Origin of the sequence: Bradyrhizobium sp. CCGB01, from assembly GCF_024199795.1 — a bacterium.
Lineage (GTDB): Bacteria > Pseudomonadota > Alphaproteobacteria > Rhizobiales > Xanthobacteraceae > Bradyrhizobium.
This window is the reverse complement of sequence record NZ_JANADK010000001.1, coordinates 3,361,056-3,418,090: the sequence shown is the minus strand read 5'-3', so window position 1 is coordinate 3,418,090 and position 57,035 is coordinate 3,361,056. Positions and strand designations below refer to the sequence as shown.

General features: G+C 65.0%; 52 protein-coding genes (2 of these 52 cut by a window edge). 33 read left to right on the top strand and 19 right to left on the bottom strand.

Annotated features, from left to right (window positions below; genetic code table 11):
* On the top strand, positions 1-91 hold the 3' portion of the coding sequence (locus NLM25_RS15615) for a GNAT family N-acetyltransferase (RefSeq protein WP_254137523.1). The gene continues 485 nt to the left of window position 1, outside the view; only the last 91 of its 576 coding nucleotides appear in the window; its start codon lies off the left edge, out of view; its stop codon occupies positions 89-91.
* Positions 92-94: 3 nt separating this feature from the next.
* Here the strand turns inward: NLM25_RS15615 and NLM25_RS15610 are convergent, their stop codons facing one another.
* Positions 95-307, bottom strand: coding sequence for a hypothetical protein (locus NLM25_RS15610; RefSeq protein WP_254117797.1), 213 nt, complete (start codon positions 305-307; stop codon positions 95-97).
* Between the two features lie 172 nt (positions 308-479).
* On the opposite strand from NLM25_RS15610, the gene NLM25_RS15605 reads away from it, so the two are divergent.
* Positions 480-1,421, top strand: coding sequence for an ornithine cyclodeaminase family protein (locus tag NLM25_RS15605; protein ID WP_254137522.1), 942 nt, complete (start codon positions 480-482; stop codon positions 1,419-1,421).
* 69 nt (positions 1,422-1,490) lie between these two features.
* Here the strand turns inward: NLM25_RS15605 and NLM25_RS15600 are convergent, their stop codons facing one another.
* A complete protein-coding gene (locus NLM25_RS15600) occupies positions 1,491-1,940 on the bottom strand; it encodes a flagellar basal body rod protein FlgC (RefSeq protein ID WP_254141189.1) in 450 nt (149 codons plus the stop codon).
* 118 nt (positions 1,941-2,058) lie between these two features.
* Positions 2,059-3,108, bottom strand: coding sequence for a hydroxyacid dehydrogenase (locus NLM25_RS15595; RefSeq protein WP_254137521.1), 1,050 nt, complete (start codon positions 3,106-3,108; stop codon positions 2,059-2,061).
* Positions 3,109-3,351: 243 nt separating this feature from the next.
* Here NLM25_RS15595 and NLM25_RS15590 point away from each other — a divergent pair, with 243 nt between their 5' ends.
* The 3 genes from NLM25_RS15590 to NLM25_RS15580 all read left to right on the top strand — a co-directional run bounded on the left by NLM25_RS15590 (position 3,352) and on the right by NLM25_RS15580 (position 4,957).
* Positions 3,352-3,912, top strand: a complete 561-nt coding sequence (locus NLM25_RS15590; RefSeq protein WP_254137520.1) for a thiamine pyrophosphate-binding protein — start codon at positions 3,352-3,354, stop codon at positions 3,910-3,912.
* Positions 3,913-3,920: 8 nt separating this feature from the next.
* Positions 3,921-4,517 (top strand): thiamine pyrophosphate-dependent enzyme, encoded by a 597-nt coding sequence (locus tag NLM25_RS15585; protein ID WP_254137519.1) that lies wholly within the window; start codon positions 3,921-3,923, stop codon positions 4,515-4,517.
* A gap of 77 nt (positions 4,518-4,594) precedes the next feature.
* A complete protein-coding gene (locus NLM25_RS15580; RefSeq protein ID WP_254137518.1) occupies positions 4,595-4,957 on the top strand; it encodes a VanZ family protein in 363 nt (120 codons plus the stop codon).
* A 55-nt stretch (positions 4,958-5,012) separates the two neighbouring features.
* On the opposite strand, the gene NLM25_RS15575 is transcribed toward NLM25_RS15580, so the two are convergent.
* The 10 genes from NLM25_RS15575 to NLM25_RS15530 form a co-directional block, all read right to left on the bottom strand.
* Positions 5,013-5,396, bottom strand: a complete 384-nt coding sequence (locus tag NLM25_RS15575; RefSeq protein WP_254117790.1) for a DUF1236 domain-containing protein — start codon at positions 5,394-5,396, stop codon at positions 5,013-5,015.
* Between the two features lie 114 nt (positions 5,397-5,510).
* Positions 5,511-6,398 (bottom strand): 2-hydroxy-3-oxopropionate reductase, encoded by an 888-nt coding sequence (locus tag NLM25_RS15570; protein ID WP_254137517.1) that lies wholly within the window; start codon positions 6,396-6,398, stop codon positions 5,511-5,513.
* A gap of 12 nt (positions 6,399-6,410) precedes the next feature.
* On the bottom strand, positions 6,411-7,196 hold the full coding sequence (hyi, locus tag NLM25_RS15565; protein ID WP_254137516.1) for a hydroxypyruvate isomerase: 786 nt from the start codon (positions 7,194-7,196) through the stop codon (positions 6,411-6,413).
* 11 nt (positions 7,197-7,207) lie between these two features.
* Complete coding sequence (gene gcl / locus NLM25_RS15560; protein ID WP_254137515.1) at positions 7,208-8,998, bottom strand: glyoxylate carboligase; 1,791 nt, start codon at positions 8,996-8,998, stop codon at positions 7,208-7,210.
* A gap of 151 nt (positions 8,999-9,149) precedes the next feature.
* Positions 9,150-10,952, bottom strand: a complete 1,803-nt coding sequence (locus tag NLM25_RS15555) for an adenine deaminase C-terminal domain-containing protein (RefSeq protein WP_254137514.1) — start codon at positions 10,950-10,952, stop codon at positions 9,150-9,152.
* Between the two features lie 120 nt (positions 10,953-11,072).
* Complete coding sequence (locus NLM25_RS15550) at positions 11,073-12,572, bottom strand: tripartite tricarboxylate transporter permease (protein WP_254137513.1); 1,500 nt, start codon at positions 12,570-12,572, stop codon at positions 11,073-11,075.
* Positions 12,572-13,057, bottom strand: a complete 486-nt coding sequence (locus NLM25_RS15545; protein ID WP_254137512.1) for a tripartite tricarboxylate transporter TctB family protein — start codon at positions 13,055-13,057, stop codon at positions 12,572-12,574. Before NLM25_RS15545 ends, NLM25_RS15550 begins: the two co-directional genes overlap by 1 nt.
* Positions 13,054-14,022, bottom strand: a complete 969-nt coding sequence (locus NLM25_RS15540) for a tripartite tricarboxylate transporter substrate binding protein (RefSeq protein ID WP_254137511.1) — start codon at positions 14,020-14,022, stop codon at positions 13,054-13,056. Before NLM25_RS15540 ends, NLM25_RS15545 begins: the two co-directional genes overlap by 4 nt.
* 114 nt (positions 14,023-14,136) lie before the next feature.
* On the bottom strand, positions 14,137-14,979 hold the full coding sequence (locus tag NLM25_RS15535) for an IclR family transcriptional regulator (protein WP_254141188.1): 843 nt from the start codon (positions 14,977-14,979) through the stop codon (positions 14,137-14,139).
* Positions 14,980-15,154: 175 nt separating this feature from the next.
* Complete coding sequence (locus NLM25_RS15530) at positions 15,155-17,284, bottom strand: acetate--CoA ligase family protein (protein ID WP_254137510.1); 2,130 nt, start codon at positions 17,282-17,284, stop codon at positions 15,155-15,157.
* A 348-nt stretch (positions 17,285-17,632) separates the two neighbouring features.
* On the opposite strand from NLM25_RS15530, the gene NLM25_RS15525 reads away from it, so the two are divergent.
* From NLM25_RS15525 to NLM25_RS15510, 4 genes are all read left to right on the top strand, one after another.
* Positions 17,633-18,328, top strand: a complete 696-nt coding sequence (locus tag NLM25_RS15525) for a GntR family transcriptional regulator (RefSeq protein WP_254124240.1) — start codon at positions 17,633-17,635, stop codon at positions 18,326-18,328.
* A gap of 62 nt (positions 18,329-18,390) precedes the next feature.
* Positions 18,391-20,124: an oxalyl-CoA decarboxylase gene (gene oxc / locus NLM25_RS15520; protein ID WP_254137509.1), complete on the top strand. Its 1,734-nt coding sequence runs from the start codon at positions 18,391-18,393 to the stop codon at positions 20,122-20,124.
* Between the two features lie 65 nt (positions 20,125-20,189).
* Positions 20,190-21,467, top strand: coding sequence for a formyl-CoA transferase (gene frc / locus NLM25_RS15515; protein WP_254117779.1), 1,278 nt, complete (start codon positions 20,190-20,192; stop codon positions 21,465-21,467).
* A gap of 452 nt (positions 21,468-21,919) precedes the next feature.
* On the top strand, positions 21,920-22,102 hold the full coding sequence (locus NLM25_RS15510) for a hypothetical protein (protein ID WP_254124239.1): 183 nt from the start codon (positions 21,920-21,922) through the stop codon (positions 22,100-22,102).
* A 66-nt stretch (positions 22,103-22,168) separates the two neighbouring features.
* Here NLM25_RS15510 and bioB read toward each other — a convergent pair whose 3' ends face one another.
* The 3 genes from bioB to NLM25_RS15495 all read right to left on the bottom strand — a co-directional run bounded on the left by bioB (position 22,169) and on the right by NLM25_RS15495 (position 25,586).
* Positions 22,169-23,173 (bottom strand): biotin synthase BioB, encoded by a 1,005-nt coding sequence (bioB, locus tag NLM25_RS15505; protein WP_254137508.1) that lies wholly within the window; start codon positions 23,171-23,173, stop codon positions 22,169-22,171.
* Positions 23,174-23,334: 161 nt separating this feature from the next.
* The gene (locus NLM25_RS15500) at positions 23,335-24,303 is read right to left on the bottom strand and encodes an alpha/beta fold hydrolase (protein ID WP_254137507.1); all 969 of its coding nucleotides are present in this window, start codon (positions 24,301-24,303) and stop codon (positions 23,335-23,337) included.
* A 113-nt stretch (positions 24,304-24,416) separates the two neighbouring features.
* On the bottom strand, positions 24,417-25,586 hold the full coding sequence (locus NLM25_RS15495; RefSeq protein ID WP_254137506.1) for a hypothetical protein: 1,170 nt from the start codon (positions 25,584-25,586) through the stop codon (positions 24,417-24,419).
* Between the two features lie 140 nt (positions 25,587-25,726).
* Here NLM25_RS15495 and NLM25_RS15490 point away from each other — a divergent pair, with 140 nt between their 5' ends.
* Positions 25,727-26,416 (top strand): hypothetical protein, encoded by a 690-nt coding sequence (locus NLM25_RS15490; protein ID WP_254137505.1) that lies wholly within the window; start codon positions 25,727-25,729, stop codon positions 26,414-26,416.
* 128 nt (positions 26,417-26,544) lie between these two features.
* Positions 26,545-26,988, top strand: a complete 444-nt coding sequence (locus tag NLM25_RS15485; protein WP_254137504.1) for an SRPBCC family protein — start codon at positions 26,545-26,547, stop codon at positions 26,986-26,988.
* A 191-nt stretch (positions 26,989-27,179) separates the two neighbouring features.
* Here NLM25_RS15485 and NLM25_RS15480 read toward each other — a convergent pair whose 3' ends face one another.
* On the bottom strand, positions 27,180-28,508 hold the full coding sequence (locus tag NLM25_RS15480) for an Hsp70 family protein (RefSeq protein ID WP_254137503.1): 1,329 nt from the start codon (positions 28,506-28,508) through the stop codon (positions 27,180-27,182).
* Positions 28,509-28,800: 292 nt separating this feature from the next.
* On the opposite strand from NLM25_RS15480, the gene NLM25_RS15475 reads away from it, so the two are divergent.
* The 17 genes from NLM25_RS15475 to NLM25_RS15395 all read left to right on the top strand — a co-directional run bounded on the left by NLM25_RS15475 (position 28,801) and on the right by NLM25_RS15395 (position 47,973).
* Positions 28,801-28,938 carry a hypothetical protein gene (locus NLM25_RS15475; RefSeq protein ID WP_212482784.1) on the top strand — a complete coding sequence of 46 codons (138 nt, stop codon included), beginning with the start codon at positions 28,801-28,803 and terminating at the stop codon, positions 28,936-28,938.
* Between the two features lie 470 nt (positions 28,939-29,408).
* On the top strand, positions 29,409-30,413 hold the full coding sequence (locus NLM25_RS15470) for a tripartite tricarboxylate transporter substrate binding protein (RefSeq protein WP_254117771.1): 1,005 nt from the start codon (positions 29,409-29,411) through the stop codon (positions 30,411-30,413).
* An 87-nt stretch (positions 30,414-30,500) separates the two neighbouring features.
* Positions 30,501-30,998: a tripartite tricarboxylate transporter TctB family protein gene (locus tag NLM25_RS15465; protein WP_254137502.1), complete on the top strand. Its 498-nt coding sequence runs from the start codon at positions 30,501-30,503 to the stop codon at positions 30,996-30,998.
* A gap of 43 nt (positions 30,999-31,041) precedes the next feature.
* Positions 31,042-32,541, top strand: a complete 1,500-nt coding sequence (locus tag NLM25_RS15460) for a tripartite tricarboxylate transporter permease (protein ID WP_254137501.1) — start codon at positions 31,042-31,044, stop codon at positions 32,539-32,541.
* Between the two features lie 425 nt (positions 32,542-32,966).
* Positions 32,967-34,256: an oxalate/formate MFS antiporter gene (oxlT, locus tag NLM25_RS15455; protein WP_254117768.1), complete on the top strand. Its 1,290-nt coding sequence runs from the start codon at positions 32,967-32,969 to the stop codon at positions 34,254-34,256.
* A gap of 262 nt (positions 34,257-34,518) precedes the next feature.
* Positions 34,519-35,841: an oxalate/formate MFS antiporter gene (oxlT, locus tag NLM25_RS15450; protein WP_254117767.1), complete on the top strand. Its 1,323-nt coding sequence runs from the start codon at positions 34,519-34,521 to the stop codon at positions 35,839-35,841.
* A 178-nt stretch (positions 35,842-36,019) separates the two neighbouring features.
* Positions 36,020-36,448: a CBS domain-containing protein gene (locus tag NLM25_RS15445; protein ID WP_254117766.1), complete on the top strand. Its 429-nt coding sequence runs from the start codon at positions 36,020-36,022 to the stop codon at positions 36,446-36,448.
* Positions 36,449-36,549: 101 nt separating this feature from the next.
* Complete coding sequence (locus NLM25_RS15440) at positions 36,550-37,569, top strand: 2-dehydropantoate 2-reductase (RefSeq protein ID WP_254137500.1); 1,020 nt, start codon at positions 36,550-36,552, stop codon at positions 37,567-37,569.
* Complete coding sequence (locus tag NLM25_RS15435; RefSeq protein WP_254137499.1) at positions 37,569-38,354, top strand: fumarylacetoacetate hydrolase family protein; 786 nt, start codon at positions 37,569-37,571, stop codon at positions 38,352-38,354. Before NLM25_RS15440 ends, NLM25_RS15435 begins: the two co-directional genes overlap by 1 nt.
* Positions 38,355-38,885: 531 nt before the next feature.
* A complete protein-coding gene (locus NLM25_RS15430) occupies positions 38,886-39,227 on the top strand; it encodes a hypothetical protein (RefSeq protein ID WP_254137498.1) in 342 nt (113 codons plus the stop codon).
* On the top strand, positions 39,151-40,287 hold the full coding sequence (locus tag NLM25_RS15425; RefSeq protein ID WP_254137497.1) for a hypothetical protein: 1,137 nt from the start codon (positions 39,151-39,153) through the stop codon (positions 40,285-40,287). The genes NLM25_RS15430 and NLM25_RS15425 overlap by 77 nt, the downstream gene beginning before the upstream one ends.
* Before the next feature lie 275 nt (positions 40,288-40,562).
* Complete coding sequence (locus tag NLM25_RS15420; RefSeq protein WP_254137496.1) at positions 40,563-40,760, top strand: hypothetical protein; 198 nt, start codon at positions 40,563-40,565, stop codon at positions 40,758-40,760.
* Between the two features lie 59 nt (positions 40,761-40,819).
* Positions 40,820-41,470 (top strand): hypothetical protein, encoded by a 651-nt coding sequence (locus NLM25_RS15415; protein WP_254137495.1) that lies wholly within the window; start codon positions 40,820-40,822, stop codon positions 41,468-41,470.
* A 317-nt stretch (positions 41,471-41,787) separates the two neighbouring features.
* Positions 41,788-42,783, top strand: coding sequence for a nitronate monooxygenase family protein (locus NLM25_RS15410; protein WP_254117760.1), 996 nt, complete (start codon positions 41,788-41,790; stop codon positions 42,781-42,783).
* Between the two features lie 25 nt (positions 42,784-42,808).
* Positions 42,809-43,780 (top strand): zinc-binding dehydrogenase, encoded by a 972-nt coding sequence (locus tag NLM25_RS15405; RefSeq protein WP_254137494.1) that lies wholly within the window; start codon positions 42,809-42,811, stop codon positions 43,778-43,780.
* A gap of 244 nt (positions 43,781-44,024) precedes the next feature.
* Entirely contained in the window at positions 44,025-45,416 is a 1,392-nt protein-coding gene (locus NLM25_RS15400) for a cation-efflux pump (RefSeq protein ID WP_254137493.1), read from the top strand.
* Positions 45,417-45,642: 226 nt separating this feature from the next.
* Entirely contained in the window at positions 45,643-47,973 is a 2,331-nt protein-coding gene (locus tag NLM25_RS15395; RefSeq protein ID WP_254137492.1) for a PAS domain-containing sensor histidine kinase, read from the top strand.
* Positions 47,974-48,196: 223 nt separating this feature from the next.
* Here NLM25_RS15395 and NLM25_RS15390 read toward each other — a convergent pair whose 3' ends face one another.
* Positions 48,197-49,090 (bottom strand): LysR family transcriptional regulator, encoded by an 894-nt coding sequence (locus tag NLM25_RS15390; protein WP_254117756.1) that lies wholly within the window; start codon positions 49,088-49,090, stop codon positions 48,197-48,199.
* A gap of 224 nt (positions 49,091-49,314) precedes the next feature.
* Here NLM25_RS15390 and NLM25_RS15385 point away from each other — a divergent pair, with 224 nt between their 5' ends.
* From NLM25_RS15385 to NLM25_RS15365, 5 genes are read left to right on the top strand one after another with little or no spacing between them, the layout of a single operon-like run.
* Positions 49,315-49,791, top strand: a complete 477-nt coding sequence (locus NLM25_RS15385; RefSeq protein WP_014496685.1) for a formate dehydrogenase subunit gamma — start codon at positions 49,315-49,317, stop codon at positions 49,789-49,791.
* The gene (locus NLM25_RS15380; RefSeq protein WP_254137491.1) at positions 49,788-51,344 is read left to right on the top strand and encodes an NADH-quinone oxidoreductase subunit NuoF; all 1,557 of its coding nucleotides are present in this window, start codon (positions 49,788-49,790) and stop codon (positions 51,342-51,344) included. The genes NLM25_RS15385 and NLM25_RS15380 overlap by 4 nt, the downstream gene beginning before the upstream one ends.
* A 10-nt stretch (positions 51,345-51,354) precedes the next feature.
* Complete coding sequence (gene fdhF / locus NLM25_RS15375) at positions 51,355-54,228, top strand: formate dehydrogenase subunit alpha (protein WP_254117754.1); 2,874 nt, start codon at positions 51,355-51,357, stop codon at positions 54,226-54,228.
* A gap of 4 nt (positions 54,229-54,232) precedes the next feature.
* Positions 54,233-55,063, top strand: coding sequence for a formate dehydrogenase accessory sulfurtransferase FdhD (gene fdhD / locus NLM25_RS15370; protein ID WP_254137490.1), 831 nt, complete (start codon positions 54,233-54,235; stop codon positions 55,061-55,063).
* The gene (locus NLM25_RS15365; protein ID WP_254117752.1) at positions 55,050-55,286 is read left to right on the top strand and encodes a formate dehydrogenase subunit delta; all 237 of its coding nucleotides are present in this window, start codon (positions 55,050-55,052) and stop codon (positions 55,284-55,286) included. Before fdhD ends, NLM25_RS15365 begins: the two co-directional genes overlap by 14 nt.
* On the opposite strand, the gene NLM25_RS15360 is transcribed toward NLM25_RS15365, so the two are convergent.
* Positions 55,243-57,035: the 3' portion of a bifunctional [glutamine synthetase] adenylyltransferase/[glutamine synthetase]-adenylyl-L-tyrosine phosphorylase gene (locus NLM25_RS15360; RefSeq protein ID WP_254137489.1), read on the bottom strand. It continues 1,195 nt past the right edge of the window; the window shows 1,793 of its 2,988 coding nt (coding positions 1,196-2,988); its start codon lies off the right edge, out of view — the gene reads right to left on this strand; it ends in the stop codon at positions 55,243-55,245. The two genes, NLM25_RS15365 and NLM25_RS15360, sit on opposite strands and share 44 nt — an antisense overlap.

Sequence of the window (57,035 nt, the reverse complement as noted above, 5' to 3'; positions counted from 1 at the left end):
CCACGGCCGCTGGTCCGACACTGTGATGGTGCAGCGATCTCTCGGCGCGGGAACGACGGCGCCCCCGCCGCTCATCGCGCCGGGCCGGTAGGCCTCACGACGGAAAGTCGGCCGGTCTCACCTGGATGCGGTCGGCATGCAGCGACCAGTGGTGCAACGCCTGGTCCTTGCAGAATTTTGCCTTCGCCCGCTCCGTGGCTTCGTTCTCGTCGGTGGCGTCGATCTCGAGCGTGCCCTGGCAAACCTCGATCTGGCGACCGTACTGGCCGAGCACGTCCTTCATGAACCTGACGACATAAGTTGACATGGGACCTCCTGCCTGCGCCGGCCTGCCCGTCGGCACTCTAGTCCCATTTAGGCCGGATGGGGGAAGGAGATTTTGACGCGGATCAAAACCAAGGAGCCCGGACGGAAGATTCATTGCGGAACTCGCCGCGCGGGTCTAAGGGCAACTGCCGCTCGTCCATGAGGATTTCACCTTGCAATTTGTCTCCGATACCGAAGTGACGAGAGTTCTGACCTTTCCGATCCTCATTGCCGCCCTGGAAGACGCGCACCGCCGGCCGAAGATGGAGGTGCTGGATGCCTTTCTCGGCGGCGAGAAGGCGCAATACGTCATCCGCAGCGCCGTCGATCCCGGCCGCTACATGGCGAGCAAGATGTTCACCAGCTTTCCGGCCAATCTGGCGGAAGGGAAGATGCCGGCGGTGCAGGCCGTGTGCGTGCTGTTCGACGGCACCAATGGACGGCCGCTGGCGGCGATGGACGGGACCGAGATCACGCACTGGCGCACCGCGGCCGACTCCGCGCTGGGCACGAAACTGCTCGCGCCGCCCAATCCCGAGACGCTGCTTTGCGTCGGCGCCGGCGAGATGTCCGAATGGCTGATCCGCGGGCATCGCACCGTGCGGCCGTCGCTGCAACGCGTGTTGATCTGGAACCGGAGTCCGGATCGCGCATCGGAACTCGCGCAGCGACTGGCGGCGGACGGTGTCAGGGCGGAGACCATCACTGATCTCGACGCCGCGACGCGCGAGGCCGAGATCATCACCACCTGCACCCGCGCGCATCAGCCGCTGATCAGGGGCCGCAATCTGCGGCCGGGCACGCATCTGGACCTGGTCGGCGGCTACACGCCGCAAACGCGCGAGGCAGACGACGAGGCAGCAAAGCTGTCGCGTGTCTTCGTAGACAGGCGTGAGTCCGCCTTCCACGGCGTCGGCGACATCCTGCAGCCGATCGCCAGCGGCGCGATCAGTGAAGCTGATGTTCTTGGCGACCTCTACGATCTCGCCGGCGATCGCGTACAGGGACGCACGTCACCGTCCGACATCACGTTCTTCAAGAACGCCGGCGGCGGCCATCTCGACCTCATGACCTGCGAGGCCGTGTTCAAGCAGCTCGGCACAAAATTGGGGTAGCGGCCCCCAGCGTCACGCCGGTGGCGGCGGACGAGCGAGGGCTGGCGAGACAGGGTCCGACGTCAGCGATCACGCCTTGATGTCGAGTAGTGTGTCTTCCGTCTCGGCGTAAGCTTGAATGACCTTCGCATTCGCAATGAAGCTGTACTTTGCGGTCGCCAGCTCAACGAATTCGCCAGCGAGATCGACATTCGGCGCTGCGACCAGGCCGTCCTGGTTTGCGAAGGGAGCACCTGGGTCGGATTGTGCGGTAAAGCTCGGCGACACCGTCGATACCGTCGCGATCGTGCCGCCGGGTGTCGAGCCGCTCGATTGGGAGACCTGATCGACTCGCAACGGCACGTAGGCCGCGGGAAACGTCGGACCAATGCCGGGACCGCTGGCACCGGCCGACGCGCTTGATCCGCCTGACGCAGGTAGCGGGCCGGTCGTGCTGACATTGGCGATGTTGCTCGCGGCCACGTTCACACGCAAACTCGCCGCGGAAAGTCCGGATGTCGCAATCGATAATATGCTCATGTCCCCTGATCTACAGGACAAGTCATACGCGATCACTCACGCCATCGGTAAAATGCGCCGCTTTCTGCTTTCATCCCGATAACCAACGATGGGAGCGCGATCGGACTTCGCGCGCTCCCTACCCGGGCATCACGCCAAAAGCCTGCTTGAAGCGCTCGGCATAGCGCGGCCACACCTCGGGATTGATGATGCGCGGCGGACGTTTGCCGTCGAGCGTCTCGAGCACCTGCTCGGCAGCGATGCGGCCCATGTTCTGGCGCGCCTCGATCGTGACGCCTGCGGTATGCGGGCTCGCCAGCACGTTGTCGAACTGGAGCAGCGGATGCTCCGGCGGCGGCGGCTCCTTGGACCAGACGTCGAGGCCGGCACCGGCAATGCGCTTGTCGCGCAAGGCCTGAAGCAGCGCGTCCTCGTCGTGGATGAAGCCGCGTGCCGTGGTGATGAAGTAGGCATGCGGCTGCATCAGCCCGAATTCGCGCACGCTGATCATGTTGCGGCTTCCCTTGTTGAGCGGACAGGAGATCGAGACGAAATCGGCGCGGCGCAGCAGCTCGTCGAGTTCGACCTTCTCCCCGCCCCGCTCGGCCATCACCTCGGCCGACAGATACGGGTCATAGGCAAGTACCGTCATGCCGAGCAGGCCCTTGCAGAGCGCGGCGATGCGGCGGCCGACATTGCCGAGGCCGATGATGCCGACCGTCTTGTGCTCGACCTCGTTGCCGACGAGGTCGTTGCGGTTGACGTCGCGCTCGCGGCGCAGGCGGCGGTCGGACTGGATGATGCGCTTCGACAGCGTCAGCATCATCGCCAGCGCGTGCTCGGCGACGGAATGGGCGTTGCCGCCGGACTGGTTGACGACCACGACGCCCGCGTCCGTGCAGGCCTCGACGTCGACGGGATCGAAGCCCGCACCATTGCTGGAGACGAGCAGCAGGTTCGGCGTGCGCTTCAGGAAGGCGGCATCGACATGAAAATGCGGGGCCAGCTCGTCGCGGGCGGCGCCGATCTGATAGACGTGGGCCGCGCTCAGGATCGGCGCGTAGAAGTCTTCGGGGCTCTCGTTCTCGATGCGGTCGAGCCGGACGTCGGGCCGCGCCTTCAGGATGTCGATATAGATCGGATTGGCCAGATATTTGACGTAGAAGACGCGCTTGCTGTTGACGGACATCAGGACCCTTCCGGCTCTCTCATGGAGACCCGCAAGGCCAGCGCACCCGCGCCCCGTCCATGCGTCCCTCCCGTTTTCTCGTTGTCGCCGCTTATGACATGGCGGTGCCGGCCACGGCAGGCCGTCTGGCGCAGATCACGGTGCCGGCCGGGACATGTTGACAATCCCGCCTGCCGCGTCAAGTTCGGCAGGTCGCCGCGACGGCCAGAACCAAGAAGCATGCGCGGCTCAAGGGAGAACGCAATGGCGATTGCGGAACAGCAGGCCTCGGCAGGACCAGCATCCAGCGAAAAGAGCTGGCATGGCATCGTCCTGCAAACCCTGAAGCGGAACGAGATCAGCCTTATCCCTTACGTGCCCGACCGTGTGCTGACGCCGCTGATCAAGAACCTGCACGCCGATCCCTTCTTCACGACCTTTGCCACCGCCCGCGAGGAAGAGGCTGTCGGCATCGTCTCCGGCGCCTGGATGGGCGGACGGCGCGGCGCGGTGCTGATGCAGACCTCCGGCTTTGCCACGCTCGCCAACGTGCTGGCCTCGCTTGCGGTGCCCTACCAGATCCCGCTGATCATGTTCGTCTCCGAGCGCGGCACGCTCGGCGAGTTCAATTACGGGCAATCGCTGGTCTGCCGCACCATGCGCCCGGTGCTGGATTCACTCGCGCTGGAGCACCACACCATCACCCGGCTCGACGAACTCGAATTCATCGCCGACCGCTCGATCAAGCAGGCCGTCACCACGCAGGCGCCGGTGGCGCTGATCCTCAACCCGCTGCTCACCGGCGGCAAGACCTTCGACAAGTGAGGCCGGCGATGGACAACCGCAACACGAAGGTCATGAACCGCTTCGATATCACCTCGCGCCTGATCGCCAGGCTCAAGCACGAGGAAGCGGTGATCGGCGGCATCGGCAACACCAATTTCGATCTCTGGGCCGCCGGCCATCGTCCGCAGAACTTCTACATGCTCGGCAGCATGGGCCTCGCCTTCCCGATCGCGCTCGGCGTCGCGCTGGCGCAGCCCGATCGCCGCGTCTTCGCACTCGAAGGCGACGGCTCGCTGTTGATGCAGCTCGGCGCGCTCTCGACGATCGCGGCCTTGAAGCCGAAGAACCTCGTCATGATCGTGATGGACAACGGCATCTACCAGATCACCGGTGCGCAGCCGACGCCGGCGGCACACGTGGCTGACATCGTCGCGATCGCCTCCGGCTCGGGGCTTGCCAACAGCGCCTGGGCCGCGGACGAGGAGGATTTCGAGCGGCTGGTCGACGAGGCCATGTCCGCCTCCGAGCCGAGCCTGATCGCGGTCCGCATCGACGACAAGCCGGGCGTCGGCACCACCCGCCGAGATCCCGTCCAGATCCGGGAACGCTTCATGCACGGCCTCGGCGTGCGCGAGCCGCTTTAACGTTTCGTCATTAACTACACGGCGATCTGATCCGGCCCCCATGACAGGCCGTTGCAAATCCGTGCTATCGGCACCGGATGTCCATTTTTGCCCGCTTTTTTGCCTGGCTGCTGGCAGCCGCCGTCACTTTCGCAACCCTCGGCCCGCCCGGCCTGCGGCCCCATTCCGACCTCGGCCAGGACGGCGAGCATGCCCTCGCCTTCATCCTGGTGGGACTGGCCTTCGGCCTCGCCTACCGCAATCGCCGCTGGGCCGTCGCCGCCGCCGCGGTGGTCCTGATCGGCGCGCTCGAGCTGATGCAATTCTGGGCGCCGGGACGGCATGCGCGGCTAGAAGACTTTCTGGTCGATGCCGGCACCGCCTGCATCGGCTTTGCGCTCGCCGCCGCCGCCGATTGGGTCATGACCCGGTTTCGCGCCAATTCGGCCCTCACAAGCTAAGGCCCCGCGGAGCGACGCTCCGCAGGGCCCTCTTCCTAGCCTATGTCCCGATCGATCAGTCGATGATCTTGACGACGCGGCGCGTGCGCGGCTCGACGATCACGCGGCGATCGTTCACCACCGCATAGCGATACTCGGTGTAATTCGGCACCGGGCGCAGCACCACGGTCGGCGGCAGCGGCTCGCCGACCACGACGCGCTCGCGGATCACGACCGAGTCATCGCGCGGGATTCCACCGAGCACCGCATTCGGAATTTCGAGACCCGCGCCGACGGCTGCACCGACGGTGCCGCCAACCATCGCGCCGATCGGACCGCCAATGTCGCCGCCCGCGCGCGCGCCGTCCCTAGCGCCCTGTTCGGTCGTCGACTGGGCAAAGGCTGCGCTCGACGCCAGCAGCGACGCTGCAGCCAACGAAATCGCAAGACGGGTTTTCATGTCCTCATGTCTCCAGTGATTGTCATGCGCCATCAACCGCGGGGCCGGAGCATTGTTCCGGTTCCCGCATGGCCAAAGAGGCGTCAATTCTGAAGACTGTTACCCCGTAACAGTTTACGCCGCTGCGATCTCGTGCCCTGCCATCAGTTCCAGCGCGCGCACCATCGCCGAATGATCCCAGGCTTTGCCGCCATGCGCAGTGCAGGCCGAGAAGAGCTGCTGTGCCACCGCCGTGTTCGGCAGCGACAGGCCGAGCGCACGAGCCCCTTCAAGCGCGAGGTTGAGGTCCTTCTGGTGCAGCTCGATGCGGAAGCCCGGATCGAAATTGCGCTTCACCATCCGCTCACCGTGCACTTCGAGGATGCGCGAGGACGCAAAGCCGCCCATCAGCGCCTGCCGCACCAGCGCCGGGTCGGCACCGGCCTTCGAGGCGAACAGCAGCGCTTCGCTCACCGCGCCGATCGTCAGCGCGACGATGATCTGGTTCGCAACTTTCGTCGTCTGCCCGTCGCCATTGGCGCCGACGCGGGTGACGTTCTTGCCCATCTTGTCGAAGACCGGCTTCATGGTGTTGAAGGCGCGCTCGGGACCGCCGACCATGATGGTGAGGCTCGCGGCCTTGGCGCCGACCTCGCCGCCCGACACCGGCGCATCGAGATAGTCCGCGCCGAGCGCCTCGATTTTCCTGGCGAACTCCTTGGTCGCCAGCGGCGAGATCGAGCTCATGTCGACGACGATCTTGCCCTTGGAGATGCCGCTCGCGACACCGTCCTTGCCGAACAGCACAGCCTCCACATGCGGCGTATCCGGCACCATGATGATGACGGCGTCCGCCTCCTCCGCCACGTCCTTGGCTGACTTGCAGGCGACGCCGCCGGCCGCGATCAGGTCGGGCGCGACCGGAGCAACGTCATGCAGGTGAACACGATGGCCCGCGGCCAGAAGATGGCCGGCCATCGGCCGTCCCATGGTGCCAAGTCCAATGAAGCCGATGTCGATCATGTCACTCGTTCCTCAGGTCTCGAAGGTTTGCGCCGCGTGCCAGGACAGGCCTTCCAGCGTCGTGGTGCGCGGCTTGTATTCGCAGCCGACCCAGCCGCGATAGCCGATCGCGTCGAGGTGGCGGAACAGGAAGGGATAATTGATCTCGCCGGTGCCGGGCTCATTGCGGCCGGGATTGTCGGCGAGCTGGATGTGCGCGATCTGGGGCAGATATTCCTGCATGGTGCGGGCGAGATCGCCTTCCATGATCTGCATGTGATAGATGTCGTACTGCACGAACAGATTGTTCGACCGCACCTCGGAGATCAGCTGCACCGCCTGCTCGGTGCCGTTGAGGTAGAAGCCGGGAATGTCGAGCGTGTTGATCGGCTCGACCAGCAGCTTGATATTTTCGCGCGCCAGCGTCGAAGCGGCGAAACGCAAATTGCCGACCAGCGTCTCCTGAAGCTCGCGCGGATCGGCGTCCGCGGGCGCGATGCCGACGAGGCAGTTGAGCTGCTCGCAATCGAGCGCCTTGGCGTAGTCGATGGCGCGGAACACGCCGTCGCGGAATTCGGCGGTGCGATCGGGCAGGATCGCGATGCCGCGCTCGCCCGCCGCCCAGTTGCCGGCGGGCAGATTGTGCAGCACCTGCGTCAACCCGTGGGCTTCGAGCTGTTCGCGTAGCTGCGCCTTCTCGAAATCATAGGGAAAGAGATATTCGACCCCGGCAAAGCCCGCCGCTTTCGCAGCAGTGAAGCGGTCGAGGAACGGCATCTCGTTGAAGAGCATGGTGAGGTTGGCGGCGAATTTCGGCATGATGCTCTCCCCTATTCCGCCGGCTGCAGCACGCCGGGCCGCTTGGTCCCGACCTCGTCGAGCGGCAGATCCAGCACCTCCTCGAACTCGACGATATTGTCGATCTCGGTGCCCATCGCGATGTTGGTGACGCGTTCGAGAATGAACTCGACCACCACGGGCACGCGATGCTTCGCCATCAACTCGCGCGCCGTGGCGAATGCAGCGTGCGTGTCCTTCGGGTCAGTGACGCGGATCGCCTTGCAGCCGAGGCCTTCGGCAACCGCGACATGGTCGACGCCGTAGCCATTGAGCTCCGGTGCATTGACGTTCTCGAAGGAGAGCTGGACGTGATAGTCCATGTCGAAGCCGCGCTGGGCCTGGCGGATCAGGCCGAGATAGGAGTTGTTCACGACGACGTGGATGTAGGGCAGATTGAACTGCGCCCCGACCGCGAGCTCCTCGATCAGGAACTGGAAGTCGTAATCGCCGGACAGCGCGACGATCTCGCGCTCGGGACACGCCGCGCGCACGCCGAGCGCGGCGGGCAGCGTCCAGCCGAGCGGACCCGCCTGCCCGGCATTGATCCAGTTGCGCGGCTTGTAGACGCCCAAAAACTGCGCGCCGGCGATCTGCGACAAGCCGATCACGGTGACATAGGTGGTGTCGCGACCGAAGGCCTTGTTCATCTCCTCATAGACGCGCTGCGGCTTGATCGGGACGTTGTCGAAATGGCTCTTGCGCAGCATCGTCTTCTTGCGATCGCGGCAGGACGCGGGCCACGCCTGGCGCTCGCGAAGCCTGCCTGACCGGCGCCACTCCCTGGCGACGGTGACGAAGAGTTCGAGCGCGGCCTTCGCGTCCGAGACGATGCCGAGATCGGGATTGAACACGCGCCCGATCTGTGTCGGCTCGATGTCGACATGCACGAAGGTGCGGCCCTTGGTGTAGGTCTCGACCGAGCCGGTGTGGCGATTGGCCCAGCGATTGCCGATGCCGAGCACGAAGTCCGACTCCAGCATCGTCGCATTGCCGTAGCGGTGGCTGGTCTGAAGGCCGACCATGCCGGCCATCAGCACGTGATCGTCGGGGATTGCGCCCCACCCCATCAGCGTCGGCACAACAGGCACGTTGGCGATCTCGGCGAACTCGACCAGGAGATCGGATGCATCGGCGTTGATGATGCCGCCGCCCGCGACGATCAGCGGCCGCTCGGCGGCATTGAGCATCTCCAGCGCCTTCTCGACCTGCTTGCGCGTCGCGGCCGGCTTGTAGACCGGCAGCGGCTCGTAGGTCTCATCGTCGAACTCGATCTCGGCGAGCTGCACGTCGAGCGGCATGTCGATCAGCACCGGCCCGGGCCGGCCCGAACGCATCACGTGAAAGGCCTGGCTGAACACACGCGGCACCAGCGCCGGCTCCCGCACGGTCACCGCCCACTTCGTCACGGGCTTTGCAATCGACTCGATGTCGACCGCCTGGAAATCCTCCTTGTAGAGCCGCGCGCGCGGCGCCTGCCCGGTAATGCAGAGGATCGGAATGGAATCGGCGATCGCCGAATAGAGCCCGGTGATCATGTCGGTGCCGGCCGGCCCCGAGGTACCGATGCAGACGCCGATATTGCCGGCCTTCGCCCGCGTATAGCCCTCCGCCATGTGCGAGGCGCCCTCGACATGCCGTGCCAGAATGTGGCGGATCGACCCGCGCTGCTTCAGCGCCGAGTACAGCGGATTGATCGCGGCCCCGGGAACGCCGAAGGCAATCGAGATGCCCTCCTTCTCCAGAATTCGCACGGCAGCATCGATAGCTCGCATCTTCGCCATATCGGACCTCGCTCGGGTTGCGTCAGCGAGCGAGATCATCGGGCGCGCCAGATGCGATCTCAACGAGATCGATTTTATTTTCCACGATGCGGCAGCCGCGGAAAAAACGCGGTTGGCTCAATTGGTTAGATCGAGAAGCACGTGAAAGCGGTCACTCGAACAGCGGCGCCAGTTCCATCTGCGGCACCAGCACGAGGCCCTTGTCGGTGATGCGAATTTCCGGAATGACCGATAGCGGAATCAGATTGAAGCCCATGTAGGGGATGGTGCAGCCGGCCTCCGCCCATTCCTTCTTCAGCGCCTTGACCTCTTCGGCCACCTCCGTGACGCGCTTGTCGGACAAGAGTCCCGCGATCGGTAACGGGACCAGCGCCCTCACCTTGCCCTCGGCGACGACGCAGACGCCGCCCTGTTTCTCCCTGATCGCAGCGATCGCCACCTGCATGTCGCCCTCGTTTGTGCCCGCGACGATGATGTTGTGGCTGTCGTGCCCGACGCTGGAGGCGACCGCGCCGCGCTTCAGGCCGAAGTCCTTCAGCAGGCCGTATGCGACATTGCCGGCAGACTTGCCGTGACGCTCGACCACCGTGACGAAGCAGAGGCCGTAGCGTGCGAACAAAGACGGCCAATCCTTGGCGGGTTCGATCGCGACCTTGTCGTGGATCAGCGTGATGCCGGGCAGCGCGGTCTTGATCGCATTGACGGTGCAGGCCTTCACCGGCAGTTCCGGCGTGAGCTTGACCTTCTCCGGAAGCTTGACGGTCGCATAGGCCGCCTTCGGATATTGATAGCGCTGCGACAGCGCCTGATCGAGACGCGGCGTAATCTTGCTGTGCTCGACCACGAGCTCGCCGCCATACCAGGTGCATTGCGGCTTGAGCTGATCGTCCATCAACACGAGATCGGCGCGGCGGCCGCCGCCGAGCCCGCCGATGTCGCCGTCCATGCCGAAGCGCGTTGCGCCATGCAGCGAACCCATCGACCAGGCCTGCTCGGGCGACATCCCCGCCTTCACGGCTTCGCGCACCACCCAGTCGAGGCCGAACAGAAGCAGATCGTCGGCATCGCGATCATCGGTGCAGACGGCCGTACGCTTGTGCGAGGCCCCCAGCTCGGTGATCGTCCGGATCGCCTGCGGCAGCGAATGCCAGGGCGTGGTCGGCGGGCCGCCGCGCAGGAACACCCAGACGCCGGCGTCGAGCAGATCGTCGGCGATGTCGCGGTCGATCGCCTCATGCGTGTCGGTGACGCCGCTGGCCGCATAGGCCGCGACAAACTCGCGGCCATAGACGTGTCCGGACACCGGACGCCCGCGCTTCAGGGCCGCAGCGAGAATGGCATGGCTGCGCTCATCGCCCATCGTGACAGGCACAAAATCCATCTTCTCGCCGAGCGCGACCGCTTCGGGCCAGCGGTCGAACAGGCCGGCGATCTTGTCCGGCGTGAGATCGCCCCCCGCGGTCTCCAGTTCCGCTGACGTTGCCGGCACCGTGCTCGGCACCGTCAGGAAGATCGAGAGCGGCGCCTCCCGGGCGTCCTCCAGCATCGCCTCGACGCCGGCGACGTCCATGACGTTGCCGATCTCGTGGCTGTCACAGAAGATCGTGGTGGTGCCGTTGAGCAGCGCCGCCTCCGCATAGGCACAGGCCGTCACCATCGAGGATTCGATGTGGATGTGCGGATCGACCAGCCCCGGCGCGATGATGCCCCCGACCGCGTCGTAAGTCGCAACACTGCTCCAGACCTTCTTCGCCGCCCCGGCCGGCTTCACCGCGGCGATCCGCCCGCCCGTGATCCAGACCTCCCGACCGGGGTGGATTCGCTCCGAATAGGTCGAGAGCACCCGGGCCCCCGTGATGACGAGGTCCGGCGCGACGCGCACTGAAGCGACATCGGCCAGGCGCCGCGTCATGCTGTGCAGTGGCGCGACGATGAAGCGGGTGAGCTTGGTCATGGGGCTCTCGCAAGGATTGGACAGCCCAGCGATGATTGCGCCCGCTGACTGGCGGGGCAACTCAAATAAAGCGGCGTCGCTGCTTATGCATTAAGCAAGGACGCCGCATTGCGAGTTCCGCTAATCCTCGTTCGCCTTGAACCGCCCCATCCCCTTCAGCACGAAGGGTGCCAGCAGCGCGATCAGCGCCAGCGCCAGCAGCGTCGCCGAGATCGGGCTCTGGACCAGCGCCATGGGGTCGCCAAGGCTGATCGCGAGCGCGCGGCGCAGCTGGCTCTCCGCGATCGGACCGAGGATCAGGCCGACGACGACGGGCGCGATCGGAAAATCGAACCGGCGCATCAGGAAGCCGAGCACGCCGAAACCGGCCAGCATCGACAATTCGACCACCGACGGCTTCGCAGCGATGGTGCCCATGGTCGCAAAGACGAGGATGCCGGCATAGAGCCACGGCTGCGGGATCGCGAGCAGCCGCACCCACAGGCCGACCAGCGGCAGATTGAGCACGAGCAGCATGCAATTGGCGATGAAGAGACTGGCGATGAGGCCCCAGACCAGATCAGGCCGCTCGGCGAACAGCAGCGGCCCCGGGTTGAGGCCGTATTGCTGAAAACCCGCCAGCATCATCGCGGCGGTTGCCGAGGTCGGTAGCCCCAGCGTCAGCAGCGGCACCAGCGTGCCGGCGGCGGAGGCGTTGTTGGCGGCTTCCGGTCCCGCGACGCCCTCGATCGCGCCCTTGCCGAATTCTTCCGGATGTTTCGTGAGCCGCTTCTCGGTCGAATAGGACAGGAAGGTCGGGATCTCCGCGCCGCCCGCCGGAAGCGCGCCGATCGGGAAGCCGAACATGGTGCCGCGCAGCCACGGCTTCCACGACCGCTTCCAGTCTTCCTTGGTCATCCACAGCGAACCGCGCACCGGCTCCAGCTTTTCCTCGGTGTGATGACGGCGCGACGCGACGTAGAGCGCCTCGCCCACCGCGAACAGGCCGACCGCCAGCGTCGTGACCTCGACGCCGTCGAGCAGCTCGGGCACGCCGAACGCAAGCCGCGCCTGACCGGTCAGCTTGTCGATGCCGACGAGACCGAGCGTCAGGCCGATGAACAGGCTGGTGAGGCCGCGGATCGGGGAATCGCCGAAGGTGGCCGACACCGTGACGAAGGCGACGCACATCAACGCAAAATAATCCTCGGGGCCAAAGCGTACGGCGAAATCGACCAGCCATGGCGCGAGAAAGGCCAGCCCGATGGTCGCGATGGTGCCGGCGACGAAGGAGCCGATCGCGGAGGTCGCAAGCGCCGGCCCGCCGCGGCCGGCCTTGGCCATCTTGTTGCCCTCGAGCGCGGTCGCCATCGAGGCGCTCTCGCCGGGCGTGTTGATCAGGATCGCGGTGGTGGAGCCGCCATACATGCCGCCGTAATAGATGCCGGCAAACATGATCAGCGAACCGCCGGGGTCGAGCTTGTAGGTCACCGGCAGCAGCAGCGCGACCGTCAGCGCCGGACCGATGCCGGGCAGCACGCCCACGGCTGTGCCAAGGAACACGCCGATCAGCGCATAGAGCAGGTTCATCGGCTGGACGGCGACGGCCATGCCGTGGGCCAAAGCCGCAAAAGTGTCCATCACAGCAGGCGCTCCAGCGGTCCGGTCGGAAGGCTGAGCGTGAGCAGCCGGTCAAACGCGAGATAGATGAGGGTGGACATCACGAGGGCGATGACGCTGTCGACAAGGATGGCGCGGCGCCCAAAGGCCGCCGACGTCGTCACAAACAGCGCCGATGTCGCCAGAATAAAGCCGCCGCCCAAGCCGATGATGCCGATCAACAGTGCCAGACCGACCAGGATCAGAAACACCGGCACGGGATCGGCGCTCTCGCGCGCCGGCAGATTGCCGCGCAGCGCGTCGATGAAATTGCCGATCGCGAGCAGCGCAAGGCCGCTGGCGACCACGACCGGCATCGCCTCGGGCCCCATCCCGTACATCGCGGTGGATTGCAGGCCCCGCGCGTCCCAGACCAGCACCGCGGCGAGACCTGCGAGCAGTGCAGCGATGATGATGCCGGCGCGATCGACGCGCCGCGGCGGCTGGGCGGGATCGCCTGAGGTCATGACTTGACCAGGCCAACCGACTTCAGCACGTCGGTGACGCGCACCGTTTCCTTCTTCAGGAAGTCGGCGAAGGCGTCGCCGCCGAGATAGGCATCCTCCCAGCCCTTCTGCTTGAGGATTTCCTTCCAGGCATCTGATTTGACCATCTTTTCCACCGCGTCGCTGAGCGTCTTGCGCTGCTCCGGCGTGATGCCGGGAGGCGCGACTACCGAGCGCCAGTTGGCGATCACGAGGTCGACGCCTTGCTCCTTGAAGGTCGGGATGTCGCTGCCTGCGATGCGCTTCTCCGAGGTCACGCCGATCGCGCGCAGCTTGCCGGACTTGATCTGGCCTTCATACTCGCTGAGGCCCGAAATGCCCGCGGTGACCTTGCCGCCGAGGATCGCCGCCAGCGACTCGCCGCCGCCGGAGAACGGGATGTAGTTGATCTTCTTGGCGTCGGCGCCGACGGCGCCGGCGAACAACGCTGCCATCACATGGTCGACGCCGCCGGCCGAGCCGCCGGCGAAGGTCACCTTGGCGATATCGGCCTTCACCGCGGCGGCCAGATCCTGCGCATTCTTGATCGGCGAATTCGCGGGCACCACGATCACCTGGATTTCCTCGGTGAGGCGCGCGATCGGCGTCACCTGCTCGAGCGTCACGGGCGACTTGTTCATGGCGAGCGCGCCCACCATGACGAAACCGTTGACCATCAACTGGTTGCCGTCGCCCTTGGCGCCGTTGACGAACTGGGCGATGCCGACGCTTCCGCCGGCGCCGGGAACGTTGGTGACCTGCACGCTGCGCGCGACGCCCGCGGCCACCAGCGCCTGTTGCATCGAGCGCGCGGTCTGGTCCCAGCCACCGCCCGGGGCCGCCGGCGCCATCAGCTTGAGCTCGAGCTGCTGGGCCAGGGACGGCGTGGCCGCCGCAAGGGTCAGCGCGACGGCTGCGCCGACGAGGCGCGCGGGAAATCGAAACATGAGGGCATTCTCCAGGCTCATGCGGACGTGTTGATCGTTTGCCGCATTGTGTCGTTTGGTCGCATATCAGCCAAAACGGCCGATGCTGTCCAGCGACGCCGCCCAGGTTCCCTGTTAGCGGGCCTTCGGCATCACCCCGCCGAGTGCAGCCGTCAGCTCGCCGGCGACCTCGCGCACGATCTGGCCGATTTCCGGCAATCTGTCGTCGGTCAGGCGGCTGGTCATGCCCGAGACGGAAATCGCCGCGAGCGGCTCGCCGCAGTCGTTGTAGACCACTGCGGCAATACAGCGCAGGCCCATGCAGGCCTCTTCATCGTCGAGCGCGTAGCCCTGCTTGCGGATTTTTTCGAGCTCCTTGAACAGGTCGCTCGGCCGCACGATCGATTTCTCGGTCAGGCGGGGCATGCCGTGATGGCGGATGACGGCACCGACGTCCTCGTCGGAATAGGTCGCAAGCACCGCCTTGCCGACGCCCGACGTCACCATCGCGACGCGGCCGCCGACCTGGGTCAGCGAGCGCATGATCTCGCGGCTCTCCATGCGGGTCAGCACGATGATGAATTCGTCGTCGACCACGGCAAGGTTGGCGGTCTCGCGGGTGAGATCGCGCAGCTTGCGCAGGTAAGGAATCGCCTGCGCCGAAAAATTGCGCCGTCGCGCGAAACTCGCGCCCACCGTGAAGCTGCGCACGCCGACATGCCATTTGGATTCGGCGCGGTCGAACTGCACGAAGCGGCGGCTTTCCAGCGTCGCCAGCAGGCGGTGTACGGTTGAGGCCGACAAGCCGGTGCGGACGGCGAGGTCGCTGAGGCGGTACCCCTCGTCGTCCTCTGCCAGCGTTTCGAGGATCGACAGCGCGCGGTCGACGGATTGCACGCCGCCGTCGCGCGCATCGTGGTCGGCCTCCGATGGCGATCGGGGCTCGAGCGATTTGCGCCGGATCACGTTCTTGCTCATCGCGACCTGCATTGGTTCTTCTTCCCCTCTCCCCGCTTGCGGGGAGAGGGTCAGGGTGAGGGGGAGCCTCCGCAAGGACGGCAGCAGTTAGACTCGCGGAAGCTCCCCCTCACCCGAATTCGAGCTTTGCTCGAATTCGGCCTCTCCCCGCAAGCGGGGAGAGGCGAACGCCAGCTCAGAGCAGCCCTGCCCCGCGCGCCCATTTGTACTTGGCGCCCAAGACCTCGACCGGCAGCTCGGTCGAATACGCATAGGCCGGGATGCCGTTCTGGTAGAGATATTCGGCGGCTTCCTCGACCTCGACGTCGCCGGCGAGCGAGGCCACGATCGGCTTCACGAAGCCCTTGGCCTCCATCTCCTTCTTCACCTCGACCATGTTGCGGGCGAACACCATCGGCGGCGTGACGATGGTGTGCCAGTAACCGAGGATCAGCGAGTGGATGCGCTCATCCGACAGGCCGAGCTTCACCGTGTTGACGTAGGTGATCGGCGGCTCGCCGCCGGTGATATCCACAGGATTTCCGGCCGCACCGAACGGCGGGATGAACTTGCGGAAGGCCGCGTCGAGATCCGGCGGCATCGACATCAGCGACAGGCCGTTGTCGACGCAGGAGTCCGACAGCAGCACGCCCGAGCCGCCGGCACCGGTGATGATCAGCACGTTCTCGCCCTTCGGGGTCGGCAGCACCGGCACGCCGCGGGCGAATTCGAGCAGTTGCCGCAAGCTGCGGGCGCGGATCACGCCCGACTGCGCCAGGACGTCCTCGTAGATCTTGTCGTTACCGGCGAGCGCACCGGTGTGCGAGGACGCCGCCTTGGCGCCGGCCGAGGTGCGGCCGGCCTTGAGCACGACGACCGGCTTCTTCTTGGAGACGCGCTTGGCGGCTTCCGCGAAGGCACGGCCGTCCTTGAGGTCTTCGCAGTGCTGCGCGATCAAATTGGTGTTCGGGTCCTGCTCGAAGAAGGCGAGCAGATCGTCCTCGTCGATGTCGGACTTGTTGCCGAGGCCGACGATCGCGGAGACGCCCATCTTGGCCGAACGAGAGAAGCCGATGATGGCCATGCCGATGCCGCCCGACTGCGACGACAGCGCCGCGTGGCCCTTGACGTCGTAAGCCGTGCAGAAGGTCGCGCAGAGATTGGCCGGCGTGTAATAGAAGCCGTAGATGTTCGGCCCCATCAGGCGGATGTCGTACTTCTTGCCGACCTCGACGATCTCGGCCTGCAATTCCGGCGCGCCGGCTTCAGCGAAGCCCGACGGGATCAGCACCGCGCCGGGGATTTTCTTCTCGCCGCACTCGGTAAGCGCCGCGGCCACGAACTTGGCGGGGATCGCGAACACGGCGGTGTCGATCACGCCCGGCACGTCCTTGACGCTCTTGTACGCCTTGTAGCCGAGGATCTCGGCGGCCTTGGGATGGATCGGATAGATGTCGCCCTTGTAGCCGCCGTTGATGAGGTTCTTCATCACGGAGTTGCCGATCTTGCCGTCTTCGGCCGAGGCGCCGACCACGGCGACCGCCTTGGGCTGCATGATGCGGCTCATGGCCGCGACGATCTCTTCGGTCGGGCGCGGCTTCGGCTTCGGAACGTAGGCGAAGTCGACGACGATGCGGACGTCGGCCGCGATCGCGTTCTTCGCCGTCGCGAACACCGGGTTGAGGTCGAGCTCTACGATTTCAGGGAAATCGGTCACGAGCTGCGAGACCTTGACGATGACATCGGCGAGCGCCGTCCGGTTCACCGGCTCGCCGCCGCGCACGCCCTTCAGGATCTCATGCGCCTGGATGCCGTCGAGCATCGAGAGCGCGTCTTCCTTGGTCGCGGGCGCGAGGCGGAAGGTGATGTCCTTCAAGACTTCGACCAGCACGCCGCCGAGGCCGAAGGCGACCAGCTTGCCGAATGAGCCGTCGGTGATGGAACCGACGATGACTTCGGTGCCGCCGGCCAGCATCTGCTGCACCTGGACGCCCTCGATCTTGGCGTCGGCCTTGTATTTCTTGGCGTTGGAGAGAATGGTCTCGTAGGCCTTCTCGGCATCCTCGGCCGTCTTGAGGCCGACGATGACGCCGCCGGCTTCGGTCTTGTGGAGAATGTCCGGCGAGACGATCTTCATCACCACCGGGAAGCCCATCGAGGACGCCATCTTGCCGGCCTCGCCCGCCGACTTCGCCACGCCTTCCTTCGGCACCGGAATGCCGTAGGCGTCGCAGACCAGCTTGCCTTCCGGCGCCGTCAGGCTGGTGCGGTTGTCCGCCTTGACCTGGTCGAGCACCTTGCGGACGGCATCTTTGGAATTGGACATGTGGCTTCTCCCTTGACCTCAGTTCGTTCTTTTCAAAGCGCGCGCGTGTTGCGGCTGCCGGTGATGCTTGCCATTCGCCGCGCTCTGTTCCATGTCGCGGAACGGAGTGGCATAAAGCCAACATTACTCCGCCGCCTTGGATCAAAAATGGCTGGCGATGGCATTTGGTATGCCAGAAGCCAACTTGTCAAGCCGCCGCGTACCTTAGAACGCCGCAAAAAATAGCCAGCTTGACATTCTGGCATGTGGTATGCCAAAAACTTTCCCGTTAATAATCCTGTAAAAGACGACTCCCACTGGAGGAGATTCGTCGTGTCACTGCGGAAACCAACCAAGGCGTTGCCGAATATGGCCGAGGCAGATATCGCAATCGTTCGTATTGCCCCGGAGAGCAGCTTCAAGAACAAGGCGTATGACGCCTTGAAGGAAGCCATCCTCAAGATGGACATCTATTCGACGCCCGAGCCCGTCATGCTCGACGAGCGCGCGTTGTCCGAACGGCTGGGCGTGAGCCGCACGCCGATCCGCGAAGCCATCGCGATGCTCGAGCAGGACGGCTTCGTGAAGACGGTTCCGCGCCGCGGCATCATGGTGGTGCGCAGAACCAAGAGCGAGATCGTCGACATGATCCGCGCCTGGGCGGCGCTGGAGAGCATGGCGGCCCGCCTCATCACCACCACCGCGCGCAAGAAGGACATCTCGGCGCTGCGCGACTTCTTCAAGGACTTCGGCAAGGACCGCCTGCCCGAGGACCATGTCGAGGAATATTCGCGCGCCAACATCGCCTTTCACCAGGCGCTGATCTCGCTCTCGGAATCGCCCGTGCTGGTCGATCTCACCAACGACCTGCTGCTGCACGTGCGCGGCTACCGGCAACTGACGATCGGACGGAAGGATCGCACCGCGACCTCCCTGCCCGAGCATCTCGGCATGATCGAAGCGCTGGAATCGCGCGACACCGAGCTCGCCGAGAAGCGCACCCGCGACCACACCCTTGGCCTTGCCGCCTACGTCGAGGCGCACGGCCAGGAACTCTTCACGTAGCAACGTTCACCAGAAGGGCGAAGCACTCGCCCCACTAACTTGAGACCAGGGAGACAAGGCCCATGCTGAATACCGCGACCAAGTCCGAAGCACCGGGCACCGAGCAGGAATTGACGGATGGTTTTCATCTCGTCATCGACGCGCTCAAGCTGAACGGCATCAACACCATCTATAATGTGCCGGGCATCCCGATCACGGATTTGGGCCGCATGGCGCAGGCCGAAGGCATCCGCGTGATCTCCTTCCGCCACGAGCAGAACGCCGGCTACGCCGCAGGCATCGCCGGCTACCTCACCAAGAAGCCCGGCGTCTGCCTCACGGTCTCCGCGCCGGGTTTCCTCAACGGTCTCACCGCGCTCGCGCACGCCACCACCAATTGCTATCCGATGATCCTGATCTCGGGCTCCTCCGAGCGCGAGATCGTCGACCTCCAGCAGGGCGACTATGAGGAGATGGACCAGCTCGCGATCGCCAAGCCGCTGTGCAAGGCGGCCTATCGCGTGCTGCACGCCCAGGACATCGGCATCGGCCTTGCCCGCGCCATCCGCGCCGCGGTCTCGGGCCGTCCGGGCGGCGTCTATCTCGACCTGCCAGCAAAACTGTTCGGCCAGGTGATGAACGCCGATGCCGGCCAGAAGTCGCTGGTCAAGGTGATCGACGCAGCTCCCGCGCAGATCCCCTCGCCCGCTTCGATCAAGCGCGCGCTCGACGTGCTCAAGAGCGCAAAACGCCCGCTCATCATCCTCGGCAAGGGCGCGGCCTACGCGCAGGCTGACGAGGAGATCAAGAGCTTCGTCGAGAAGAGCGGCGTTCCCTTCCTGCCGATGAGCATGGCCAAGGGCCTGCTCCCCGACACCCATCCGCAGTGCGCCGGTGCGGCCCGCTCGACCGTACTCAAGGACTCCGACGTCGTGCTGCTGATCGGCGCGCGGCTGAACTGGCTGCTCTCGCACGGCAAGGGCAAGAGCTGGGGCGAGACGCCCAAGAAGTTCATCCAGGTCGACATCGAGCCGAGGGAAATGGACTCCAACGTCGAGATCGTCGCGCCCGTCGTCGGCGACATCGGCTCGGTCGTCTCGGCCTTCAATCAGGCGATGGCTTCGGGCTGGACCGCCCCGCCCGCCGAATGGACCAAGGCGATCTCGTCCAAGCGCGAAGAGAACGTCGCCAAGATGGCGCCGAAGCTCATGAACAACAAGTCGCCGATGGACTATCACGGCGCGCTCGGCGTGCTGAAGAACGTGATCAAGGATCATCCCGAGGCGATCCTCGTCAACGAGGGCGCCAACACGCTCGACCTCGCCCGCGGCGTCATCGACATGTACCGGCCGCGCAAGCGTCTCGACGTCGGCACCTGGGGCGTGATGGGCATCGGCATGGGCCAGGCGATCGCGGCGGCGCTCGAGACCGGTCACCCCGTGCTCGCGGTGGAAGGCGACTCGGCCTTCGGCTTCTCCGGCATGGAAGTCGAGACCATCTGCCGCTACAACCTGCCGATCTGCGTCGTCATCTTCAACAATGACGGCATCTATCGCGGCACCGACGTCAACAGCGTCAACGCCGATCCGGCGACGACGGTGTTCGTCAAGGGCGCGCGCTACGACAAGATGATGGAAGCCTTCGGCGGCGTCGGCGTGAATGCCACCTCGCCCGACGAGCTCAAGCGCGCCGTCAACGAGGCGATGACCTCGGGCAAGCCGACGCTCATCAATGCGGTGATCGATCCGGCCGCGGGCTCTGAGAGCGGCCGCATCGGCAACCTCAATCCGCAGAGCGTTCTGCAGAAGAAGAAGTAAGTCCACCCCTCAACCCTTTAATCCCTGCGGTTGGCGGGGGCAGACACAGAGTACGGAGCAACACAATGACCAAAGCGCTCGAGGGCGTTCGCATTCTCGACTTCACCCACGTCCAGTCCGGCCCGACCTGCACGCAGCTGCTGGCGTGGTTCGGCGCCGACGTGATCAAGGTGGAACGCCCGGGCGTGGGTGACATCACCCGCGGCCAGCTGCAGGACATCCCGAACGTGGACAGCCTGTATTTCACCATGCTCAACCACAACAAGCGCTCGATCACGCTCGACACCAAGAACCCCAAGGGCAAGGAAGTGCTCACCGAGCTGATCAAGAAGTGCGACGTGCTGGTCGAGAATTTCGGCCCCGGCGTGCTCGACCGCATGGGCTTCCCCTGGGAGAAGATCCAGGCGATCAACCCGAAGATGATCGTCGCCTCGATCAAGGGCTTCGGCCCCGGACCGTACGAAGACTGCAAGGTCTATGAGAACGTCGCACAGTGCACCGGCGGCGCCGCCTCGACCACCGGCTTCCGCGACGGCCTGCCGCTCGTCACCGGCGCGCAGATCGGCGACAGCGGCACCGGCCTGCACCTCGCGCTCGGCATCGTCACCGCGCTCTATCAGCGCACGCATTCGGGCAAGGGCCAGAAGGTCACCGCCGCGATGCAGGACGGCGTGCTCAACCTCGCCCGCGTCAAGCTGCGCGACCAGCAGCGCCTCGCCCACGGCCCGCTCAAGGAATACAGCCAGTTCGGCGAAGGCATTCCGTTCGGCGACGCCGTGCCGCGAGCCGGCAACGATTCCGGCGGTGGCCAGCCCGGCCGCATCCTGAAGTGCAAGGGCTGGGAGACCGATCCCAACGCCTACATCTACTTCATCACCCAGGCCCCGGTCTGGGAGAAGATCTGCGACGTGATCGGCGAGCCCACCTGGAAGACCGATCCGAACTATTCCAAGCCGGCCGTCCGCCTGCCGCGCCTCAACGAGATCTTCGCCCGCATCGAGCAGTGGACGATGACCAAGACGAAGTTCGAGGCGATGGAAATCCTCAACAAGGACGACATCCCCTGCGGCCCGATCCTGTCGATGAAGGAGATCGCCGAGGACCAGTCGCTGCGCGCGACCGGCACCGTGGTCGAGGTCGACCACCCCACCCGCGGCAAGTACATCTCGGTCGGCAATCCGATCAAGCTGTCGGACTCCCCGAGCGAGGTGGAGCGCTCCCCGCTGCTCGGCGAGCACACCGACGAGATCCTGCGCAGCGTGCTCGGCTTCAGCGATCACCAGGTCGCCGACATCCACAAGTCCGGCGCGCTCGACCCGCCGCAGAAGCAGGCCGCCGAATAAGCGGACCTATCAGAGAATGACGAAAGGGCCGCCCTTCGAGGCGGCCCTTTTTTGCATGTGAATGCCGTTGGGCGGGCAGGCTCAAACTAAAAATTGAAAAACAACCCCATGCACAGTAGCCAACTCATTGGCAGCAAAGACATTTCGATTTTTTCGAACTGCCTTTGACGCGTCGGGCAAAACAGGGGTATTATGCCATCGTCGAGAAATATATGACTGGTCCCGCGGAACAGATGTGGCGGCTGTTCGTTATGTCCTTGACCGGTGTGCTTTCAGAAGCGAGCATGCCGCCTCCCCAGCGAGTGACTGAGCGCCTCGCAAGAGACCCGCCCAACGCCGTAGAATTGGCCGCCTTCCCGTCCAGAGGGCGTCGATCCGTATCAGCCTGTGCGCGGGAGACATCGCGTCCGGCGCTTGTCGGGACCACGCTCGTTGATCAAATGGAGATCGAAATGTTGAGAGATCATTCCTCTGATCGAGCCAAGCGTGAAGCCAACAAGGCGTTCAAGCCTGTCAAGACGCAGAAGCCGATGAATGACTACGCGAAGGACCAGCACTCCTTCCACGAAAACCGCGAGCGCCTGAAGGCGGAACGATTGGCCCGCGAGGCCAAGGCGAGAGAACGCACCGAATAGCAATCGACGCACGGCCCAGAGCATGATCCGGAAAGCCGCTCAGCGGCCTTCCGAATCGATCATGCTTCAGAGGGCTTGCAGACCGAGCCGGCGGAACAACTTTCGATCGGCTTCGTCCTGCGGATTGCCCGCCGTCAACAGTGTGTCGCCGACAAAGATCGAGTTTGCGCCGGCAAGGAAGCACAGCGCCTGCATCTCGTCGGTCATGGCCGACCGTCCTGCCGAGAGTCGCACGAAAGAGGCCGGCATCATGATGCGCGCGAGCGCGACGATGCGCACGAACTCGATCGGACCGATCGGCGGCGCTTTCGCCATCGGCGTTCCCTCGATCGGGATCAGCATGTTGATCGGTACGCTCTCCGGCGCTTCCGGAAGGTTGGCGAGCGTGACCAGCATGTCGACGCGATCCTGTTCGCTCTCACCCATGCCGAGGATGCCGCCGCAGCATACTTTCATGCCGGCCTCGCGGACATGCTCCAGCGTGTCGAGACGATCGGCGAACGTCCGGGTGGAGATGACGCTCGGATAGTAGCGCTCCGAGGTATCGATATTGTGATTGTAGTAATCGAGCCCGGCCGCGCTCAGCCGCTCGGCCTGCCCCCGATCGAGCATGCCAAGCGTCATGCAGGTCTCGAGCCCGAGCTGCTTCACGGCACCGACAACCTCGACGACGGCGTCCATGTCGCGCGGCTTCGGGTTACGCCAGGCAGCCCCCATGCAATAGCGCGTCGCGCCACTCTCCTTTGCCTTGCGCGCCTCGGCAACGATCTTATCGACGTCCATCAGCTTGGAGGCCGCAACAGCTGTCGCGTGATGCGACGACTGGCTGCAATAGCCACAGTCCTCTGGACAACCGCCGGTCTTGATGTTCAGCAGCCGGCTCAACTGCACGCGATTTGGGTCAAAATTCTTGCGATGGACGGATTGTGATCGAAACAGCAGATCGTTGAAGGGAAGCTGGTAGACGGTCCAGGCATCCTGGCTGGTCCAGCTTTGAGTCCCCTCTTGAGTCCTCCGGGATCGTTCTTGCGGGGGAGCTTGCTTGGTCTCCCCTTCTTTCGCGCCGAGCATCACAATTCTCCTGACAATGCGGCGGGACCATCGCTCTATCGCAAGCGTTGCGCCAGCCGCAGGGCCGATTTCAAAGCGCAATCGAACTGTCAGCGGAATCGGACCAGAGTGTGGCGATTTGATTTTGGCGTGGAGAAGAGACCGACAGTGTCAGCAGACACTCAATGGCCTCCAAGCTGCTCACGAAAATACTGCACCACCGCCGCGTTAAACTCGCGGTGAAAGCCTACCCTGTCGAACCCCACCGGCGTATCGATGCAGATGCGAGGGATCGCCGCCGCAAGCTCGGCCGAGCAAGGTGCGAGGAAGGCGAAATGGCCGGCCGGCACGACATGGATCTCGGGCTTGCCCGGCAATCCCTCCGCGACGCGCTCCGTACCCGAACCGTCGCCGACGCCGGGGCCGCCGAACTGCGAGCGCCAGAACTGGAACGGCACCTTGACCACGGCGAGGTTCTCGCGCGTCAGGGTGCCGGGCGCAGGATCGACGATGACGGCAGTGCGGATACGCGCATCCTGGATCGGCTCAGGCGGCGTCTCGCCATTGTGAAGCTCTGCGCAAGCGCCGGTCGTCTCCTTGCAGAAACCGGCGATCCTCGCGAAATCCGGCCTGGTGCCCATGAGCACGAAGCCGGTAGCCCCTCCCAGCGAGAAGCCGAAGAAGCCGACCCTGGCGGGATCGAGCACCGCCCTGTCCTTCCAGTCGTTCAATAGAAAATCGAGCAGGCGCACCATGTCCGCGGGACGCGATCCCCAGACGGACAGGGTGTCGCGCCGCGAGGAGTCGCTGACGGAGTCGCCGGGATGATTGATGGCGGCCACCACGAAACCCGCATCGGCCAGCTCCTCCGCTGTGTCGTGGTTCGCGCCGAACCACCCGCCCCGGCCGTGGGAGAAGACGACGAGCGGCAGCTTTGCTCCCGTGACGGGACAATCCTTCACGCCCTTCAGGTCGAAATCGACCCCAGCCGAAAGCCTGCCGAGCGCCACATGCGTCGGCTTCGCCGCGCACGGATACCAGATCGCGCCTGACAGCGCCGGATCGGACTCGAGGAGCTGAATGCCCGCGGCTTCGGCGGACGAGCCGAGACAGCAGAGTGTGACGGCAAAAGCCCAAAGCGTGCTGCGCAACGGAAGCCCCCCTGATTTCGCGCAGGAGTTGAGCCACGAACGATAGCGGAATTGTGGCTTCAATTAATCGAGCGGGGATTTGGCGGGATGATTGGCGCCCTGACCGATCGGGCTCAAAGCCGCGCCGATGGCACGACCCGCGCAAGCAGGGGGACGTTGGAGCGCCATAGCATGCAGTCGCGTGCCCGCGCCGATTGGTTCGCCGCAAGCTCGAGAATTTGCTGACGTGAGAACACGTGCCGCTCGCAGAAAAATGGCCGGAGAGGCGCGCGCGAGAAGAAATTGTAGAACAGCGCGCAGCGGTCGCGCGCGATCGCCGGCCGCCCGCGATGGTAACGACTCGCGACATCCGCGAAGATCACCGTACCGGCTTTGCCGGTGCAGGTGGTCACGTCACCGCTCTTCAACGTCGTGCCGAGCCTCTGCTCCAGCATCTCCTGCGTCAGAATGGGAAAGTTGGAGCCGTCGAGCGCATCGCTGCCCGGAAACGAGCGGTGCAGGATTTCGAGCGGGCCGGCGTCCATGTCGACATCGTGCAGATAGACGACGACCTTGACCATGCGCCGGTCCTCGAGGTCGCGATGCCACCGGCGCGCCGCCACCTGCCTGCCGTCAGCCTGGGTATAGAGGAAGTTCAGCGTGCCATAGGCGGATGGCAGGCCGAGATACGTCTCGACGATGTCGAGGATGCGATCCTGGAGGGGCCATCCGACGATATGCGGATGCCGCATCATCGCGTCGGCACCGACCCGCACGGTATATTCACCAGCAAATTCGCCCTTCCCGGCGCGGAGCGCGTAGGTGTTCGCGATTTCGGTCGCCGATGTCCAAAGCGCTTCCGTGCCGGGCAAGCCCAGCTTGTCGAGCGAGGTGATATGGACGCCGTTCTTCTCCAGGCCGGCGACAATTTCCATGTCGAGCGCGGGGAGCTTGGGCAGGCGCGGCCTGTAGGATGCCCGCGCCGTTTCGTAAGCTTCGTTCAGTCGTCGGCTGATGCTCGGCATTCCAAGCAGTCTCGAAGCAGTCTCTGCGGGCAGGCTGCGAACACGGCGCGCGAGCCGGTAGCGCACGGTCTTCTGCTTCATGTCGTCAATCCGCCTCGTGTCATCGATATCAGGCGCGTGCGTCGTGTCGTCAGACGCAGCCAGTTGCCGACTAATCCGGGAGCATGGCGGCCAAAATCCGGCTCTTGTGTTTCGATGTGTGAACCGGGTTCTGTTGCTTGTGATTTTTGGCGAACACGACGGATCTGCTGCATGCCGATTCATCACGACGCCGCCCAAATGCGAGTCACCTGAGCGCCGCGCCAGGCTGTTTTTTCTCGGCAGGGAAGAGCTTCTGTGCACAATAGATCACGCGCCGCCCCGGGGCGCGGTGGTAGCATGTCCAACGCCGCTTCGGGAAAAGAGAGATCGAGGTCAGTATGTCACTGCTAGGCAAGGCCGCCGTCGCGATGTGGTGGAGTGTTCGCGCCGAGCAGCGCGCGGAGTTCGGCGACTGGCATTCGCATGAGCATTTTCCGGAGCGGATGAGCATTCCCGGCTTCCGGCGCGGATCGCGCTGGACCAGCACGACGGACAGTGAAGGTTTCTTCGTGCTGTACGAGCTGGAGCAATATGAGGTGCTCACGTCGAAGGGATATCTCGACCGGCTCAATGCGCCGACGCCGTGGTCGACCAAGATGATGCCGCACCACCTCGGCATGGTCCGCAGCCAGTGCCGCGTCGCGGCGAGCTTTGGCGGTGGCGTCGCGACCGCTCTCGCCACCATCCGGCTTTCGCCGGAGGCCGGACGCGAGGCGGAGTTGCAGACCCACCTCGCGGGCACGCTCGGCACCCTGACACAGAAGCCCGGATTGACGGGCGCCCACCTCCTCCTCACCGACACACCCAAGACGAACGCGCCCACGACCGAACAGCAGATCCGCGGCAAGGACGGCGCTGCCGACTGGATCGTGCTGCTGTCAGGTTACGATGCCGATGTGGTCGAGGGTGTGATTGCCGGCCAGCTCTCGACGTCATCGCTTCACGCGGCAGGCGCAAGCGACGCTTCGACGATCGGCCGCTACAGGTTGGCGTTCACGATGACGCCGCAGGATGTCGCAGCCGTCTAGTCTCTTGGCCAGAGCCAGGAAAAAAATTCGAGTGCCCTGTCGGATCGGCAGCTTCCCGGTCGTCCTCGTGACATGAATGGGCCATAGACGCCAAACTCGGGCCCATCACATCAAAGAGGATAACAATCATGCCCGGCAATGTCCGCCTGCACCGCGTTCTCGCCACCAGCCCGGAGAAGGTCTATCGCGCCTTCCTGGAGGCGGATGCGATGGCGAAATGGCTTCCGCCGAACGGCTTTACCTGCACCGTGCATCATTTCGAGCCCAAGGTCGGCGGCACGTTCAAGATGTCGTTCCGGAATTTCACGACGGGCCACAGCCATTCGTTCGGCGGCGAATTTCTCGAGCTCGTGCCGGGCGAACGCCTCCGCTACACCGACAGGTTCGACGACCCGAATCTGCCCGGCGAGATCCAGGTGACCGTGATCCTGAGGAAGGTCTCGGTCGGCACCGAGGTGGACATCACGCAGGCCGGCATCCCCGACGTCATCCCGACGGAAGCCTGCTATCTCGGCTGGCAGGAATCGCTGCGCAATCTGGCGAAGCTCGTCGAGCCCGAGATCAATCAGTAGGAGTGGACGACCTGGTGCGCAGTTTCTGCGCGGCCATCCTTCGAGACGCCCGCTTTGCGGGCTCCTCAGGATGAGGAGCGAGGGCGCGGCAGCGATTTCAGCGGGCGCCGATGCTGCTCAGCCTCATCCTGAGGAGACCGCGAAGCGGTCGTCTCGAAGGACGAGGCGCGCGCTCAAATCGCGCAAAGGGCCTACGTGCCCTTCGGCGTAATGCCGCCGCTGGCGGTCCAGCGGTCGGGGTCGGGGCTGTGCCCGATCAAGGCGAGACCGTAGGCGATCGACTCGAACTGGTCACCGGACATCAGCCGCTCGTTGCCGAACCTGTCGGCGAACAGCTTTCTCACGGCGGGCACGAACGAGGTGCCGCCGGTCAAGAATACCTTCTCCACCTCGCGCGCGGTGATGCCGGCCTCGCCCAGCACCCTGTCGACGGTGGCGCCGAGGCGAGCGATATCGTCGGCAATCCAGGATTCGAAATTCTTCCGGGTGATGGTCGAGCCGATATCGACGCCCCCGCCCTTGAAACGGAAGTCCACCTGATCCTGCGCCGACAGCGCGACCTTGGCTTCGGATACGGCACGGTACAGCGAGAAGCCGAGGTCGAAATCGACGATGGTGATGAAATCCTCGAGCAGCTTGGGTTTAAGCGCGGTGCGCGCAAGCTCCCGCAACTCGCGCAGGTCGCCGTTGCTCTTCATCATCGCGAGCTGATGCCAGCGCGCGAGGTTGGTGTAGTGGCCGCTGGGGACCGGCAGCACCTTGTCGAACGAGCGGAAGCTGGAGCCCTTGCCGAGCCGCGGCGAGACGACATGGTCGACGATGCGATAATCGAACGTGTCGCCGGCAATGCCGATGCCGGCGTGTCCGAGCGGCTCGGCGCGCAGGACGCCGCCCGCGCGCGAGAAGCGCATCACCGAGAAGTCGCTGGTGCCGCCGCCGAAATCGGCCACCAGCACGGTGGCATCGCGCTCGAGCTTTCGGGCGAAGGAGAACGCGGCGCCGACGGGCTCGTAGACATAGCGCGCGTGGCCGGCCCCTAACCGCTCGAACGCGGCCCGATAGCGCTGCATCGCCAGCGCCTCGTCGGGATTGCCACCGGCGAAGCGCACGGGCCGGCCGACCGTGATGTTGGACGCCTCGAAGCCGAACCTCTCGCCGCCATGACGCGCCAGCGTACGCAGGAATGCCGCCAGGATGTCCTCGAACTTGAAGCGCTGCCGGAACACCTGGGTCGTGTTGAAGCTGCTGCTCGCCGCGAACGTCTTGAACGACTGGAGGAAGCGGTAGACATGGCGGCCTTCGAGGAACTGCTCGATCGCCCACGGACCGCCCTCGGCCTGGGCGCCGGCGCCCGGCCGGTCCTCCCAGAAGCACAGCGCCGACACATAGGTGCTGTGACGCTGGCCGCCGTGGTCGAAGCGGATGGCCTCGACCCGGCGGTCGTCCGCCGCGAGGGCGACGACCGTATTGCTGGTCCCAAAATCGATGCCGATCGAGACGGCGGCCGAGGCGCTCGACATGAACCACTCTGACAGTTGATTGGAAAAGGGGGCAGACCACTACCGGCTTTGACCTGCCCTGCCAAGGCCCGGGTGCCGTGCGAATCCCTTCAAATTCGCCTCAATGGGCCGCTTCCGCAGCCGTTTTTGCAATTTTCAGCCCGGAACGGCCCTGTTAACGCATCATTATGCTGCAATGCGAGAGGCTGCATGCTGCTATGCAAACAAGCGCATAGACAGTGGCATCTGGTATACATAGATTGCCCTTCGAAATGAGACAGCAATACTGACCGTCTCAAGAAAGGGAATTCCGATGTCCAAGACCGCTGCGGTTGCTCTGGCCCCCTCCTCCTCGCTGTTCGCCCGCTTCATGGCCGCGGTCGACCGCTTCCTGATGGCGAGCGCCGAGATCTCCAATCACAACGGCGACCTGCCCCGCTTCGGCCTCTAAGCAGGTTTTCCCCGCGCAGCCGAAACGGCGCGCCGGTTGGGAAATTCCGTAGACGCTACGTTTGATCAAATGGCCCCGCATGTCGGGGCCATTTTCGTCTCCAGGCCTCGCATCGCGCGCGACACAACTGCGACGATTGGTCCGCAGGCGTGCCCCGCTGATCCAATTGTTTGTCTGCTGGTATCTCGCATACCATTCGGCAACCAAGATCACTTGCACAACCGAAGGTGCAAGGCGGGGATGCGTAACGCAGGACGGAACCGGCCAAGGGCGAGGCACGCTTGCCGCAAACCTTGACGGAGCCTTAGCCGAAAGAAGCGGATGCCGCGGCCTTTCCCTGCTCATAGAGTTTCGTTTGGGCTGCAATGGGAGATCGACCACAAAAGGTGACCCCAAGCATGTGAATCGAGATGGGCTGACGCAAGCCGGCAAAGAGCGGCTGCGTTCGAGGTTCGACAGGGAGAGAAAAGATGAAGCCGTTCGTTCATGCCGCTTTGGCGGCAATCGCGATGTCGTGCGCCGGCAGCACCGCAAGCCTTGCGGCCTGGGAGCCGGTTCGTCCGGTCGAGTTCATCGTGCCCGCGGGCACCGGCGGCGGCGCCGATCAGATGGCGCGCACCATCCAGGGCATCGTCACCAAGCACAATTTGATGAAGCAGCCGCTGGTCGTCATCAACAAGGCCGGCGGCGCAGGCGGCGAAGGCTTCCTCGACGTGAAGACGTCGACGAACAACCCGCACAAGATCATCATCACGCTGTCGAACCTGTTCACGACCCCGCTCGCGACGGGCATTCCCTTCAACTGGAAGGACCTGACCCCGGTCGCGATGCTGGCGCTCGACGAGTTCGTGCTGTGGGTCAACGCGGAGAAGCCGTACAACAGCGTCAAGGACTACGTCGACGCCACCAAGAAGGCGCCGAGCGGCACCTTCAAGATGGGCGGCACCGGCTCGAAGCAGGAAGACCAGATCATCACGGTCGGCATCGAGAAGGCGATCGAAGCGAAGTTCACCTACATCCCCTACAAGGGCGGCGGCGAAGTCGCGGTCCAGCTCGTCGGCAACCATGTCGATTCCACCGTCAACAATCCGATCGAGGCGGTTGCGCAATGGCGCGGCGGCAAGCTGCGTCCGCTCTGCGTCTTCGACGCCCAGCCGATGGCCTATGACGAGCCGATCGCCGACGGCAAGGCCTGGAAGGATATTCCGACCTGCAAGTCGCAGGGCCTCGCGATGGAATATCTCATGCTGCGCGGTATCTTCATGTCGCCCAAGGCGACAAAGGATCAGATCGAATATTACGTCGAGCTGTTCAAGAAAGTTCGAGCCACGCCGGAATGGCAGGACTTCATGAAGAGCGGCGCCTTCAACACGACCTTCCTGGCCGGAGCCGACTACGCCAAGTGGATCGAGGCGGAGGAGAAGCGCCACGAGGGCTTGATGAAGGACGCCGGTTTCCTCGCGTCCGGAAACTGATCCGCGACATCGATGACGGCCCGAGGACGCTGGTCGTCCTCCGGTCTGCCGTGACCGCGAAAGACTGCGATTCTGCCTGGAGGTCCCATGACTGAACAATCCGGATCCGAATCTGGCCCGGCACACAAGACGCTGGAGATCGGCATGGCGCTGCTGATCGGCGTCTTCGGCCTGGTCGTGATCTTCGGCAGCCTGAAGGCCGGCATCAACTGGGGCGCGGAGGGTCCGCGTGCGGGCTTCTTCCCGTTCTATGTCGGCGTCGCCATCGTCGGCGCAAGCGCCATCAACCTCTGGAGCGCGCGGCGCGACGACGACGGCCGGCTGTTCGCGGAATGGGGACAGCTCCGCCAGGTCATGAGCGTCGTCGTGCCCACCGCGATCTATGTCGGCTCGATGCCGTTCATCGGCCTCTACGTCGCTTCGATGCTGTTCATCGCCTGGTTCATGCGCTGGCTCGGCGGCTATCGCTGGCTGACGGTCATCGCAGTGGCGGTCGGCATGCCGGTGGTGACCTATCTGGTTTTCGAACGCTGGTTCCTGGTCCCGCTTCCCAAGGGTCCGCTCGAGGAATGGCTCGGCCTGTAATATCCCGCGCCTTCATTCAATTATTGCTGCAGGACGTATCGATATGGAAGAGTTGGCCAATCTGTTTCACGGCTTCGCGGTCGCGCTGCAGCCCTACAACATCCTGCTGATGATCATCGGCATCACGCTCGGCGTCATCATCGGCGTGCTTCCGGGGTTAGGTGGCGCCAACGGCGTGGCGATCCTGCTTCCCCTGACCTTCAGCATGCCGCCGACATCGGCCATCATCATGCTGTCCTGCATCTATTGGGGCGCCTTGTTCGGCGGCGCCATCACCTCGATCCTGTTCAACATACCCGGCGAGCCATGGTCGGTGGCGACGACCTTCGACGGCTATCCGATGGCGCAGCAGGGCAAGCCCGGCGAAGCCCTGACGGCCGCGTTCACCTCCTCCTTCGTCGGCGCGCTGTTCGCCGTCATCATGATCACGCTGGTCGCTCCGCTGGTCGCGGGCTTCGCGTTGCGATTTGGCCCGGCGGAGAAGTTCGCGGTGTACTTCCTCGCCTTCTGCAGCTTCGTCGGCCTCAGCAAGGAGCCGCCGTTCAAGACCATCGCGGCGATGATGATGGGCTTTGCGCTCGCGGCGGTCGGACTGGATTCGATCACGGGACAATTGCGCCTGACCTTCGGCGCCACGGAGCTGCTCAACGGCTTCGACTTCCTGATCGCCGTGATCGGCCTGTTCGGGATCGGCGAGATCCTGCTGACCATGGAGGAAGGACTGGCTTTCCGCGGCGGCAACGCGACCATCAACCTTCGCGTCGTGCTGCAAACCTGGCGGGAGCTGCCCGCCTACTGGATGACCTCGCTGCGCTCCTGCCTGATCGGATGCTGGATGGGCGTCACGCCCGCTGGTGCTACGCCCGCATCCTTCATGAGCTATGGCATCGCCAAACGGCTGGCGCGACGCGGCAACAATTTCGGCAAGGGCGAGATCGAGGGCGTGATCGCGCCGGAGACGGCCGCACATGCCGCGGGCACCTCGGCGCTGCTGCCGATGCTGTCGCTCGGCGTGCCCGGTTCGCCGACGGCCGCCGTGCTGCTCGGCGGGTTGTTGATCTGGGGCCTGCAGCCCGGTCCCATGCTGTTCGTCGAGCAGAAGGAGTTCGTCTGGGGCCTGATCGCGTCGATGTATCTCGGCAATCTCGCAGGCCTCATCGTCGTGCTGACCTGCGTGCCGATCTTCGCCGCGATCCTCCGCGTGCCCTTCGGCATCATCGCGCCGCTCATCCTGGTGCTCTGCGCGATCGGCGCCTATTCGGTGCACAACAGCACCTTCGACGTGATGCTGATGCTGGTGTTCGGCGTGCTCGGCTATCTCCTGAAGAAGTGCAACTACCCGCTCGCGCCGCTGGTGCTCGCCATCGTGCTCGGCGACAAGGCGGAGGAAGCCTTCCGTCAATCGCTGCTGGGATCGCAAGGATCGCTCGGCGTGTTCTTCTCCAACGGCCTCGTCAGCACGATCATGGCACTCGGTCTCGTCGCCCTGTTCTGGTCCGCGATCCAGGAAGGCTACACCCGCCTGCGCACGTCGATGGCGTGAGGCGCGGCCTGCGTCAGGCTGCCGCGAGAGTCGCGTCAAATCCGCCGCACCCCGGACTTCTGGAATAAAGAATTCCAGGAAATGCGCGGTCGCCGCACGACCGCGCGTCGATCTGCGCGCGCTGCGCGCACCGACTGGTCGGACGCTGAAAATCCCTGAGCCGCCGGTTTTCCAGAGCTTGCTTGCGGCCTCGCGCGGGGCCGAAGATTGACGTGACATCAATGCGTTGAGTGCCAGCGACCGCTGTTCCCATGATCGGGCTGGCAGCGATTGGGGCTTTACAATTCCGCGGCCGTGACGCATGTGAACAGGTCCGCGATATTTCGCCGCACCCTCCAGTCCCTCTGTTGAATCTTGGCATAATGAATACCAAGATGCGGGACAGCGCACGCATAAAAATGATCGGCGCCTTCGGGAGGGATTTGATGACGGACATGGTGCAGTCGACAGCGGCCCCAGGTGTCGCGCGCGTAAGTGATGCCTATCGCTGGACGCAGTTGGCGGTGGGCGTCGCCGCAATGGTGATGATCGCCAATTATCAATACGGCTGGACGTTCTTCGTCCCCGACATCCAGAAAAAGTTCGGCTGGGATCGCGCCTCGATCCAGTGGGCCTTTACGCTCTTCGTGCTGTTCGAGACCTGGCTCGTGCCGGTCGAAGGATGGTTCGTCGACAAATACGGTCCGCGCATCGTCGTGCTCGTCGGCGGCGTGCTCTGCGCTGTCGGCTGGGCGATCAATGCGCAGGCGACCTCGCTCAACGGCTTCTATCTCGGCATGATCATCGCAGGCATCGGCGCCGGCGGCGTCTACGGCACCTGCGTCGGCAATGCGCTGAAGTGGTTTCCGGACAAGCGCGGTCTTGCCGCGGGCATCACGGCCGCGGGCTTCGGTGCAGGCTCCGCGCTGACCGTCGCGCCGATCCAGGCCATGATCAAGGACAGTGGTTTCCAGACCACCTTCCTCTATTTCGGCCTCGGACAAGGCATCATCATCTGCATCCTCGCCTTCTTCCTGCTGGCGCCGAAAGCAGGCCAGGTGCCGAACGTCGTGGCGAACGCCAACCTGGTGCAGAGCCGCCGCAACTATCAGCCGACCGAAGTTCTGCGTCAGCCGATCTTCTGGCTGATGTACTTCATGTTCGTGATCGTCGGCGCCGGCGGCCTGATGGTGACGGCCAACCTGAAGCCGATCGCGGCCGACTGGAAGGTCGACAACGTGCCGGTCACGCTGATGGCGGTGACGATGACCGCGGTGACGTTCGCAGCGACGATCGACCGCGTGCTCAACGGCCTGACGCGTCCGTTCTTCGGCTGGATCTCCGACATGATCGGCCGCGAGAACACGATGTTCATCGCCTTCGGCATGGAAGGGTTCGGCATCTGGATGCTCTACCTCTGGGGCCACGATCCTCTCTGGTTCGTGCTGCTCTCGGGCTTCGTGTTCTTCGCCTGGGGTGAGATCTACTCGCTGTTCCCCTCGACCTGCACCGACACGTTCGGCGCCAAGTTCGCGACCACCAATGCCGGCCTGCTCTACACCGCGAAGGGCACCGCCGCGCTGCTGGTGCCGATCGCCAACTACATGCAGCAGTCGTCGGGCACCTGGGACAGCGTGTTCATCATCGCGGCCGGCGCTAACATCCTGGCCTCCCTGCTGGCGATCATGGTGCTCAAGCCCTGGCGCAAGGTCGTGGTCGCAAAATCGACGCTCTGACGCGCTTCACCACACAACGTTCAAGCAACGACGCCCGGCCTCACGGCCGGGCGTTTTCGTTTTGCACGAATTTCTTCAGATTCCGGTAATCCGAACGGAACCATGCATTTTGCTGCGCCGCGGCGCGAGATAGGGCTTGCCTTCTGGGATATGGTATACCAATGTCCTCGCCGCGCTTGCGACGATAAGCCACAACATTTGCGACATCGGGTCATCTTGCAATCCCAGGTCGCAATCAATCAGGCGCGTTGGGAGGTTCTTGATGATTTCCAGCCCGGATGGCGCCGTCACAGCCGCGCCTCTTCGCACAGGTTTCCGTTGGCTTCAGCTGGTCATGGGCATCGTCTGCATGGCGATGATTGCCAATCTGCAATACGGCTGGACGCTGTTCGTCGATCCGATCGATCACGAGCACCATTGGGGTCGCGCCGCGATCCAGCTCGCCTTCACCATCTTCGTCGTCACCGAGACCTGGCTGGTTCCGATCGAGGCCTGGTTCGTCGACAAATACGGTCCGCGCATCGTCATCATGTTCGGCGGCGTCATGATCGCGCTGTCCTGGGTGCTCAACTCCTACGCTGACTCGCTCACCCTGCTCTACGCAGCCGCCGTCGTCGGCGGCATGGGCGCCGGCGCGGTGTACGGCACCTGCGTCGGCAACGCGCTGAAATGGTTCCCCGACCGCCGCGGCCTCGCCGCCGGCGCGACCGCTGCCGGCTTCGGCGCCGGCGCTGCGCTCACCATCGTGCCGATCGCGACCATGATCGCAACGAGCGGCTACCAGCACGCCTTCCTCACCTTCGGCATCGGCCAGGGCGTGATCGTGTTCGTGCTCGCCTTCTTCATCCAGCCGCCGCGGATCTCGATCCCGCCGAAGAAGAAGCAGCTCAATCTGCCGCAGACCAAGATCGACTTCACCCCGCCGCAGGTGCTGCGCACCCCCATTTTCTGGGTCATGTATCTCGTATTTGTCATGGTCGCCTCCGGCGGCCTGATGACCGCGGCGCAGATCGGCCCGATCGCGCACGACTACAAGATCGCCGACACGCCGGTGACGCTCGCCGGCTTCCAGATGGCGGCGCTGACCTTCGCGATCTCGCTCGACCGAATCTTCGACGGCTTCGGACGCCCGTTCTTCGGCTGGGTCTCCGACACGATCGGCCGCGAGCACACCATGTTCATCGCGTTCGGCACCGCTGCGCTGATGCTCCTGACGCTGTCGGCCTACGGCCATGTCCCTGTCGTCTTCGTGCTCGCGACCGCGGTGTATTTTGGCGTGTTCGGCGAGATCTATTCGCTGTTCCCCGCGACCTGCGGCGACACCTTCGGCTCGAAATTCGCAACCACCAACAACGGCATGCTCTACACCGCGAAGGGCACGGCATCCCTGCTCGTCCCGCTCGCGAGCGTGATCTCGGCAACCTACGGCTGGAAGGCCGTGTTCGTGGTCGCGGTGGCGTTGAATGCGACGGCGGCGCTGACGGCGCTGTTCGTGATCAAGCCGCTGCGCCGCTCCTTCATCCTCGGCAAGGAAGCCGAGAGCGCGGGCACCGCGACCGGCAATGCCAAGACCGAGACGGCGTAACAGCCGCACACCTTGGACGGTTGAGAAAGGGGCGCAGCGATGCGCCCCTTTCTTTTTGGCTCGACGACAAACGTCAGCATTCCTGCCGCAAGAATTTTCGGATCAGCCAAATCGAGCGCTTGACGATTGGCATTATGTATACCACACTTGGCCAACATTTCACCCGAGGGAGGTTGCAATGCTGGTCGGAGATATTCTGCGCAAGAAGACGCCGCGCGTTGTTACGGTGCGAATGAACGAAACGGTGGGTATTGCCGCCAAGCTGATGCGCGCCAACAACATCAGCGCGCTGGTAGTCAAGGACGTGGTCCGCTCCGAGGGCAACACCGCGGTCGGCATGTTCACCGAGCGCGACGTGGTGCGCGCGGTCGCCGAGCACGGTGCGAACGCCATCAACGTGAAGGTCTCGCAACTCGTCTCGGTGCAGCAGCTCGTCTCCTGCACCTCGACCGACACGATCGAGCACGTCCGGCACCTGATGAACCGCAATCACATCCGGCACCTGCCCGTGATCGACGATTACAGCCTCGTCTCCGTCATCAGCATGCGCGACATCGCTGCTGCCATGGACGAAGCGATCAACGGCGCGCCGCAAGCGGCAGCCTAAGGCGACACACACTTCCCCTGCGACTACCGGCCCCGGCTCGGATCCCATCCGCGCCGGACCGGATCTTGCGTCCCAAAATTCCGGTTTCCCGCGAGGATTTCATGAAGATCTGCATCTACGGCGCCGGCGCGATCGGCGGATATCTCGGGGTTCAACTCGCGCGCGCTGGCGCAGATGTCAGCCTGATCGCACGCGGCGCCCACCTTGCCGCGATGCGCGAGCACGGCCTGACGCTGCTCGCGGGCGAGGAGAAGCACACCGTGCATCCGCGCTGCACCGACGACCCCGCCGAGCTCGGCGTGCAGGACTACATCATCATCACGCTGAAGGCGCATTCGATCACAGGCGTGATCGAGAAGATGCAGCCGCTGCTCGGGCCCCACACCCGCATCGTCACCGCCGTCAACGGCATTCCCTACTGGTACTTCTACAAGCACGGCGGCCAATACGAGAACTCGACGCTGGAGAGCATCGATCCGGGCGGACGGCAGTGGCGCGAGATCGGCGCCGAACGCGCCATCGGCTGCATCGTCTATCCCGCCACCGAGATCGAGGCGCCCGGCGTGATCCGCCACGTCTACGGCAACAATTTTCCGCTCGGCGAGCCCTCCGGCGAGATCACCCCCGACGTCCAGCGCCTCGCCGATCTCTTCGTCGCAGCCGGGCTGAAAGCGCCAGTGCTCGACCGCATCCGCGACGAGATCTGGCTCAAGCTCTGGGGCAATGTCTGCTTCAACCCGATCAGCGCGCTGACCCATGCAACGCTCGACGTGATCTGCACCGATCCCTCCACCCGTGCGCTGTCGCGCGCGATCATGGTGGAGACGCAAGGCATCGCCGAGACGTTCGGCGTCAAGTTCCGCGTCGACGTCGAGCGCCGCATCGAGGGCGCCCGCAAGGTCGGCGCGCACAAGACATCGATGCTCCAGGATCTCGAGCGCGGCCGTCCGATGGAGATCGACCCGCTCGTCACCGTGGTGCAGGAGATGGGCCGCCTCACCGGCATCGCCACGCCCGCGCTGGATTCGGTGCTGGCCATGGTGACCCAGCGCGCCCGCATCGCAGGACTCTATGACGGCGTTTCGACGCCATCAGATCCCCGCGCACTGGCGGTGGCGTGATGGCAAGCGAGATGAAGCAGTGGCTGCGCTTCCGCCACGCCGGTACGACCGGCTTCGGCACGCTTGCTCGCTCGGGCATCAGCGTGCATGAGGGCGAGATGTTCGGCCGCAACGTAAGCACCGGCAAGATTCTGGCGCTGTCGGAGGTCGAGCTGCTCGCGCCCTGCGCGCCCAGCAAGATCGTCGCGCTCTGGAATAATTTTCACGCCCTCGCCGCCAAGCTGAATCAGCCCGAGCCGCCGGAGCCGCTCTATCTGCTCAAGGCCACCACCAGCATCACGACACCGGGCGCCGTGATCCGCCGCCCGTCTTACTACGACGGCAAGACCACTTATGAAGGCGAACTCGGCATCGTCGTCGGCAAGACCTGCGCCCGCGTCTCGCCTGCTGAAGCGGACAGCTTCATCTTCGGCTACACCTGCGTCAACGACATCACCGCCAACGACATCCTGACCAGCGATCCCACTTTCCCGCAATGGGCCCGCGCCAAGGGCATCGACGATTACGGCCCGTTCGGCCCTGTGATCGCCACGGGCCTCGATCCGGCCAGCCTCGTGGTCCGCACCATCCTCAACGGGGCGGAGCGGCAGAACTATCCGATCTCGGACATGATCTTCACCGCGCAGGAGCTGGTCAGCAGGATCTCTCACGACATGACCCTGCTCCCGGGCGACCTCATCGCGGTCGGCACCTCGGTCGGCGTCGGCGTGATGAAGGAGGACGTGAACATTGTGACCGTCGCGATCGACGGCATCGGCGAGCTGACCAACGAGTTTCGGCTGTAGCCTCGCCGTCATTTCCCCGGCGCAACTCCGTCGTGCCCCGGAATGAAGGCTCGCCGGTCATTTTCGCCGCAGCGCGGCAAAATTGATCCTGCGCAAATTGCGCCGTCGCGGCCGCCGCTATCCTCCCCGGCAATCGAATTCTGATGCCGGGGAGGACGCCATGACGAATGCCGAGTATGCGCTTTTGTGGACGGCTCTGTACTTTGCTCTCGCGTTCGCTGCGATCTTCGTGGTCTGGTTCGCCGACAAGATGCGCTCGAACTTCCGCGGGAAATGATCGGCTGAGGTGCGCCTCGCCTCGACGCCCGTTTCTGGTGCCGTAACCCGAATTGCGCGTCGCTCCATCCGGGCGACAGAACACGTCCACCTCGGGAAAACCCGGCAAGCTACGCCCGCTCCGCTGATCGGCTGACGCAACCAGCGGTGGATCGCGCTACGGGACGCATCACACACACCCGCGCGCCCCTTGATCTCGGTTCCGCCCTCCAATAGCAATCATGGCGAAAATGTGTGCCGGCTGAGGACGTCACGATGTGGCTGTTTTTCCTGGTTGCCTGGTTTGTCCTGCTAGCTGCCATCGCGCTTCTCGCCGAGCAGGCGTTTGGTTACGACGTCACCCACCTGCCCGCCCTGTTTGCGGGCCTGCCGATGCCGCAGCGCATCGCGACCGGCGCGATCGTGACGCTCGGGCTGGCGCTGATCGGCGCCCCCGCCTGGCGGCTCTCGCGCCAGGACCGGCGCCTCAATACGCTGCGCGACCGCCTCAAGAAGACCCGCGAGGACGTCGTCGTCGCTCATGCCCTGCAACCTCGACGCCACCGTCCAGCACCTGATCGAGAGCGATCCCCGGCAGGCCGTCTCCGCGCTCCATGACAAGCTGAGCGAGACCGAGCAGCGCGCTTTGCTCCAGCAGGGCCGCAACGAATCCACCGACATGCACGATCAGCTCGCCGAGATCCGCCGGCGCCAACAGGGGGTGCGAGAGATGGTCGGCAAGGTCGCCGACCAGCGCCGCGCGGTCGAACCTGTTTTCACGGAGATCCGCGACCGCCAGAACCAGCTCGAACGCTCGCTACTCGACCTTGAGACCGACGACCGCAAGAACAACCTCGCCGACCGCCTGAAAGACGTGGCGCGCGACGTATCGGCGCTGCTGTCGCGGGTCAATGCGGTCCAGGACACTTTCGTGACCCTCAACCAGTACAAGGAAGACCTGGCGAAATCCCACGCCGAGTTGGCGCCGCTACGCTCGCCGGACGCCGGCATCAATGCCCTGATGAGCGAGCTCGGCCTCAGCCATGACCGCCTGGCCAAGAGCATCGACGAGCTCGAGACCGGCGGCGAGGTGCCGCTCGGCACCCGCGTCGAGACGCTCTCGAAGAACAAGATCGAGATCGAGCAGCGCCTTGCCCGCATCGACGACAGCTTCAACATCCTGAAAGCGATCCGCCTCGACTTCGAGGAGCTCGGCCAGCGCCAGGCCCAGCTCGAACGCTCGCTCGCCGACATCGAGACAGATCCCGAAGGCAAGACGCTTGCGGAACGCCAGAACGCGCTGAACGATTTCGTCCTCCAGTCACGCCAGCGCCTCGGCGCGCTGCAGGAGACGCTGGCAACGCTGAACGCCTTCAAGACGGAGCTGTCGAAATCGCAGGCCGATCTCGTCCCGCTGAACGCGCCGGTGTTCGGCATCGAGGCCCTGATCGCGGAGGTCGGCGCCACGCGCGATCTCCTGGCCAAAACCGTCGGCGAGATCGAGGGAAGCGGCGACGTCACCCTCGCCTCGCGCGTCGATGCACTCGCCAAGAGCAAGCGCGAGGTCGAGGACCGCCTCGCCCGCATCTTCGACAATTTCAACGCGCTCGATGCCTTGCGCAAGGACATCGGCGGCATCTTCGCGACGATCAGGAACGGCCTGAACCGGATCGGGTGAGAACAAATGATCTCGTAGCCCGGATGAGCGAAGCGACATCCGGGACGGATGTCTCCGCGAGCACTCCCGGATATCGCTTCGCTCATCCGGGCTACGGCACCGACGTCCACCCCGCCCCGAAACATCCAGACACATCATATCTGCGTACGCCCGAGATATGCCGCCAACTTGTCCCGCGCGCGCCGCAACTTGGACGCATTCCGCCGCCCTTCTGTGAGCGTGTCTGGGGGGCACGGCTGTGCCGTGTTTGGACCAAACCTTCTAGGGGTATCACTGTGAAGAAGATTGTAATTGCTCTGGGTGCCACGCTTGCTCTGGTGACGGCTGCGAACGCCGCGGATCTGCCGCGCCGCCAGCCGGTGCCCGCCTATCCGGCGGCGCAGCCCCCGATCGGCAAGATGCCGATTGGCAAGAGCCCGATTGGAAAGGCCCCGATCGGCAAGGCGCCCGGCCCGGTCGCTGCGCGCTACTGAGCGCACGGAAATACGCGCAAGACAATTGCGTAAGCGGCCGACAGTCGAGGGGGCACAGCGTGAAGAACAAACCTGATCGATCGGGATCCTGCATCCTTGCGGGATTCGCGCTCGCGGCCATGATCGCGTGCACGTCACCCTCAGCCTCGGCCCACGAAGCGAACAAGCGCGTTGCCGATGCCAATGCGCTTGCCACGGCCGACACCGCCTCACGACCGGCGCCGCAATCGACGCGGCGCTCCGTCGCGCGCGCGGAGAAAGGTCCCTATTACGTCGACTTCCGCGCGCGGACGGCGGCAAGCTGGGGCCATGCGTTCGTCTGGTACGGCAAGACCAGCGAGCGCGCCGTCGAGGTCGCGGGCCTGACGCCGGCCGGCGACACCTGGGCCTACGTGCTCGGTCACCTCACCTGGGTGCCATCCGAGACCGGCGCGAGCTACGGCGATCTCGATCCGGACTATCTGACCGCAAACTACCGCGTCTATCTGAGCGAAGCCGACGCCAAGCGCGTGTTCGCCTACATCAAGAAATTGCAGGCAAGCTCGCCGGTCTGGAACGCCGAAACCACCAACTGCACCGGCTTCATTGGCGACATCGCCGAGTTCATGGGATTGAAGGTCCCCTACCGCTGGCAGCGTCCGGAAAACTTCGTCAACAGCCTCAAGGAAATGAACGGTGGCCGCCAGATGGTGCGGCTGTCGGCGGAGTAGCGGTTCGCTCCATACTCGGTGTCATTGCCCGCGAAAGCGGGCAATCCAGTATTCCAGAGACAGCTCGGCTAGAACCGAGAAGCCGCGGCGTACTGGATACCCCGCTTTCGCGGGGTATGACGGCGGAGTTCGAGGAAAGAACTGCACCAAGGGCAACACGCACCCGAATTATCCGCCCTGCGGAATCTCGCTCATCCCTCGCATGACGCCCCGCCCTCACCGCACGTCCCCGCTGATAGACATTTCCCGACCCGGGCGGCATCCTCCCGCCATCAACCGACAACAGAGCCTGCGGGCCGCCCAGGGGGAAACAGATCATGCTGCAGACACGGTTCACCAAACTCGTCGGCGTCGAGCATCCGATCGTCCAGGGCGGCATGCAATGGGTCGGCCGGGCCGAGCTGGTCGCGGCGGTCGCCAATGCCGGCGCGCTCGGCTTCATCACGGCGCTGACCCAGCCGACGCCGGAGGACCTCCGGAAGGAGATCGCGCGCTGCCGCGACCTCACCGACAAGCCGTTCGGCGTCAACCTCACCATCCTGCCCGCGATCAAGCCGCCGCCCTATGCCGAGTACCGCGCCGCCATCATCGAGAGCGGCATCACGGTGGTCGAGACCGCCGGCAACAAGCCGCAGGAGCATGTCGACGAGTTCAGGAAGCACGGCGTCAAGGTCGTGCACAAATGCACCAGCGTCCGCCACGCCCTCTCGGCCGAGCGGATGGGCGTCGACGCCATCTCGATCGACGGCTTCGAATGCGCCGGCCACCCCGGCGAGGACGACACCCCCGGCCTGATCCTGATCCCGGCCGCCGCCAACAAGATCAAGATCCCGATGATCGCCTCGGGCGGCTTTGCCGACGCCCGCGGCCTCGTGGCGGCGCTGGCGCTCGGCGCCGAGGGCATCAACATGGGCACCCGCTTCATGGCGACCAAGGAGAGCCCGATCCACCAGCTCATCAAGGAGAAGATCGTCGCCAACGACGAGCGCGAGACCGAGCTGATCTTCCGCACCATGCGCAACACCTCCCGCGTCGCCAGGAACGAGATCTCGACCAAGGTCGTCGCGATGGAGAAGGAAGGCGCCAAGTTCGAGGACATCCGCGAGCTCGTCGCCGGCGCCCGCGGCAAGATGGTCTATGCGACCGGCAATTCGGACGAAGGCATCTGGTCGGCCGGTCAGGTGCAGGGCCTGATCCAGGACATCCCGAGCTGCGCCGAGCTCATCTCGCGCATCGTCCGCGAAGCCGAAGCCATCATTCGCAGCCGGCTCGAAGGCATGATCGCTCAACCGAGCGCGCAAGCCGCGGAATAATCACTGCAAGAAGCGAGAGTAATTCATGAAGGCTTATGTCTACGGCCCTGACGGCGCTAGGATTTCCGACGTCGCTCAACCAAAGCCCAAAGGCACGCAGGTGCTGGTCCGTGTCCGCGCCTGTGGCCTCAATCGCGCCGACACCGGCATGCGCAAGGGCCACGCCCACGGCGCGGCCGGCGGCGTCGGCACCGTGCTCGGCATGGAATGGGCCGGTGAGGTCGCCGAGCTCGGACCGGATGCGAAGGGGGTGAAGGTCGGCGATCGCGTCATGGGCTCGGGCGGCGCCGCCTTCGCCGAGTACACACTCGCCGATCACGGCCGGCTGTTCCGCGCGTCCTCGAACATGAACTTCGAGGAAGCCGCCACCCTCCCGGTCGCGCTCGCGACTATGTACAACGCCGTCGTCATGGTCGGCGGCGTGCAGCCTGGCCAAGCCGTGCTGATCCAGGGTGCCAGCTCCGGCGTCGGCCTGATGGCGATGCAGATCGCCAAGCTGAAGGGCGCCAGGCTCGTGATCGGCTCCTCGACCGATGCCTATCGCCGCGGCCGGCTGAAGGAGTACGGCGCCGACCTCGCGGTCGACTCCTCCGATCCCAAATGGGTGGACGAGGTGCTGAAGGCGACCGGCGGCGAAGGCGTCGATCTCATCGTCGACCAGGTCTCCGGCAAGGTCGCGAGCCAGAACCTCGCCGCCACCAGGGTCAAGGGCCGCATCGTCAATGTCGGCCGGCTCGGCGGCACCCATGCCGACTTCAACTTCGACCTGCATGCCGCGCGCCGCATCGACTATGTCGGCGTCACCTTCCGCACCCGCACCATCGAGGAGGTCCGCGAGATTTTTGAAGAGGTTCGCAAGGATATCTGGAGTGCGGTGGAAGCGCGAAAGCTGCAACTGCCGATCGACAAGGTCTATGCGTTCGACGACATCGACAAGGCGTTCGAGCACATGGAGGCGAACAAGCATCTGGGGAAGATCGTCGTGACGGTGCCGTAGGGGCCACCAAGGCGACGGTGTCGTAGGGTGGGCAAAGCGGAAGCGTGCCCACGATCTGTAACCATCACGGAAGAACGTGGGCACGGCGCTTTGCGCCTTTGCCCACCCTACGAGACCTAGCGCGTGGCAGGGAGCTACCCTTCAATTCGGAAGCATTCGCAATAGCTTCGCTCCTGCAACTCACTCGCGACTATAGCTGTGGATCGTCGCTTGATGTTCGCTCTTAGGCTGCTAAATCCCCGCGATGACTTCCCAGCACAACAAAACCTCGGTCGCGGCCATCTCGATCTTCGCCAGCGGCGGCATGGCGGCGGCCAAGTTCGCGGTCGGGATCGCGATCGGCTCGCTCGCGCTGATCTCCGAGGCCCTGCATTCCTCGATCGACCTGGTCGCGACCATCATCACCTGGGCGGTGGTGCGGGTCTCCGACAAGCCGGCGGACGAGGAGCACCATTACGGCCACGGCAAGCTGGAGAGCATCTCCGCGCTCGGTGTCACCGCCCTGCTCTACGTGCTCGCCGGCGGCATCCTGGTCGAATCCTATAGCCGCCTGCGCGAGGGAACCGCGCCGCCGACGATCTCGGCCGTGCCGTTCGTGGTGCTGGTGATCGACATCGTCGTGAACCTGTGGCGCGCCCGCGCCCTGCACCGCGCCGCGCGGGAGACGCGCAGCCAGGCGCTCGCCGCCGACGCGCTGCATTTCGCCTCCGACGTGATGGGCTCGTTCGCCGTGATCGCGGGCCTGATCCTCGCCGCCCTCGGCTTCTGGTGGGGCGACGCGGCGGCCGCCGCCGCCGTTGCCGTGATGATCGCCCTGCTCGGCCTGCGCATGGCCGGGTCGACCGTGGAGACCCTGGTCGATCGCGCCCCCGAGGGCGCGCAGCAGAAGGCCACGGCCGCGATCCGCAGCGTCCCCGGCGTGATCGGCGTCGAACGGCTGCGGGTGCGCATGGTGGGAGCGACCACCTTCATCGACGCCATCGCGAAGGTGCCGCGGACCTATCCGATCGACCGCGTCGAGGAGATCAAGCGCAAGGCGCAGGCGGCCGTCGACAGAGCATTCGGCGACGCCGACCTCACCTTCACTGCCGTGCCCGTCGCGCGCGACAACGAGACCGTACGCGACCGGATCATGGTGATCGCGCACAATTCGGGTCTCGCCATCCACCACGTCACGGTGCACGATCTGGGCACAGTGCGGGATCTGGGCGCCAAGCTGATCGTCGGCATCGACCTCGAGGTCGACGCCGGGATGCGGCTCGACGCCGCCCACGACATCGCCAACACGCTGGAGCGCAACATCCAGGAGGAGTTCGGCGCGGACGTCGAGGTCGACGTCCACATCGAGCCGCTGGAACCGGAACTGCCGTTCGGGGTCGACGCGGTGCCGGAACGGGTGCAGGCGATCGCCTCCGCCCTGACGGAATTTGCCGCCGGCAGCGAGATCCACGACATCCACAATGTCCGCGTCCGCAACACCGACGCCGGCGAGATCGTCAACTTCCACTGCCGCGGCGAGCCGTCGATGAGCGTCATCAAGGTGCACGAGCATGTCGACGCGATCGAGCGCGCGCTGCGCCGCGCGTTCCCGAGCGTGAAGCGCGTGATCAGTCACGCCGAACCGCCGCGCGCGTGATCCAGAATGTGCGCGGAGTCACACGTTCTCGTTTCGGACTCGCCGCGCACGCAAGTTTGCGGCCGCGCGATGCGCGAACTGCCCGTTGGATAAGAATAAATTCGCGTTAACGATTCGTTGACTCTCGACAGCCTGCGAAAACTGGATTCAAATCGGACATGATTCGGAAGCGATGTGGGGCTGCTTCCGAGCTTCAGTTGCAAGCAGGTTTCAGGGGGCCGAAGGCATGGCGCGCGCAGACGCCGCGAACGCGTGTGTCCAATCCGATTCGATCAAGGGATTGGCGCAATCGATCGCGAAACCTGCCTATCATCGGCTCCTGATCGCGGAGCCGGCGCTGCGCCGCGCCGTGCCGACGCTCATCATCGCATTCCTGATCACGATCTGCCTCGGCGCGTTCGTGCAGGTCGTCGATCAGACGCGCCAGAAGCGGCAGGTCGTCCGCCACGACATCTCGGCGCTGGCCGACCTGCTCGCCGAGCGTATCGATCGCCTCACCTTCACGCGGCAGGAGCGGCTGAAGAACATCGAGAACCTGCCGTCCCTGCTGCCCGATCTGATCCCGTCCTGGGGCACGGCCGCCGGCCGCCACGTCGTCGTCACCTCGGCCGGCATCGACCGCCGCATCCTCGCCCGCATTCCCATCGACCGCGACCCGGCCGGCAACGACCGCCTGCTCGATGCGATCACCACGGCGCAATTGCTCGCGGCGCCGCCGCGCGACAACAACGTCTCCGACATGGCGCTGCCGAGCGGCAACGTCGCGATGGCGACCTCGCGGCAGATCAAGTCGCTGCCGGGCCTCGTCACCGTGATCCAGGAGCGCAACGAGCCGATCTGGGGCTCGGACGCCGCGCTCTCGGTGACGCTGTCGGCGACCACCGGCTTCGTCGTGCTGATCCTCGGCTTCGCCTTCCACTGGCAGTCGACCCGCGCCCGCGAGGGCGACCTGATCAACGACGCCGTGCGCGGCCGCATCGACACCGCGCTCAACCGCGGCCGCTGCGGCCTGTGGGACTGGGATCTGTCGCGCGGCCGGATCTTCTGGTCGCAGTCGATGTTCTCGATGCTCGGCCTCGACGGCCGCAACGAGCTCCTCACCTTCGGCGAGGTCAACGCGCTGGTGAAGTCCGACGACATCGACCTGTTCGAGATCGCCGACCAGCTCATCTCCGAGAAGATCGACCACATCGACCAGACCTTCCGCATGCAGCATGTCGACGGGCACTGGATCTGGCTCCGCGTCCGCTGCGAAAAGACGCGCGGGGCAACCGATTCCAGCGTGCACCTGATCGGGATCGCCGTCGACATCACCGAGCAGAAGAGCCTCGCCGAACGCACCGTCGAAGCCGACCTTCGCCTGCGCGACGCCATCGAGACCATTCCGGAGGCCTTCGTGCTGTGGGACGCGAGCGACCGCCTCGTGCTCTGCAACTCGCACTTCCAGCGCCTGCACAAGCTGCCCGACAGCGCCGTCATCCCCGGCACCTCCTACGAGACCGTGCTCGAAGTCGGCCGCATGCCGGAGGTCCGCACCCGCCACAACGAGACCGCGAGCCAGGGTCCGGGCGCGCGCACCTTCGAGGCGCAGCTCGACGACGGCAGCTGGCTGCACATCAGCGAGCGCCGCACCAAGGACGGCGGCTACGTCTCGGTCGGCACCGACATCACCCGCATCAAGGAGCACGAGCAGAAGCTGGTCGACAACGATCTGCGCCTGCGCGCCACCGTCATCGACCTCAAGCGCTCCCAGGCCGCCCTCGAGCGCCAGACCAACGAGCTCGCCGATCTCGCCGAGAAGTACCAGCGCGAGAAGACCCGTGCCGAGGAAGCCAACCAGACCAAGTCGAAATTCCTCGCCAATATGAGCCACGAGCTGCGCACGCCGCTCAACGCCATCATCGGCTTCTCCGAGATCATGGGCTCGGGCATGTTCGGCGAGCTCGGCTCGGAGAAGTACCAGGAGTACTGCCAGGACATCCTGACCAGCGGCCATTACCTGCTCGAAGTCATCAACGACATCCTCGACATGTCCAAGATCGAGGCCGGCCGCATGAAGCTCGACATGGAAGAGCTCGACCTCGGTCAGACGCTCGCGGAGTCGCTGCGCGTCGTCTCCGGCCGCGCGCACGACAAGCACCTGACGCTCGATGCCGAGATCGAGAAATCGATCTCGGTCGTTGCCGACCGCCGCGCGGCCAAGCAGATCATCGTCAACCTGCTCTCCAATGCCGTGAAGTTCACGCCCGACGGCGGACGCATCGTGGTGCGCAGCCGGCAGCTCGACGACCGGATCGTGCTGATGATCGCCGACACCGGCATCGGGATCGCGTCGCATTCGCTGGCGCGGCTCGGCCGCCCCTTCGAGCAGGTCGAGAGCCAGCTCACCAAGACCTATCACGGCTCCGGACTCGGACTTGCGATCGCGCGCTCGCTGGCCCAGCTCCACGGCGGCTCGATGCGGCTGCGCTCGAAGATCGACGTGGGCACCGTCGTCCGCGTGACCCTGCCGCGCGATGCGATCAAGGCGGCGGCCGCGATGTCGGCTGCGGCCTAGAGCACGGCAAGAAGCTCGCCTGCGGCCATCCTTCGAGACGCCCGCCTCCGGCGGGCCCTCAGGATGAGGGCCAGAGAACGCAGCAGCAGTTTCAACGAACACCGATACAACGGAGCCTCATCCTGAGGACCGCCACCGGGTCCGCGCAAAGCGCGGCCCGATGACAGGCTCCGCGATCGTCTCGAAGGACGAGGCGCTTGCTCGGGCCCTCCCGCCTTGGCCCCTACAGCTGCAGCGACGGCGCCACTTCGCGGGCGACATGGACCAGCGCCGCGATCAGCGGCGTCATCGGATCGCGCTGCGGGATCACCATGCCGATGCTGTAATTGACGTCGGGATCGGTGATCGGGATCGAGCGCACCGTGTCGGACAGGCCGAGCGTCTCGGCAAGCTTGGCCGGCATCACGCTCGCCCAGCGCCCCGTCTTCACGTGCGTGAACAGCACGAGCAGCGAGTTCGAGGTCAGGGTTGGCGTCGCCTCCGCGCCGACCGAGCGAAGCGCGCGGTCGATGATGCGGCGGTTCTGCATGTCGGGCGTCAGCAGGCACAGCGGCACCTGGCCGACCTCCTTCCACGTCACCGTCTCGCGATCGCCGAACATTCCATCCGGCGCGGTCAGCAGGCGATAGCTCTCGTTGTAGAGCGGAATGGTCCGCACCTTGCCGATCGGCTCGTTCTCGATATAGGTCAGCCCCGCATCGACCTCGAGATTTTCGAGCAGCCCCAGCACCTCTGACGAGGTCGTGGACTGGATGCGGAAGCGCACCTCGGGATGCTTGGCGCGGAACGGCGTCGTCAGCTGGGCGACCATACCGAGCACGGTCGGGATCGCCGCGATGCGGATTTCGCCGGAGAGCTGGTGCTTCAGCCCGTTGATCTCGTCGCGCATGGCGCGGGCATCGCCCACGATCCGCCGCGCCCAATCCAGCGCCCGCTCGCCCTCGGGGGTAAAACCCTGGAAGCGGGAGCCGCGCTGGACCAGCATCACGCCGAGGATCTCCTCGAGCTGCTTGAGCCCGGTCGACATCGTCGGTTGCGTCACGCCGCAGACCTCTGCCGCGCGTCCAAAATGCCGTTCCTTCGCCAGCGCCAGCAGCAGTTCAAGCTTGTCGATCAACCGGCCGTCCCCTCGAATTCCTTCGTGGCATGCAAGCTAGCACGGCAGCCCTGCACCAACACGCAAAAACCGGCAGCCGATACCTGCTTCATTGTCATTCTCTATCGATCGATAGCATTCATCAATCGATCTGAATTCGCAATCGCAGCATGAGACAGCTTTATTGATCTTCGAACGATTCCAAATAGTTTGCGCTGTCGGGACGCTCAATCTGAGAACGAAGAATGACAGCGGTTTACGAGCCTTGGGACGAGACGCGCGGCGCCGAGATCATCGCCGAACATGCCAAGCAGGAAGGCGCGACGCTCGTCATCCTCCACGCCCTTCAGGAGGCGTTCGGCTACGTGCCGGAGGCAGCGATTCCGATGGTGGCGCAGGCGCTCAACCTGTCGCGCGCCGAAGTCCATGGCGTCTTCACATTCTATCATGATTTCAGGCACAAGCCGGCCGGCCGCCATGTGCTGAAGCTGTGCCGCGCGGAGGCCTGTCAGGCTGCGGGCGGCGACGCGCTGGCTGCGCGCGCGGAAGCAAAACTCGGCGTGCCGCTCGGCAAGACGACGGCCGATGATCGCGTCACGCTGGAGCCGATCTACTGCCTCGGGCTGTGCGCGACCGCACCGTCCGCAATGCTCGACGGCCGCCTCATTGGCCGGCTCGATGAGAAGCGCCTCGATGCGCTGGTCGCGGAGGCACAGCGATGAGCATGCGTCTATTCGTCTCACGCGATGCGGGTGCCGTCGCCGTTGGCGCCGACGAGGTTGCGCTGGCGCTGGAACAGGCAGCAAGCAAGCGCGGCGTTGCGGTCGAGATCGTCAGGACCGGCTCGCGCGGCATGTACTGGCTGGAGCCACTGGTCGAGGTTGCGACGCCGCAGGGCCGGATCGCCTTCGGCCCGGTCACCGAGGCCGATGTCCCCTCCCTGCTCGACGCGCTCGCCAGCAATACGCCGCATCTGCTGCGGCTGGGCGCGACCGACGAGATTCCCTGGCTGAAGCGCCAGACCCGCCTCACCTTCGCCCGCTGCGGCGTGATCGACCCGCGCTCGCTCGACGATTACCGCGCCCATGGCGGTTACAAGGGCCTCGAGCGCGCGCTGTCGCTCGGCTCGGATGCAATCCTGAACGAAGTCACCGCATCGGGCCTGCGCGGCCGCGGCGGCGCGGGCTTCCCGACCGGCATCAAGTGGAAGACCGTCGCGCAGGCCAAGGCCGACCGCAAGTTCATCGTCTGCAACGCCGACGAAGGCGACAGCGGCACCTTCGCCGACCGCATGATCATGGAAGGCGATCCCTTCCTGGTGATCGAGGGCATGACGACCGCGGGCATCACGGTCGGCGCGACCAAGGGCTACATCTACATCCGCAGCGAATATCCGCATGCGGTCGAAGCGATGAATGCAGCCATCAAGGCGGCAAGGCGCGGCGGCTATCTCGGCGACAAGATCGGCGGCTCGACCTACAGCTTCGATATGGAAGTCCGCGTCGGCGCCGGCGCCTATGTTTGCGGCGAGGAGACCTCGCTGCTGGAAAGCCTCGAAGGCCGCCGCGGCCTGGTGCGCGCGAAGCCGCCGCTGCCCGCGCATCACGGCCTGTTCGGCAAGCCGACCGTCATCAACAACGTGTTGTCGTTCGCCGCCATCCCCTTCATCCTCGCCGAAGGCGCCAAGGCCTATGCCGATTTCGGCATGGGCCGCTCGCGCGGCACGATGCCGATCCAGCTCGCCGGCAACATCCGCCATGGCGGGCTGTTCGAGACCGCGTTCGGCGTCACGCTCGGCGAGCTCGTCGACGACATCGGTGGCGGGACGGCCACGGGCCGTCCGGTTCGCGCGGTGCAGGTGGGCGGCCCGCTCGGCGCTTACTTCCCGCGCGCCCTTTTTGATACTCCGTTCGATTACGAAGCCTTCGCGGCCCGCGACGGCCTGATCGGCCATGGCGGCATCGTCGTGTTCGACGACAGCGTCGACATGCGCAGGCAGGCGCGCTTCGCGATGGAATTCTGCGCCATCGAATCCTGCGGCAAGTGCACGCCGTGCCGGATCGGCTCGACCCGCGGCGTCGAGACCATCGAGAAGATCATTCGCGGCGAGCGCGTGAGCGAAAATCTCGCGCTGGTCGAGGACCTCTGCAACACCATGAAATTCGGCTCGCTCTGTGCGCTCGGCGGCTTCACGCCCTACCCCGTGCTCAGCGCATTGAAGCATTTCCGGGAGGATTTCGTCCCGGCGCCGACCACGCTTCAAGCCGCGGAATAGGAGAACAACGATGTCTCTGATCGAAGAAATCGACTACGGCACGCCGCGCTCGAAATCGGAAACGATGGTGACGCTGACCATCGACGGCAATCAGGTCACGGTGCCCGAGGGCACCTCGATCATGCGCGCGGCGATGGACGCCGGCCATCAGATCCCAAAACTCTGCGCGACCGACATGGTCGATGCGTTCGGCTCGTGCCGGCTCTGTGTCGTCGAGATCGAGGGCCGCGCCGGAACGCCGGCCTCCTGCACGACGCCGGTCATGAACGGCCTCGTGGTGCACACCCAGAGCGAACGGCTGAAGAAGCTGCGCAAGGGCGTGATGGAGCTCTACATCTCCGACCATCCGCTCGACTGCCTCACCTGCGGCGCCAACGGCGATTGCGAATTGCAGGACATGGCGGGCGCGGTGGGCCTGCGCGACGTCCGCTACGGCTATGAAGGCGAGAACCACGTCTTCGCCAAATCCAACGGCGAGGTCAACGCCGCCTGGATGCCGAAGGACGAGTCCAACCCCTATTTCACCTACGATCCCTCCAAGTGCATCGTCTGCTCGCGCTGCGTCCGCGCCTGCGAGGAGGTGCAAGGCACCTTCGCGTTGACGATCTCCGGCCGCGGCTTCGACAGCCGCGTTTCGCCCGGCATGAGCGAGAGCTTCCTCGGCTCCGAATGCGTTTCCTGCGGCGCCTGCGTGCAGGCCTGCCCGACCGCGACGCTGACGGAAAAGTCGGTGATCGAGATCGGCCAGCCCGAGCACTCCGTCGTCACCACCTGCGCCTATTGCGGCGTCGGCTGCGCCTTCAAGGCCGAGATGCGCGGCGAGGAAGTCGTGCGCATGGTGCCGTACAAGGACGGCAAGGCCAATCGCGGCCATTCCTGCGTCAAGGGCCGCTTCGCCTGGGGCTACACCAACCACAAGGAACGCATCCTCAATCCGATGATCCGTGAGCGGATCGAGGATCCCTGGCGCGAAGTCTCCTGGGACGAGGCGTTCTCCTTTGCCGCCGCGAAAATGCGCGGCATCCAGAAGAAGTACGGCCGTGACGCCATCGGCGGCATCACCTCGTCCCGCTGCACCAACGAAGAGACCTATCTGGTGCAGAAGCTGATCCGCGCCGGCTTCGGCAACAACAATGTCGACACCTGCGCCCGCGTCTGCCACTCCCCGACCGGCTATGGCCTGTCGCAGACCTTCGGCACGTCGGCCGGCACGCAGGACTTCGACTCCGTGGAAGACACCGACGTCGCCGTGATCATCGGCGCCAATCCGGCCTCGGCTCACCCCGTGTTCGCCTCGCGCCTGAAGAAGCGACTGCGCCAGGGCGCCAAGCTGATCGTGATCGATCCGCGCCGGACCGAGATGGTGGAATCGCCGCACGTCAAGGCGCTGCACCTGCCGCTGATGCCCGGCACCAACGTCGCCGTCGTCACCGCGCTGGCGCATGTCATCGTCACCGAGGGCCTCGTCAACGAGGCCTTCGTGCGTGAGCGCTGCGACTGGACCGAGTTCGAGGAATGGGCGACCTTCGTCGCGCAACCGAAGCACAGCCCGGAAGCCACCGCCATCCTGACCGGCGTCGATCCGAAGGACCTGCGCGAAGCGGCCCGCATCTACGCCACCGGCGGCAACGGCGCGATCTATTACGGCCTCGGCGTCACCGAGCACAGCCAGGGTTCGACCACCGTGATCGCGATCGCCAATCTCGCGATGGCGACCGGCAATATCGGCCGCCCCGGCGTTGGCGTGAACCCGCTGCGCGGCCAGAACAACGTGCAGGGCTCCTGCGACATGGGCTCGTTCCCGCACGAACTGCCCGGCTATCGCCACATCTCGGGCGATGCCGTGCGCGACCAGTTCGAAGCGCTGTGGAACGTCAAGCTCAACCCGGAGCCGGGCCTGCGCATTCCCAACATGTTCGATGCCGCGATCGAAGGTTCGTTCATGGGCATCTACGTGCAGGGTGAGGACATCCTGCAATCCGATCCGAATACCAAGCATGTGGTCGCCGCGCTGTCGGCGATGGAGTGCGTCATCGTCCACGACCTCTTCCTGAACGAGACCGCGAACTACGCCCACGTCTTCCTGCCCGGCTCGAGCTTCCTCGAGAAGGACGGCACCTTCACCAACGCCGAGCGCCGTATCCAGCGCGTCCGCAAGGTGATGTCGCCCAAGAACGGCATGGCCGACTGGGAGGTCACCATCGCCCTCGCCAAGGCGATGGGCTTCGAGATGAACTACAGCCACCCGTCCGAGATCATGGACGAGATCGCGGCGCTGACGCCGACCTTCACCGGTGTCTCCTACGCCAAGCTCGACGAGCTCGGCTCGGTGCAGTGGCCCTGCAACGAGAAGGCGCCCGAGGGCACGCCGGTGATGCATATCGGCGGCTTCGTCCGCGGCAAGGGCAAGTTCATCGTCACCGAATATGTCGCGACCGACGAGCGCACCGGCCCCCGCTTCCCGCTGCTGCTCACCACGGGCCGCATCCTCAGCCAGTACAATGTCGGCGCGCAGACGAGGCGCACCGAGAACGTGGTCTGGCATGCCGAGGATCGCCTGGAGATCCATCCGCATGATGCCGAGCAGCGCGGCGTGCGCGACGGCGACTGGGTGCGGCTGACGAGCCGCGCGGGCGAGACCACGCTACGCGCGGAGATCACCGACCGCGTGTCGCCGGGCGTCGTCTACACCACCTTCCACCATCCTGACACGCAGGCCAACGTCATCACGACCGACTATTCGGACTGGGCGACCAACTGCCCCGAATACAAGGTCACGGCGGTGCAGATCTCGCCGTCGAACGGCCCGTCCGACTGGCAGAAGTCCTATGACGAGCAGGCGCGGCATTCCCGCCGCATCGCGCCGGCCGAGGCCGCGGAGTAACGGCATGCACGTGCCGGTCCAGGCCATCGACCGCGAGATCTGGCGCGACGGCGTCGCGTCCGAAGGGGCGCGGCTGATCCCGGAGGAGACGCCGCTGGCGCTGACCTATAATGGCGGCACCTACGCCGTCATGATGGGAACGCCGCAGAACCTGGAAGATTTCGCGGTTGGCTTCAGCCTGGATGAAGGCATCATCAAGTCGGTCGACGACATCAAGTCGCTCGACGTCGTCCGTCTCGACGACGGCATCGAGTTGCGCATGTGGCTGGCCTCGGAAGATGCCGCGCGCATCAGCGAGCGGCGTCGGCACATCGCCGGCCCGACCGGTTGCGGCATTTGCGGCATCGACTCCATCGCGGAGGCCGTGCGCCCCGCCGCCGTCGTGCCGCAGGGAACCAGCTTCACGCCGCAGCAGATCATGGCCGCGATGCAGGCGATCGCGCCCCTGCAAGCGATCAACATGCAGACCCGCGCGGTCCATGCCGCCGCCTTCTGGTCGCCGGCGAACGGGATCGTCGCCCTGCGCGAGGACGTCGGCCGCCACAACGCGCTCGACAAGCTCGCAGGCTCCCTGGCACGCAGCCGCACCGACGCGAGCGCGGGCATGGTGCTGCTGACGAGCCGGGTCTCGGTCGAGATGGTGCAGAAGACCGCCGCCATCGGTGCGCCCGTGCTGGTCGCGGTCTCCGCCCCCACCGCGCTCGCGGTCCGCACCGCGGAGGCCGCCGGAATCACGCTGATTGCGATTGCCCGCAGCGACGGGTTTGAAGTGTTCACGCACCAGAGCCGCGTGTCGGCTCATCGTGCCCAGGAGATCATCAATGTCGTCGCCTGACCGCCTCGTCTACATGGCCAACCAGATCGGCATGTTCTTCCGCAGCCAGGGCCACGACAAGGCCGTGCCGGGGATTGCCGACCACATCAAGAAGTTCTGGGACCCCCGGATGAAGCGCGCGATCTTCGCCCATCTCGACGCGGGCGGCGCGGGGCTGGAGCCGAACGTGCGCGAGGCCCTCACCTCGCTGAAGCAGACGACGTCCCTTCCAGCAGCGCCGTAAATACGCGCCTTACCTCGCCCTGGGTTTCCTTCACGCGCGCTTCCAGCGACGAGAAGTCGGGCGCATCGCCGGCGCGCGCCATCACGCGCTGAAGGTCGGTGCCCGCGGTGTCAGGCTTGAAACCGTCGCTGACGCAGAGCCGCAGGATCTGCGTCAAGTCGTGATAGAGCCGCGCCGCAGCGCGAAGAATCTCCGCCTCCGAATGCGGCAGCGCGCCGAGCCTGGCGGCGTTGTCCAGCACTTGAAGGGTGCTGACGTCCAGGATCTCCGGCTTGTCGTGGGCGTGCACGAGCTGGAGATATTGCGCGATGAAGTCGATATCGACCATGCCGCCGGCGGCATATTTGAGATCCCAATGGTCGCTGTCGCCCTTCTCCTGCGCGATCGCGCGCCGCATGTCGGCGACGTCGTTGGCAATGATCGCGCGGTCGCGGCGGCGGGTCAGGACATCGCGGATGATGCGCTCGATCCGCTCGCGGAACTCATCCGAGGCCGACACCACGCGGGCCCGGGTCAGGGCCATGTGCTCCCAGGTCCAGGCCTCGTTGGCCTGGTAGTCCGCGAATGAGACGAGGCTCGAGGCCACAGGACCGGCGCGTCCCGACGGACGCAGCCGCATGTCGATCTCGTAGAGCACGCCGTAATTGGTGCGCGTCGTGAAGGCGCTGATCAGGCGCTGGGTGAAGCGCGCGAAGTAGTGGGCGCCCTGCAGCGATTTCGGCCCGTCGGAGTCCGGATTGTCGCTGTCGAAATCGTAGAGCAGGATCAGGTCGAGATCGGACGACGCCGTCATCTCGCGGCTGCCGAGCCGGCCCATCGCGATGATCGCGGTCTGCTGGTCCTTGATACGCCCGTGCTGGGCGGCGAAGCGTTCGGCGACGAGATCGTGCACGGTGTGGACGGTGCCTTCGGCGACATCGGCGAAAGCCGTGCTCGCCTGCTGCGCCGAGACAGTTCCGGAGAGAATGCGCGTGCCGATCAGGAACAGGCTCTCCTGCCCGAACAGGCGGAGGCGATCGAGAAATTCCTCATAGGAATCGGCGTCGCGCACCGTCGCGGCCAATCGCGCCGACAATTCCTGCTTGTCCGGCATCGCGCCGAAGAATCTCGGATCGATCAGCCCGTCCATGAGCTGCGGCTTGCGCGCCAGCATCTCGCCGAGCCGGGGCGCCGCGCCCAGCACCAGCGCCACGAGCGCGACGAGATCGCGGTTCTGGCCGAGCAGCGTGATCAGCCGGCCGCCGAGCTGGAGCGCCCCAAGGAATTGATCGAACGCCACGACGGCGCGATCCGGCTCCTCGGCACGCGCGAGGCCGTCGATCAGCGCCGGCACGAACTCGACGAAAGCGCTTCGGGTCTGGTCGTTGCGGAACACGCGGTAGTCGCCGGTGATCCAGTCGCGGATGGTCTGCGCGAGTGCGGCCGGCTTCTTGAAGCCGAGCGTCGTCAGATATTGCAGCAGGCGCGGATCGTCGGGGCCTGCACCGTAGTCGAGCGCCGGCAGTTCTGCCGTGCCGGTCGGGTCATCGCCCTCGAACAGTTTTTCGTAGTGTCCCTGCACGATCTGGAGCTGCCGCAACAGGTCACGCGCAAAGGCCTCGCGATCCGGATAGCCGAAGAAGCGCGCAAAGCGCTCGACCGCCTCCTTGTCCTCGGGCAACGCATGGGTCTGCTCGTCGGCGATCATCTGGAGACGGTGCTCGACGCGGCGCAGGAATTCATACGCCGTGGTCAGCTCGTCGCGCGCCG

Excerpts from the sequence above, each read along its gene's own strand:
- NLM25_RS15610 (WP_254117797.1), bottom strand. The coding sequence starts at position 307 with ATGTCAACTTATGTCGTCAGGTTCATGAAGGACGTGCTCGGCCAGTAC.
- NLM25_RS15600 (WP_254141189.1), bottom strand. The coding sequence starts at position 1,940 with ATGAGCATATTATCGATTGCGACATCCGGACTTTCCGCGGCGAGTTTG.
- NLM25_RS15595 (WP_254137521.1), bottom strand. The coding sequence starts at position 3,108 with ATGTCCGTCAACAGCAAGCGCGTCTTCTACGTCAAATATCTGGCCAAT.
- NLM25_RS15590 (WP_254137520.1), top strand. The coding sequence starts at position 3,352 with ATGGCGATTGCGGAACAGCAGGCCTCGGCAGGACCAGCATCCAGCGAA.
- NLM25_RS15585 (WP_254137519.1), top strand. The coding sequence starts at position 3,921 with ATGGACAACCGCAACACGAAGGTCATGAACCGCTTCGATATCACCTCG.
- NLM25_RS15580 (WP_254137518.1), top strand. The coding sequence starts at position 4,595 with ATGTCCATTTTTGCCCGCTTTTTTGCCTGGCTGCTGGCAGCCGCCGTC.
- NLM25_RS15575 (WP_254117790.1), bottom strand. The coding sequence starts at position 5,396 with ATGAAAACCCGTCTTGCGATTTCGTTGGCTGCAGCGTCGCTGCTGGCG.
- NLM25_RS15570 (WP_254137517.1), bottom strand. The coding sequence starts at position 6,398 with ATGATCGACATCGGCTTCATTGGACTTGGCACCATGGGACGGCCGATG.
- hyi (WP_254137516.1), bottom strand. The coding sequence starts at position 7,196 with ATGCCGAAATTCGCCGCCAACCTCACCATGCTCTTCAACGAGATGCCG.
- gcl (WP_254137515.1), bottom strand. The coding sequence starts at position 8,998 with ATGGCGAAGATGCGAGCTATCGATGCTGCCGTGCGAATTCTGGAGAAG.
- NLM25_RS15555 (WP_254137514.1), bottom strand. The coding sequence starts at position 10,952 with ATGACCAAGCTCACCCGCTTCATCGTCGCGCCACTGCACAGCATGACG.
- NLM25_RS15550 (WP_254137513.1), bottom strand. The coding sequence starts at position 12,572 with ATGGACACTTTTGCGGCTTTGGCCCACGGCATGGCCGTCGCCGTCCAG.
- NLM25_RS15545 (WP_254137512.1), bottom strand. The coding sequence starts at position 13,057 with ATGACCTCAGGCGATCCCGCCCAGCCGCCGCGGCGCGTCGATCGCGCC.
- NLM25_RS15540 (WP_254137511.1), bottom strand. The coding sequence starts at position 14,022 with ATGTTTCGATTTCCCGCGCGCCTCGTCGGCGCAGCCGTCGCGCTGACC.
- NLM25_RS15535 (WP_254141188.1), bottom strand. The coding sequence starts at position 14,979 with ATGAGCAAGAACGTGATCCGGCGCAAATCGCTCGAGCCCCGATCGCCA.
- NLM25_RS15530 (WP_254137510.1), bottom strand. The coding sequence starts at position 17,284 with ATGTCCAATTCCAAAGATGCCGTCCGCAAGGTGCTCGACCAGGTCAAG.
- NLM25_RS15525 (WP_254124240.1), top strand. The coding sequence starts at position 17,633 with ATGGCCGAGGCAGATATCGCAATCGTTCGTATTGCCCCGGAGAGCAGC.
- oxc (WP_254137509.1), top strand. The coding sequence starts at position 18,391 with ATGCTGAATACCGCGACCAAGTCCGAAGCACCGGGCACCGAGCAGGAA.
- frc (WP_254117779.1), top strand. The coding sequence starts at position 20,190 with ATGACCAAAGCGCTCGAGGGCGTTCGCATTCTCGACTTCACCCACGTC.
- NLM25_RS15510 (WP_254124239.1), top strand. The coding sequence starts at position 21,920 with ATGTTGAGAGATCATTCCTCTGATCGAGCCAAGCGTGAAGCCAACAAG.
- bioB (WP_254137508.1), bottom strand. The coding sequence starts at position 23,173 with ATGCTCGGCGCGAAAGAAGGGGAGACCAAGCAAGCTCCCCCGCAAGAA.
- NLM25_RS15490 (WP_254137505.1), top strand. The coding sequence starts at position 25,727 with ATGTCACTGCTAGGCAAGGCCGCCGTCGCGATGTGGTGGAGTGTTCGC.
- NLM25_RS15485 (WP_254137504.1), top strand. The coding sequence starts at position 26,545 with ATGCCCGGCAATGTCCGCCTGCACCGCGTTCTCGCCACCAGCCCGGAG.
- NLM25_RS15480 (WP_254137503.1), bottom strand. The coding sequence starts at position 28,508 with ATGTCGAGCGCCTCGGCCGCCGTCTCGATCGGCATCGATTTTGGGACC.
- NLM25_RS15475 (WP_212482784.1), top strand. The coding sequence starts at position 28,801 with ATGTCCAAGACCGCTGCGGTTGCTCTGGCCCCCTCCTCCTCGCTGTTC.
- NLM25_RS15470 (WP_254117771.1), top strand. The coding sequence starts at position 29,409 with ATGAAGCCGTTCGTTCATGCCGCTTTGGCGGCAATCGCGATGTCGTGC.
- NLM25_RS15465 (WP_254137502.1), top strand. The coding sequence starts at position 30,501 with ATGACTGAACAATCCGGATCCGAATCTGGCCCGGCACACAAGACGCTG.
- NLM25_RS15460 (WP_254137501.1), top strand. The coding sequence starts at position 31,042 with ATGGAAGAGTTGGCCAATCTGTTTCACGGCTTCGCGGTCGCGCTGCAG.
- oxlT (WP_254117768.1), top strand. The coding sequence starts at position 32,967 with ATGACGGACATGGTGCAGTCGACAGCGGCCCCAGGTGTCGCGCGCGTA.
- oxlT (WP_254117767.1), top strand. The coding sequence starts at position 34,519 with ATGATTTCCAGCCCGGATGGCGCCGTCACAGCCGCGCCTCTTCGCACA.
- NLM25_RS15445 (WP_254117766.1), top strand. The coding sequence starts at position 36,020 with ATGCTGGTCGGAGATATTCTGCGCAAGAAGACGCCGCGCGTTGTTACG.
- NLM25_RS15440 (WP_254137500.1), top strand. The coding sequence starts at position 36,550 with ATGAAGATCTGCATCTACGGCGCCGGCGCGATCGGCGGATATCTCGGG.
- NLM25_RS15435 (WP_254137499.1), top strand. The coding sequence starts at position 37,569 with ATGGCAAGCGAGATGAAGCAGTGGCTGCGCTTCCGCCACGCCGGTACG.
- NLM25_RS15430 (WP_254137498.1), top strand. The coding sequence starts at position 38,886 with ATGTGGCTGTTTTTCCTGGTTGCCTGGTTTGTCCTGCTAGCTGCCATC.
- NLM25_RS15425 (WP_254137497.1), top strand. The coding sequence starts at position 39,151 with ATGCCCTGCAACCTCGACGCCACCGTCCAGCACCTGATCGAGAGCGAT.
- NLM25_RS15410 (WP_254117760.1), top strand. The coding sequence starts at position 41,788 with ATGCTGCAGACACGGTTCACCAAACTCGTCGGCGTCGAGCATCCGATC.
- NLM25_RS15405 (WP_254137494.1), top strand. The coding sequence starts at position 42,809 with ATGAAGGCTTATGTCTACGGCCCTGACGGCGCTAGGATTTCCGACGTC.
- NLM25_RS15400 (WP_254137493.1), top strand. The coding sequence starts at position 44,025 with ATGACTTCCCAGCACAACAAAACCTCGGTCGCGGCCATCTCGATCTTC.
- NLM25_RS15395 (WP_254137492.1), top strand. The coding sequence starts at position 45,643 with ATGGCGCGCGCAGACGCCGCGAACGCGTGTGTCCAATCCGATTCGATC.
- NLM25_RS15385 (WP_014496685.1), top strand. The coding sequence starts at position 49,315 with ATGACAGCGGTTTACGAGCCTTGGGACGAGACGCGCGGCGCCGAGATC.
- NLM25_RS15380 (WP_254137491.1), top strand. The coding sequence starts at position 49,788 with ATGAGCATGCGTCTATTCGTCTCACGCGATGCGGGTGCCGTCGCCGTT.
- fdhF (WP_254117754.1), top strand. The coding sequence starts at position 51,355 with ATGTCTCTGATCGAAGAAATCGACTACGGCACGCCGCGCTCGAAATCG.
- fdhD (WP_254137490.1), top strand. The coding sequence starts at position 54,233 with ATGCACGTGCCGGTCCAGGCCATCGACCGCGAGATCTGGCGCGACGGC.
- NLM25_RS15365 (WP_254117752.1), top strand. The coding sequence starts at position 55,050 with ATGTCGTCGCCTGACCGCCTCGTCTACATGGCCAACCAGATCGGCATG.